Genomic DNA, 49,714 nt, shown 5'->3' on the forward strand with positions numbered 1-49,714 from the left:
ACTTGACGACAAATTTCCGAGCCAATAGACCCTCCTGCACCTGTTACTAAAACTGTTTTGCATTTAAAATAGTGCCCTAGTTCTTCTTGGTTTAAGACAACTTCTTTTCTTCCTAGAAGATCTGCAACATTGATTTCTTGCAGTGTCTGATTGGAAACATTTCCTAAGATAATGTCCTCAACACTTGGCATGTTATTGATCTTAACGCCTGTTTCATTGGCAATTTCTAAAATGCGCTCGCGCTCTTCTGGCGAGAGCGATGGTATAGCCACCGTTATCTGGTCAACTTCTAACTCTTTGACCAAGCGCGAGATATCATTGCGATTCCCAAGGACTTTGATACCATGGATAAAAGTTCCGAGCTTATCAGGGTCTCCATCAACAATCCCTACCACATGGATGTCCTTGGACCGCTCTTGAACTGTCTTGATGAAGAGCTTGCCACCTTCACCTGCTCCAACCACCAAGGTTCTCAAAGAGGTTGCTTTAGTCGCTGTCTTATTTTTAGCTTGATAGTCATACAATGCCTTCCAAATGACTCTTGGTGCAATTGTTAGGAGTAAACTCAAAACCAAACTGACTGCTAAAAAGCGGTAACTAATAGACGGCCAAGCCAGCAGCGACAAGACTAAAAGAACGATATGGGCCACTGTCAGAGCAAAAGCAATCGTCACCAAGACCCTTGAATCGGTGTACTTGGTGATGGTTGAAAAAACCCTACCACTGATGGCAATACCAAAATAGACAGCCAGCAAGACTGCAGCAGAGAACCAAATATAATCAATTGGAGTATCTAATAAAACGGCCACAAAAGATTTTGCTAAAAAGAGCGACAGCATAATCATGATACCATCGTGCACTAGCAATACCAATCGTTTTGTGGACCGTTTCATTCTCTTTTCCTACTTTCCCTTACTTCCCATAATTCCCGTATTGACCATACTGTCCGTATGAACCGTAGCCACCGTAGTTATCAACACGGTGATCTACCTTATTTAGAATAACGCCTAAGAATTGGGTGCCGCTTTGTTCCAATTGCTCCTTGGCTTTTTGGAGGAACTTCCGCTTAATAGCACCTGCTTCTGTGACCAAGACAGCCCCATCACACTGTTGGGCGATGATGGCTGCGTCAATAACCAAGCCGATTGGTGGCGAGTCAATGATGACATAATCAAAGACCTCACGCGCCATGCTTAATAAATCTCTAAAATTTGTATTTTGCAAAAGGCTAGTTGGATTTGGCGGAACATGCCCCGCCATGGCTACCATGAGGTTAGCAATATCCGTTTCGCAGAGTATATCTGCCAGTCCGCAGTTGCCTGATAGGTAGCTGCTTAAGCCTTGAATCTTTCCATTAACTTTAAAAGTCCCAGACAAGATAGAGTTCCGCGTATCCGCATCGATCAAGAGGGTCTTGAACCCTGCGTTAGCCAGCGAAATCGCTAAGTTGACTGACGTAGTACTCTTTCCTTCGTTAGGCTGAACAGAGGTCAGGACAATGGTCCGAATGTCTCTACCACTAAACTGGATATTGGTCCGAATCGCGTTAAAATATTCCTCTACCTGCTTGGCCAAATGCGCTCTAGTCTTAACAAGTTCTAATTGTGGCATCTTATCCTCTTCCTACTTTCCATCCATTTCTGGCACAACACCTAAAAGGGTCATACCAAGAATTTCCTCTATGTCTTCTGGTCGCGTCACTCGGTCATCCAAAATTTCTTGCAGGAGAACCAAGGCTACTGCAACAAAACCTCCCAATAAAATCCCTAACAGCACATTGCGTTTGATATTAGGAGATGAGGGACTGGTAGCTGGCTCAGCCACTTCGAGAGTCGTTACATCTTCGACCTTGGTGATGGCCTTGATTTTTTCGGCAGCGACTTCTCGAACAGCATTTGTCAAACGGCTGGCTTCTTCTGGGTCATTGTCCTCAACTGAGATAGAAATGATCCGTGTTCCTGTTGGAACCTGCACCCTAACTTTCCCGGCCAACTGACCTGGTGTCAAGGGAAGGCCTTCGTCGGCCACCACTGCTGTCATCACATCATTGGACTTGATAATTTCCTGATAGTCCTTAACCAAGTAATCCCCTGCTTGAAGATCCTGGGTCGTGATGCTTTCTGTTTTTTGGTTGACCACGTAGATCCGAGTTGTTGAGGTATAGGCCGGTGTCATCAAAAAGGCACTGGCTGCCAAGGCAAGTCCTCCAAAGACGAGGGAGGTAAAGATGATGATAAACTTACGGCTCCAGAGTTTCTTGAGCAGGTGTATAACGTCGATTTCTAATTGACTATTTTCCATGAATTCTCCTAAATATATTCATCATTTAATAAAGTTTTTGCATTGTGAATGAACAAGTCATCTGCCTTGGCTTGCCCGTAACGCTTAAGGATTTGCTGATAAGCTTCTTCCATATAGGACTGTCGATTGGTCAGATTATGCATGTCGCTTGATACCACATGAACCAAGCCTTCTTCTAAAAAGTAGGCTGCTCTTTTTTTGTGAAGCTTAGCCCCATCTCCAAAGAGCTTGGCTTTGGTGGCACTGAGGCTATTGATTTGAGTGTAGCAGCCCATCTTGATCAACTCAAGCACTCTGTCTTTTTCAAAAGCTAACGCATCATAACGCTCAATGTGGGCCACCACAGGGGTAATCCCCTGAAAGAGCAACTTCTGTAGGGCTTTGTGGATATCCTTCCAAGGTGTTCTTCCACTAAATTCAATCAAGGCAAAGCGTGTGGCATTTAAGGTTGGGACTTGTTTCTGGTCCAACTTATCTAAGATATCCGATGTAAAATAAAGTTCCGCTCCATAGAGGAGTTTCAAATCTGGCAGGCGGTCTGCTAGAGCTTGTTTGACCTGCAAAAAATGCTCTAGGATGGTCGCTTCAGGTGTTTCAAACATACCCTTGCGACGATGAGAGGTTGCAACCACAACCCGAACGCCTTGTTCATAAGCATCCTCTAAAAGAGCTACACTTTCTTCCAGCGTTTTAGGCCCATCGTCTACCCCATAGATGATATGGCTATGAATATCAAACATGTTACTTCCCTTCTAAGGTCTGATGGATGGTTGACTTCACTTTTGCGAGACTGGCTTCATCGATGGACATCATGTAGAGGCTGGCATTTGGCATAGCGTAAGATGGTAGTTGCCCTGTCGATCCAGTCCCTTCCAGAGACTGTGAAACAATCGTATACTTCTTACCTGTCGCCAGCTGGTCATTAACCAGGGCCATCATTGTGGCAAGAGGCATGTTGGTCTGCACCGAATCCCCAACGCCATTTAAGATACCATTGAAGTTGGTCAAGGCGCCTACGCTTGTCAATTTATTGATAATAGCTGAAATAACCTTGTTATGGTTTCGGCCACGATCCCGGTCACCATCTGATAAACCATAGCGCTCGCGAACGAACCCGAGGGCCTGTTGGGAATTCAGGGTGATATTTCCAACAGGGTAATCTCCCGAACCATTGCTAAAAGCTTGATCGTTATATACTTCAATGCCGCCCAAAACATCAATCAAATTGAGGAAGGAGGTGAAATTGATTCTCGCATAGTAGTTAATATCAATGTCATAGAGATTTTCAAGCGTGGCAATAGAGGAATCGATCCCGTAAATACCAGAGTGAGTCAACTTGTCGTACTGATTATTTCCCCCACCTGCGATCGGCACGTAAGAATCTCGAGGTGTCGTCGTCAGGACAATCTGATTGGTGGTGCGGTTGACTGTCATGATGATATTAACATCCGAACGGGATACAGATGTGATCGGCCCGTAGGTATCAATACCACTGATATAGATATTGAAACTGTCGCTTTGGCTAATGGGTTTAGTTGCTGCTTCTTCTTTTGGAACTTCTTTTCTAACGGTGTAGGTGTAGAGCGTTTTAAGCTTGCTCTCATAATCCGGATAAACTGTCTCCAGAAGTCCACCATAGGCGCTGTTTAAGACCATGGCTTTTTCCTCACCGGCCAGAAGCTTTTCATAAGCATCCTGGTAGGAAGCGACTGGTTTGGTGATCAAGTCTACAGATTTTTCTGATTTGGCTTGAGCAAGTAAGCGTTCAATGTTGGTCGCGTCACTATCGGTTGCTGCAAGCACCGTACTGACTTGAGAAAGTTCTGAAATCTCACTATCTGCTGGAACCACGACACTCATCACTGTCTCTGAGATAGCTGCCGAACGGTTGAGTTTGACGCTAACTGTTTCGGTTGTTTTTTGAAAATACAGCCCCAATCCCAATGCCACCGTCCCAAGAAGGAGAAGCAAACCGCTCAACCATCTTGTTTTGCGCCAAATCAAGAATAATAAGCCCAATAAAAAGACCCCTATGATCGCCGCAGGGATCAACAAGGAAAGTCCCTTTAAAACTAAAAAATGATGTTTATAGGCATTAAACAGAAAAAAAGCAGCTGTAAGTGCATAAATAATGACAAATCCAAGATAGATTCCCAAACGTCCCTTATGGCTTTTTCGTCTGTGTTTAGAGCCTCTATGTCTCGACATACGATTACCGTTCTTTCTAAAATATACCAATTCTATCATACCTCTATCACTAGCAGATGTCAAGTTAATATCCTGGAAAAAATCCGTAAAACCTTACTTTTCGTTGTATCCTTTGATCATTAAAATTAGCCAAAATTCCTTGTGAGAGTTTGCTTTTCCTTTATCATGATTTTTCTTTACCCAACATCACCCAATCAACATTTTAAGGTCTTACTTTAGTCAATCATTAGTGAGGCAGAAAATGGGACGGATTAGCATTTAACTTTGAGCACCCATTTAACCTCAAAACCAAGAAATGGCTCTTAGGAAAATCGGTTCTCTTACAAGAAACACTGACACTGACTCTATCCTCTCTCCCAAGCCCCTAAGATCTTGCAGGCACCAGACCTACTCTTCACGAATAGTCTTCCATACTCTTTGACAATCAAAACGAAAAAGGCAATCGCAAACGGCTTCAATCATGCCGCATGCCATTGCCTCCATCCATCGCCTCATCAGGACAATGCATTACTTCATTACGCATAACAAGCTTTACGACTATACTTTAGCAACAAGTCAGTAAACTTATTTATGCCCTATTATTCTAACACCTTATTTAAAAATTGCCAACATAAGGTGTTGTTTTTGCATACTCTTTTTTAACGAAACTAGTGGTAAAAATAAGTCAGTAATCTCGAATGGATACCGGCTTGTTAACTTTTTTTACCTTAAAACATTGATAGACTTGACAAATGATAGAAAGATAACCTTGTCAATTCGCTTCTATGACCTCCTGTTCTATCATCAGCTTTCTTCCCTAGGCAAGATTGATTTTCTTTGAGGATCAATAAACAGTTTAGCATGCCTTCGTGATTTCAAGTTGATGCTAGTATCAGTTTTGAATAAACCTTTTCAAAGTGGACACGCTACTAGCTAAGAGGCTGGGACTCAGTCCTAAGCTCTCAATTCTTTTTGGATTGTCAAGTCAGACGCAGTGGTTGAGTGGGCTCTAATACACTGATTTCATCAGCTTTTACAGCCCTACTCAACTGTGCGAAGGTGGGAGTGAAATAGTCCAGTGGACTGTTTCAGCCCGAACTTAGAAATGAAAGAGTGAGGGAAAATCGAATTCTGACGAATTACCGATTTTTGTCCCACTCTCATCTTATTCAACTTCGACGGAAGGGGTTAAGACTACTTTTGCTTCTTTTGATACCCAAAAGTAACTATTGCTAAAATGCTCAACAATGCGACTCCAAGGATCATTCCCTTACCTTGAACACTGCCTGCTTTTGGTAGGATACGTTTGCTACCTCTGTTGCTGGTTCCTTGACCATCTCGGCTCTCTTGTCCCTCTCTCGCATCTGTCTGAGGAGCAGTTTCTGAACCTTTGGTTTCAGAAGTTACCGTAGTGGTCGGTTGGGTTGGGGTTCCGGTTGACTGCCCTGTCGGCTTTTTAACCGATGTCTGCGCTCCACTGGTCACTGCTGGTGATGTAGTGGTCGTAGGTTCGGTCACTGTTGTTTCAGCTGGTGTAGTTACAGAGGTCTGTGTTGTTTGAGCTTGCGTTGTCTCCTGTGGTTTAGGCTGCTCTTTTGGTTCTAGGCGCAACTGCAGGAGCAGAGGGTCATGGTCAGAAGCTCTGCCATGTTCCTCCATAAACGGCGAATTCACATGGATCATGTCAAACTCAGCACGCTCCAAGAGATTATTGCTGACTAAAATGTGGTCCAGAGACTGGTTATTGCCTTGGTAGAAATAAGAGAAGCGATCCGCCTCATCATGACGGCTGACCATATTAGACAGGATATTGCCTTCGATCAGTTGAAGGGTCTTGCGGAACTCAAAATCGTTGAAGTCACCTAACATGACAATATTGGCATTAGGGTTTTGAGCGATTCCTGCTTGGGCAAATTGGTTCAAGACCAACGCTTGCTGATGACGTGGGCCCTCTGAAGCCATTACAGGTGGTTGCACTCGCCCATATAGGCCATTATCCCCACGTTTTGAGGACAGGTGATTGGCTACCACCACAACCTTCTCTCCTTTGAAGAGAAATTCCGCAGCGAGGGATTTGCGGACACCAACAAATCCAGGATCCGTTGGTGCAATGCGACCCACGCTATGTGTCAAGCTCCCATTTGTCCAACTGATAGCTTCATTTGGTGCTGCAACTGGCTTAGCTGCTAATTGGACACGTGCTTCATTGTACAAGAAGCCGACACGGATGTTAGCGCCAGGCTGACCACCGTCAGCGTTATTTTCAGGTGCAATGTCCACGTAAGTATACTTAGGTCCTCCGAGCGCTTGGATTGCCGCAATCAAACGAGCGGCACTCTGGCTGGCATCAACGACACCGTCATCGGTTGCGCCATTATTGTCTTGGACTTCGACCAGACCGATAATATCCGGTCCGTTCAAGTCTTCGACAAAGGATTTGGCAATACGTGTCACTTTGGCTTCTGAGGTTTGACCAGGATCGGCTGTAAAGTTCTCTACATTATAAGAAGCGATGCTGAGCTTGTTCTCGTCCTTGACGAGAGTGGTCTTTTCAGGTTGGAGCCCGCCATCGTTAAATTGTGGCAAGCTGTCATTGTTGACCAAGACCTTATAGTTGGTGTAGCTATAGGAAACTGGACCTGCCAGGCGACCAGTGAATGAGTCTCCAGCCTTGGCCACAAAGTCTTTCTTCAAGAGGACAGGAATAATACCTGTGTTTTCCTTATCAGGTCTCAGGGTAATCCCGTGAGAGCCATTGAGCTGTTCTGTTGAGCTTCCAGGAAGGACATAGAGTTCCTTGTACTTGGAAGGTCCTAAAATTTTAGCATCATCTACGGCGACCAACATGCCTTCAAGTGACTCCCAGAAGTCAATCGCATCCTCTTGGGGATCAAAACTGGTCAACCCATCATTGTCAATAATCCCATCTGGAATCAAGCGGTCCACACCAAGGACAACTGGAGCTGGCACTTCAGCGGTAGCTGTTTTTTCAATTTGACTCGCTTTGATCTGTGTAATCGTTAAATCAGTCGTTTCTTTTTCAGCATAGCCACTACCAAAATACTCTTCGACAGTTCCCGTGATGGTCAAGACATCTCCGACAGCCACACCGTGTTTAGGCAGATAAACGTTGATTCCATCCGAGGTTCTAATATCGTCATCTGGCACCAGGTCCTGAACAAAGAAACGGTTGCTGGTATCAATGTAGGTTACGACAACGTCTTTGACTGTAACAGGTTTATTGGCATAGGTAGATTCGTGACCAGCTCCTTGGATTTGGCTGATTTTCAGGCTCTCTGCTGCTGGCTCAACTGCAGAGTCTCCTGCCTTTTCAACAACTTCAAATTGTTCCAGACTGAAAGGTTTGAGTTGGTTATTACCTTGATAAGTTGATAAAACGCCTGTCAGATTGATCTTATCACCTGTTCCAATCTTGCCCATCAAGGCTTCCGCATTGACGCCCGAACGGCTATCTAAACGAACAGCTAGGGTTTGACCACTTGCATCTGTCACTGTAAAAGTGGCATTTTTAAAGCGATCTGAGGAAATCGCTCCGACGGTTAGGTCCTTTAGGTTAACTAAAGTGGACTGCAACTCAGGAACTAGGCCTGTAATTGTTGTTTCTGTGATGGCTGTCTCATGACTCGCTTCAATCAAGCTATGCTCTGTAATGGCGATCAGCTGCAATTCACCATTAAAATTGCTGAGAGTCCCCGTTAACTGAACAAAATCACCCTCATTATAGCCTAGGACATCCTTATTAGGATAGATATAAAAGCCTGCTCCAGAAGCATCTTGGATATAAAACCCATTGCCACCCCAGGCATTGACAGCACTGATGACCTTACCTGATACCGTGTAGATCTGGCCTTGCACACCGCTTGCTCTCAAATCAGCCAGTCTAGTGACTTGACTTTCTTGCTCCGTTGCCTGAACATAGATCGTCTCTCCTAGTAAGCTCTGGGCCAGGGGCTGAGCTTGCCATAGTGCCGTTGCTAATACGGATGCACTAATGAGATAAATGCCTTTTTTCATAAGATCTCCTTCTGTAAAATTAAGCGTTTTCAAATTTTATTGTATCATATTTCTAGTTTGACTGACAAGCTACTCCTAGGTCTTGCAATAATTTCAACAACCTATTCCTCAAATGGCTCAAACTGACTATATTTTAAAGGGAAATTATCAATAAACAAGCCATTGCTCCTCCGGACTACCAATCAAGTCCTACTCTTCTAACTTTCTTAAGTATATCCTTCTTTGCAAATCTAGCGAGGCTTTAGATTTTAGGCTATGTAGTTGGCAGCACCTTTACTCTCACCAGTGCTATTGTCAGGAATACAGCAAAAAAACGACTCCCACTCAGGAATCGTTTCAATCAGGCTCTATTTTTCATCAATCACAAGGCGAACTTTTTTACCATCTGTCGGAACAGAATAGACAATCGTTCTTATCGCAGAAATGGTACGGCCTTTGCGGCCGATCACGCGACCAATATCGCTCGGATCAAGATCCAGATGGTATTCTAAAAACTCTGGCGTATCCTCAATCCGCAAGGTCAGCTTGTCTGGTTGTGAAATCAAGGGTTTCACTATCGCAATAATCAGATCTTCAATCATGTCCATAGGTCTTCTCGCTTTGTTTAAAATAGATTATTTTGAGAACTTTTGCTCGTGGAATTTAGCCAAGACACCAGACTTAGACAAGAGGCTACGCACTGTATCTGATGGCTGTGCTCCTTTGGCCAACCACTCAAGCACGCGGTCTTCCTTGATGGTCACTTGGTTTTCTGTGACAAGTGGGTTGTAAGTGCCTACGGTTTCGATGAAACGGCCATCGCGCGGTGCACGTGAATCTGCAACGTTAATACGGTAGAAAGGTTTCTTTTTAGAACCCATACGAGTCAAACGGATTTTTACTGCCATTTTGGATAAATCTCTTTTCTAATTATTTAATAAAGGAGTAACACTAGCTGGGCTAGCAACTCACTTTAACTAGTATAGCACAAAAACAGGTTCTGTCAAGAAAAAAACTTGACAGTGCTAAAAATCGTCTCCTTCTAAACCAAATCCTTAGTTAACAATCGCCTTGAGAAGGCAGATTTGCACGTCTTCCCCTTGAGTCATACACTTTGAAAATCTAAGATAGCCTTGTCAACTGACTTCCCAGGCTAGATTGATTTGCTTGAGTATCAGTTCCCTTTCCACCATAAGAGCAGGCAAAAAGGTGGAGATTTACTAGCCTTGTTAGGGAACTCTCCACCTTTAAATACCTTATTTTAGGTCTGTTTTTTCCATGATAGCGTCAATAAAGCCATAGGCCAAGGTTTCCTCAGCTGTCAACCAATAGTCACGCTCTGCATCTTTATGGATCTGTTTGACCGTTTTGCCAGAATTTTTCGCCAAGATTTTTTCAAGGCGATCACGGGTTTTGAGCAAATGCTCCGCTGCAATAGCCATATCTGTCTGCTGGGTACCACCACCTGTACCACCCATTGGTTGGTGGATCATGTATTCAGCATTTGGGAGCATGAAACGTTTGCCCTTGGCACCGCTTGATGCAATGACTGTTCCCATGCTGGCCGCAGTGCCCATTACGATGGTTTGCACATCTGCCTTGATGAAGTTCATGGTGTCGACAATGGCAAGACCTGCCGATACAGAACCTCCAGGGGTATTGACATAGAGATAAATATCCTTGGTCGGATCTTGAGCATCCAAAAAGAGGAGCTGGGCAATGACGGAATTCGCCATATTGTCCTCTACTGGACCGGTCAACATGATGATGCGGTCTTTCAAGAGACGCGAATAAATGTCATACGAACGTTCTCCACGGCTGGTTTGTTCAATAACTACTGGAATCATATGCTTTCCTCACTTCGTTTTCATTTCTATTACAGATTCTATTATACTGAATTGGTCAAAAAAGGTCAAATAAAAAACTCTTTCCCAACATAAAAGAAAAAGAAAGAGTGGAGAAGGACTCTTTCTTCTTACAGTGCTAATACTCTGCTTCTCCTACTAGCAGTCCCATTTCAGGTGACGGATAAATAGGTCCACTGGACCTTTTCATCGCTCTCGAATTTCTAGGCGATGACCTAAATGAGGCTGGGACTCAGTCCTAATCTCTTCGTTGTACGTTACCCTGCTGAACAAAGACACAGTGGTTGGGAGCTTGGACAGCCTGGGGTTAGGCTGTCCAAGGTTGTCTCCTAGAAATTAAAAAGGGACAATACTTACTTTGCCAGTTTTAGAGTTGCCCCTGCATAGTTCCAAAGGTCCGGGGGACCTTTGGAAGCTGGAAATGAAGCTGGCGATGTCAGCGTAAAAGGTGCTTGGCACCATCAACCACTGCTAGTGGGCTAAAAAGGTCTAGGAGACCTTTTTAGGTGGGAAATGAAGCTATCGCAGATAGTATCAAAATGTGCTGACTTCATCAGCTTTCAGAATCCTAACGAATGCGTGAAACCTTGCTTCCTCATTTCCAACCTTCAACAGTCACTCCCTGCGACTTTGCTCGCTTTCTGATTTCAAGGCTCGCACCTTCAACAGTCATTCCCTGCGACTTTGCTCGCTTTCTGATTTCAAGGCTCGCACCTTCAACAGTCACTCCCCTGACTGTTGAAGCCATGCGGAGGTGGGAGTAAAACGGTCTGGGAAGAGACCGTTTTAGCCCGAACCCCAAAAATTAGGGAGGTGAGGGGAAATCTAATTCTAACGAATTACCGATTACTGTCCCATCTCATTTAGTCCCAAACAGTCGGTCGCCTGCGTCGCCAAGACCTGGGACGATATAGCCGTGTTCATTGAGTTTTTCATCCAGGGCTGCGACATAGATTTCCACATCTGGATGCGCTTTTTGAAGCATCTCTACCCCTTCTGGAGCAGCAACGAGGCCAACAAACTTGATACTGGTCGCCCCACGCTTCTTGAGGGAATCCACCGCTAGGACAGCCGAGCCACCTGTTGCCAACATAGGATCCACACAAAGAACGACCCTTTGGTCAATGTCTTCTGGTAATTTAACCAGGTATTCGACAGGCTGGAGGGTCTCCTCGTCACGGTACATACCGATATGACCAACCTTAGCTGCCGGTGTCAAACTCAAGATCCCATCAACCATCCCGATACCTGCCCGCAAAATTGGAACAATGGCCAATTTTTTACCTGCAATTTGTTTCTGAACAGTCTTTGTGATAGGAGTCTCAATCTCAACATCTTCGACTGGTAAATCGCGTAGGACTTCATAGCCCATCAGCATGGCAATCTCATTGACCAATTCTCGAAAGTCCTTGGTCGAGGTGTCCTTGCGACGCAAGATAGACAATTTATGCTGAATGAGTGGATGTGAAATAACTTGAAAATGTCCCATGTGGGCCTCCTTTTAGTTTACTTCTAAAAGTATATCAAAAAAATGCCAAAAAATCGCTCATCAAACCATTTTTTTGACATTTTCATCTATTTTTTGCCTACTGCTGACCTGTCCCAAAGACCTCAATCAAGCGATCGCAAGCTTCGGCAATTCTCTCAAAAGGAAGAGCCAAATTCATCCTAGCATGCTGGCTCCCCGCCTGACCAAAGGCTGTTCCTTCATTGAAGAGGAGTTTGGCTTGGTCATGCCATTTGGCATATAAATCCTTGTCCTCCAAGCCATAGGCTGAAAAATCCAGCCACAGTAGGTAAGTTGCTTCTGGCTTCATAACCTGAATCTTGGTGGTTAGGCCTAAGCGCTCCGCCACATAATCCGCATGCTGCTCAATCTGTTTGCGCAAGGCCAACAGCCAAGGTTTCCCTTTGGTAAAAGCGGCTTCTGTTGCAACCATGCCAAGAGTTGGCACTTCGTGTTGATTATTGGCCAACCTCTGGCGGATAAAGGCTTTACGTAACTTGGGATTGGCAATAATAGCCATACTATTTTTCGTTGCGGCCAAATTGAAGGTCTTGGTAGCACTGCTTAATACGATAGAAATATCCCTGAACCGCGGATCTATGGTGTTAAAACTGGTGTGTTGATTACCATAGAGGGTGAGGTCTCGGTGAATCTCGTCAATAATTAAGAGGACATCGTGCTTCAGGCACAAGTTCCCAATCCGTTCTAATTCCTCTCTGGTCCAAACGCGACCGCTCGGATTTTGGGGATTGCAGAGCACATAAGCTCTAACATCCTGCTCCTTAATCTGCTGCTCCAGGAGGGCAAAATCAATCTGGTAACGCCCATCAACCTTGATCAACTCATTTTTCACCAATTGGCGGTCCAAGAGCTGAATGGTCCTTGGAATCGGCCCGTAATACGGCGTATTGATGAGGATGCTGTCCCCAGGCTGGGTCAGGGCTTGCAAGGCAATGGAAATCGACGGTACCACTCCTGAAACAAAGAGAATTTCGTCTTCCAAAACAGGATTTGAGAACTGCTCTGCTTCCCAGTCAATCACTGCCTGATACAGGTTTTGACTGGTGTAGGCATAGCCGTAATCACCTGTTTTCACATAGTCTAGAAGGGCTTCTTGAATCTCAGGTGCGATTGGAAAATCCATATCCGCAATGCCCAGAGGAATGTAGGCCGAGTCCTTAGCCACTTCTTGCCATTTGACAGCATGAGTCTTTAGACGATCCGTCCCTTGCGAAAAATCATAGACCATCAGACACCTCCAAGGCTGCTTTGAGATCCGCCACCAGATCTTCGGCATGCTCAATCCCGATCGACAAGCGCAGAAGGTCATCCGTCAGACCATAGCTTTCCCTTACCTCAGCTGGAATATCCGCATGGGTTTGCGTCGTCGGATAGGTAACCAGACTCTCCACCCCTCCGAGGCTCTCTGCAAACGTAAAGACCTTAATATGATTGAGGAAGTCTGGGATTCGCCTTTGATCCGCAATTTTAAAGGAGACCATACCGCCTTTTCCAGGATAGAGTACTTCCTTGACCTGTGGGTGTCCTTCCAAAAAGGCGACCACTTTTTGAGCATTTTCTGTAGCTCTCTCCATTCTCAAAGCTAATGTTTTCAGCCCTCGCATCAAAAGATAGCTATCAAACGGTGATAAGACAGCACCAGTTGTATTGAGGTTGTAAAATAATTTCTCATAAAGCTCCGTCTGATCCGTAATCACGACACCAGCTAAGACATCGTTATGGCCAGAAAGGTACTTGGTAGCAGAATGCAGGACCAGATCTGCCCCATCCTTGATCGGTGTCTGGTAGATTGGGCTATAGAAGGTGTTGTCAACAATGACCTTAGCCCCCTTGGCATGGGAAGCCTGGATAATCACTGGCAAATCATACTCCACCATCAAGGGATTGGTCGGTGTTTCGACATAAACCACATCGTAATCGCCCTGTTCAATCTCAGCCAAGAGGTCCGCTTCACGCTCCACATAGGTAAAATCAAAGCGTCCCGCTGCCTGCTCTTGGTTGAACCAACGGAAAGACCCTCCGTAAAGGTCACGCACCGCTAAAATCTTGGTCCCTATCGGAAACAGACTGAAGGCCAAAACAATGGCTGACATGCCCGAGCTGGTTACAAGAGCGTGCTTAGCGTATTCGATGGCCGCCAAGGTCTCTTCTAAGTTAGAACGGGTTGGATTCTTGGTTCTGATGTAGTCATATCCTGTTGACTGACCGAACTCTGGGTGCTGGTAGGTGGTCGAAAAATGAACCGGACTAACCAAGGCGCCTGTCCTTGGATCCTTGTTAATGCCTGCTTGTGCCAAAATCGTTTCTAATTCTCTTGCCATCTATCCCTCCAAATGAATTTCCTTTTCCTCTATTGTAGCACGTTTTCAAGAGGTCAGGGGCTTTAATCCTTATTGTTAATGACCATGACCAGATATAGTTTTTAACTATACTGTTCTTACACGATTAGCTCCGGATACAAAAGCCTTCTGATGCTTGGGACAATCAGAAGGGTGGTAACTATTTTATCTTGAAGCGTGCTCTCAAATGGTCTGCCTTAGGCTTGCCGATGATAAAGTCAATAGAGCGTGTCGCCAAACTCATGACCGCATAAAGGCCAACTCCGACAGCGCCACCCACCGCAAGATGGATCATACTGGACAGGCGTCCTGTCACAGGAAGCAAGCTATTGAGCAGGATTTCAACTACCAGGACAAGCAAGGCCATGACCAAGGTCTGGAGGACAATGAGAAGCCCACGGTTGAAGAGCAGAGTGTGGTCGAATCCTGTAATCTGCCGCATTCTTTTTGCCATTAAAACGACTGGTACAGCCAGGCCTACAGCTGTTGCTAAGATTGGACCATAGGCATGGAAAACCACGATCAAAGGCAACTGCAAGACCAATTTAACCAGGGCACCATAGAGGAAATACTTGACTGCGTTACGATTTTCAAACAAGGCCTGGAGCATGGGTGCAAGAACCGTGTAGATCCCCAAAACCAGAGTTGTTAACATGGCCAGGATAAACAGTGTCAAGGCCATATTATCTGGGATTCCATAGAAGGTAGTGTAAAGAGGCTTGGCCAGAAGAATGGTCCCTGCCACTGCTGGTAAGAGAAAGACCAAGAGCATGGTCAAACTGTTGAGAATTAACTTGGCTGATGCTTCTCGCTCACCCTTGACCACATTCTCCGTCAACAAGGGAATCCCAACCCCACCGATGGCTGTCGCTACCGAAATCAGAATCATAAAGATCTTATTAGGGTTGGCTGAAAAATAGGAGAACAGAACTTCCAATTCAGCCTGAGTCCAATCCGTCAAAAGAGACATGGTATTGATAAAGGTAAACTGGTCAATCAACTGAAAAATTTGGATGGCGGCTCCCGTCACGATAAAGGGGATCGCCTCTTTCACCGTCTCCAGTAAAACCGCACGGCTATCAATCGGTTCAGAGGACGCCGGTGTTTCTAAAATCGGTTTAATCAGGTCGGCCTGCCACAGGTAGTAAACCAAGACTGCCACACTGGCCAGCATCCCGACAAAGGCTGCAAAAGTTGACTGGGTCACTGCTTTGACATAATCTCCCGATCCCACCTGCATAATGAAGAAAGTCGTAAGCAGCATCCAGATCAAACGAATCAGCTGCTCAGCCACCTGACTCATGGCATAAGGCTTCATGGTATTTAAGCCTTGGAAAATCCCTCTGACAATACTCATTGCTGGGAAAATCAAAACGGCCCAGGACAGACTCCGCATGACAGGTACCAATTCGACCTCAACCCCTGACATCTTGGCAAACAAGGGAGCTCCCAAGTACATCAAAGCACCGAAAAACAGGCCTAGCCCCATCATAAAAGTCAAAGCAACCCTGATGAGTTTGAAACTCATAGCAGGTTTGCCCATCGAGTTGTACTTGGCAATCTGCTTGGCGACCGCAACATTGATTCCAGCTGTTGACATATTCAAAAAGATGGCATAAATGGTATACCCCATACTGAAAAGGGCATTGGCCTGATGGCTATGTTCCCCCATCCAGATGAGCCAAGGGATGACATACAAGGCCCCCATCAGGCGACTAGCAAAATTGCCAACCGTCAGCCAAAGGGTACCTCTCACCATCTGGTCTTGTTGGGTCACAGCTTGATTGGACATGATCTATTCCACACTTTCTAGACAGACATTTTATCTTTCTCATTATAAACCATTCTTTGGGACTTGTAAAACTTTGACTTTAGTTTTACAATAAGAGTATGTTAAATCTAAAAAATATCCTTTCGATTTTAAAAAACGACCATAACTTCCGCCAGATTATCTTTGAAGACCAATACGCTTTTGATTGGGAAGACCAGACATTCTCTGCTATCTCCTACGATAGCCGTCAGGTGTCTCCAGACACGCTCTTTTTTGTCAAAGGAGCGAACTTTCAAAAGGCCTATTTGGAACAAGCTATCAAGGGCGGATTAAGCTTTTATATCTCGGAAAAAGACTATGAGGTTGCGATTCCCCTCATCATGGTTAACGATGTCAAACAGGCCATGAGCCTTTTGGCCATGGCTTTCTACGGAAACCCTCAAGAAAAAATCAAACTGCTCGCCTTTACAGGGACCAAGGGCAAGACGACCGCAGCTTACTATGCCTACAACATTCTGAAGCAGAGCCACAAGCCTGCCCTGCTCTCTACGATGAACACAACTTTAGACGGCGAGACTTTCTTCAAATCCCAACTTTCCACCCCTGAAAGTCTGGATCTCTTTCGTATGATGGCAGAGGCCCTTGCCAACGGCCGCACTCACCTCATCATGGAAGTCTCCAGCCAGGCCTATCTGGTCAAGCGGGTCTACGGTTTGACCTTTGACGTCGGTGTCTTCCTCAACATTAGTCCTGACCACATTGGTCCCATCGAGCATCCGACCTTTGAAGACTACTTTTACCATAAGCGGCTCTTGATGGACCATAGCAGAGCAGTGATTGTGAATAGTCAGATGGACCATTTTGATCTGGTCAAGGCGCAAGTTACCGATCAGCCCCACGATTTTTATGGAGAGTTTTCGGACAATCGCATTATCAAAGCCCAGGCCTTCTCCTTTGAGGTGACCGGAAAACTGGCTGGCCATTATGACAGCCAGTTGATCGGCCACTTCAACCAAGAAAATGCCTTGGCCGCTGGACTTGCCTGCCTCAGACTAGGAGCTAGTCCTGAAGATATCCGCTTAGGCATCGCGACTACTACTGTCCCAGGCCGGATGGAAGTGCTGACCCAGGCCAATGGCTCCAAAGTCTTTGTGGACTATGCCCACAACAAGGACAGCCTGGAAAAACTAATCCAGGTGGTTCGAACCTACCAGAAGGGCGAGATTGTCCTAATCATTGGCGCACCAGGCAACAAGGGACAGAGCCGTCGCAAGGACTTTGGGGACCTCCTCAATACTCTTCCTGATATCGAAGTTATCCTGTCTGCCGATGACCCTAATTTTGAAGACCCTGAAGCAATCTGCCAAGAAATCGCCAGCCACTTGCGACGCCCCTACCAAATCATCGTCGACCGTGAAGTTGCTATTAAAGAAGCCCTTTCTAGGACTCAGTCAGCTGATGACGCTGTCATTATTGCAGGAAAAGGCGCTGACGCCTACCAGATTGTCCAAGGTCAGCGTGACGAGTCTTATCTAGGAGACCTAGAAGTCGCCAGAAAATGGCTCGACTGAAAAGCGCAAATGCACAGCACCCAGATTGCAAAAGGCAATCATCAAAACGGTGGCTCCCCTAGCCCCACCCACAATTCTCAAGCGGAGGCTGGCGAATCCTGAATCTTTAAAAATATCGACTTTCCTCTAAACCTGTCATCCTCAACTTTTAAGCCAAAAAAGGAGTCTACTGCTTATTTAAAAGCGACTCCTTTTCTATTTAGCCAGCCTTATATTGGCTAAGGGCAGCACTATCTGCGATGATAATTACATCCTCATGGCGCTGTAGAATGGAAGCTGGCAGTTCTTCCGTTATCGGTCCCGAAATCAAGCCTGCAATCGCATCTGCCTTTTCAGCCCCATAGGCCAGCAAAATAATGGTCTTGGCCGTCATAATAGAAGCAATCCCCATAGAAATCGCCTGACGGGGTACCTCTGCTTCATCTTCGAAGAAGCGTGCATTGGCCTGAATCGTTGACTCCTGCAAATCGACGACATGCGTCGTCTGGGTGAATGGTGTCCCAGGTTCGTTAAAGCCAATATGGCCATTGCGGCCAATGCCCAAAATCTGCACATCGATCGGATGCTCTTCAATCAAGCGGTCATAGGCAGCGGCTGCCGCATTCAAATCCTCTGCTAAACCGTCTGGCACATAGCTGGCTTTAAAAGGCTTTTCACCAAACAGGTTAGCCTCCATGAAGTAACGGTAACTTTGGTCATTCTCAGCCGACAGGCCAACATATTCATCTAGGTTGATCGATACCAAATCCGAAAAATCCACATCGCTGTCCACCAGCTGGCGGTACAATTCAATTGGAGAGGATCCTGTGGCCAATCCCAAGACCTGAGCTCCTTCTGCTATCTTTTCACGCACCAAGTCATAAGCAATCTTGCCACCTTCTACCTGGTCCTTCACTTCAATAATTTTCATGTTCTGCCTCCTGAAAACCTTTTCTTAATCCTATTATATGGTATAGACCAATTTTTGTCAAGCCTAATCCGCCAAAACATGATATAATAAGAAGGCTGTCTCAGGAACGAGAATCCTAGACAAATCATCCCCTGATAGGAAACCCATGAATACGAAAGATTTTGATTTTGACCTGCCAGAAGAATTGATCGCCCAAACGCCACTGGCTAAACGGGATGCCTCACGGCTTCTGGTACTAGATGCTAGCAAAAAAAGCTTGACCGACAAGCATTTTGACCAAATTATTGACCATCTCAATCCAGGCGATGCCCTCGTCATGAACAATACCCGTGTCCTACCAGCTCGACTCTACGGCCAAAAACCTGAAACTGGCGGCCATGTGGAGCTTCTGCTTCTGAAAAATATTGAGGGAGACGATTGGGAAGTCTTGGCCAAGCCTGCCAAACGCCTTCGAGCCGGCACCCACATCTCTTTTGGGGATGGTCGTTTGACCGCCACAATCTTAGAAGAGTTGGACCACGGCGGCCGAATCGTCCGCTTTAGTTATGACGGGATTTTCTTAGAGGTGTTGGAATCCTTGGGAGAAATGCCCCTGCCGCCTTATATTCATGAGCGTTTGGAAGACCGCGACCGTTACCAGACGGTCTACGCCAAGGAAAATGGCTCTGCAGCCGCACCAACAGCCGGCCTTCATTTCACCCAGGAACTCCTTGAGAAAATTGCTGCCAAAGGTGTCAAACTGGTTGAGCTAACCCTCCATGTCGGTCTTGGAACCTTTAGACCCGTCTCGGTGGACCAAGTCGATGAGCATGAAATGCATTCTGAATTTTACAGCCTCAGCCAGGAAGCTGCAGAGACACTGAATGAGGTCAAGGCTGCTGGCGGACGGATTGTCGCTGTGGGAACCACCTCTATCCGCACCTTGGAAACCATCGGCTCAAAATTCGATGGCCAGATCCAGGCAGACTCTGGCTGGACCAATATTTTTATCAAGCCTGGTTATTCCTTTAAGGTGGTCGATGCCTTTTCAACCAACTTCCATCTGCCAAAGTCAACCCTCGTCATGCTGGTCGCCGCCTTTGCAGGGAGAGAGTTTGTCCTAGAAGCCTATGCCCATGCCATCCAAGAGGGCTACCGCTTCTTCAGTTTTGGAGATGCTATGTTTATTGAAAAACCGTCCGAAAATGCCTAAACCAACTGAAATAACTAAAAAGTCTCAGTCCCAGATGCTAACATTCAGGGCTGAGACTTTTTCTGTTAGACATTAGATGAGCTCTTAGTAGGTCACTAAACTTCACCAAAACGAGGGTAATTTCTAGGCCTAGCCTTAAGAGACATGGCTACAACTTGATTCGTTCAGCAGTTGACATCACTTCCACTCCCCAAATTTCCCTGGCAAGGTGAGCTGCCCCCAGGAACTAACAGGACGGACACTACCAGCTATTGATTTTTCAACTATCAAATCTAGGGCTTGTTTTTAAACCGGCCCAGCTATCCCAAAACAGCAGCAGCCAAGGCTTGTTGAATTTGGACAACACTTTTATCGCTCTTAAATTGCAGGACTTCTGCTGGCTGACTAGCCGACGAAATCCAGATTTTGAGTTCGGCATCAAGATCAAAATGCCCTGACGTTTCTACTGTAAAGCGTGAAATCGACCGATAAGGCAAGGACTTGTAAGATACCTTTTTACCTGTCATCCCCTGCTTGTCCACCAAGATTAACCGTTTTTCAGTAAACACAATCAAGTCCCGAACCAACTGAAAGGCTAAATTGACCTGCTCACCTGGCACCAAAATATCCACTAACTGCTGCTCAACCTTCTCAACATCCTTTTGAGAAGCATTGCCCAGTAAACCTGAAAATAATCCCATAAGGTCCTCCAATTCATTTGTTACCCTATTATACCGAAAAAGAAGAGGCTGGACAACCATTTCCAGCGCTCTTCTCTAAACAGCACAACTATTAAAGAAAAACCGCAAAACTTGTAAGGTTTGAAGCACCTTGGAGGCGGGACATAGGCTATTATGCTCCCTTACATTCTGGAAGCGACTATCTCCTATCCCCATTGGAGCTCTAATCGTAGCTTATTCCATTTTCAAAAAGCAAGCTTGCCCTATTTTAGGATTTTGAGGAGGGGGATAGAAAGTAAATCGCAACTAAGATAACACTAAACTTGTATAGCAAGCTGATCCAGGTCATCGCATCAGGCAAGTTCAGCTCCAGACACCAAGCACCTCCAAACAGAAAGAACAAGATGACCAGTAATTTTAGAATCTTAATCAGCCAGCTTCTCTCCAGAACCATCTCTTTCTGACCAATCGTCATATGAACCGGGGGTACCTTTTGCCAAGGAAGATAACGCAGGGTGAAATAAGTTCCACCTAATAAGTAAGGATAAGGCCAACAGGAGATGATTTGAAAACGGATCTGAGATAGGAAACATAGAAAACCTCCATTCTTCATTGTTACACTGGTAACGCTGACAAGTCTAAGGCGAACTTTAACAGCCCATTCTCATCCTTAGAATAACAACACACTGACTACTGAATCGGACTTACCAATGTTTCTAGCCTAGGCAGATGGTAAAGGACCTAGCAGAACCCCCTTTAGGATCGAAGCTTAAAGCAGAATATCCTAGTCGTCTAAGGTCTTGTTCATTAGGTCCCAAGCTATTCATACCACTTTCTGCAACGATTCACCTAGCAGGAATTTTCTGTCTTGAACACTCCTAGTTTTCTCTCCGATGATAGCCAAACAAAGTCAGCAGAGGAAGTAATCCTAAGGCAAGTAAGTTTAACGAGGCACTGTCGCCCGTTTGAGGAAGCGTTTTCGTCTTTGATGATTCAGTAGATTTGACTTGTCCCTTAGTCTGAGGAGCCGCATTCTTCACCAATGGTGTCACCGCAACGATTTGTCCCCGTTCGTCGATAACCGGAACCTGCGAAGTTAATGGTGCAGATATCTGGAGTTGCTGATATTTTGAAGGGGCGTAAGCCAGAGTCCTAGGAGTTTGATAAACGATTGGAGTGACCAAATTCTCAGCTCTATACCGTGCCAGTAAGTTGTCATAAGCCACCTGTAATTGTTCTTGAGTGGCAGTGAGTGCTTGCAAATCCTTTTCTGCTTGTTCCAACAAAATATTTTGTTCTTCCAAACGTTTCTGCGCAGCATCCAGGAGGCTTTGCTTCTTAGCAAGCACCTGAGGTGCTTGCTTCAGACTCTCTAGATAGGCTTGCGCCTGCTTCAGACCCTCTGCTTTTTCAGTCTGGGCTTGTCTTAGAGCTTGCAGTTGTTGATTTGATTTCGCTAAAATCTTCTGCAGCTCTTCTAATTTTGCCCTTTCCTGATTACGATTCTCTTGCGCCTCTTCCAAAGCTTTCTGGTCCGCTTTCAGAGCTTCCTTAGCCTTAGCCAATACAGCCTCGCGATCTGCCAAGCTCAGGGCAAGTTGACGCTCAGCCTCCTGAGCAAGACCAAGAGCTTGCTGAGCTTCTGCCTGAGTTGCCAAAGCCTGGGTTAAACGATTTTCAGCCACTGGTAAACTAGCTTCCTTATCCAGCAGAGCCATGTACAAGGCTTGCGCTTGTCTTAGAGAGTCTTTGATATCATCAAGAGTAGATTTGGCATTAGCTCGAAGGGTTGTCTTGGCGACTGTATCTTTCTTAGCATCTGATAAACGAGTAGAAAGGGTTTGGTAACGTTCCTGAGCAGCCTCTAGCTCCTCAGTTAGACGAGTCTTATCTCCCTGAGCCTTTGTCAGAGCTTTATTAGCCTCATTGACCGCTCTTTGGGTCTGAGTTTCCAAGGCCTTTGCTCTCTCCAGACGCGTTTTAGCACTAGAGAGTTGGGCGCCTGTTTGAGATAGGCGAGCAACTTCACCTTCTTTACTTGCAACGGCCCCAGTCAACTGATTGACTGTGCTTCGTGCCTGAGCTAGTCCAGACTTAAGTTGCCTTAAGTTAGCTGTCGTAAATTGGACAAATGGCGCACCCAATCCCGCTGTGTCGATAGCATCTGTGCTTTGCTCAGCCCAGAGATTAGCCAATGGATACCAGCCATTATTGGTCCGCGTGTAAGGATCATAAACATAGGTATAACCATTGGAGAGGCCATGTAGTAAGATCTGGTGTGTATAGCCGACACCCCAAGGGCTAAATTTATTTTGCTGAACAGCCGCTGTGACTAAATTTCCAGCTTCTAAAGCCTGTACGACACTCGCATAGTTGCCTAAGGTTGTCGCTTCTAGGCCATAGTGACGCGCTGCTTGGAGTAAGCCCTGACCAGAAGTCCCTTGGAAATTCTTGTTAAAGTGATTACTGTTATTGTAGAGATAGTGTCCCACTTCCAATGGCATGACTGTTTTTCCAGTCAGTTCAGTGATAGCCATCGCCAAAACGGTCGGCGCACAGCCTGTTGCACCAAAAGTCCCGTTTCCGATACGGTAGGTGATCCAATTTGGATCCGTTTGAACATAAGTTTGCAGACTTCCAGGATCAGACGGACTGGCTGCTTGATAGGCATGGGTTAAACGCGCTAAGTTCTGAGTAGCTTGAGCTAGCTGTGTGCGATTTCGTTTTAATTCTTCTTGGGCTTGCTGGAGAGCTTGAGCCTGGTTTGTTGCCGATGCTTGCGCTGTCGCCAATGCTTGCTCCGCAGCCTTAACCATGCTCTGAGCCTTAGACAAATCATTCAAGGCTGTATCCAATTGCTTGGTCGCTTGCGTTTCACTAGCATTAAGCGAAGCTTTTAAATCTGCGATTTGTTTTTGAACAGCTGCAACATCGACCGCTAAGCCATCTTCAACCAGTTGCGCTTCTTTCAAATCTGACGTTGCAGTTGTCCAATTTTCAGTTGCTTGCTCAACCGCTTCTTGTTGTGATTCAACTCTTTCCTTAGCCTGCTCTAACTCTTTAGCATGATTTTGATCTGCTGTTTTAGCCTCTTCCAATGCTGTCCGAGCTTCTTGAACATCTTCATTTGCTGTTTTAACAGCAGTCTGAGTTTGTTCTAATTGTTCCTTAACAGCCTGTTCAGCTTGACCATCGACCAGTTTCTTAGCTTGATCAACTTGCCCTTGACTCTCTGAAACGGTAGCCTGTGCAACATCCACCTGACTTTCAGCCTCTTGAACAATGGCTTCTTGCGCCTTAACAGCTTCTTCTGTCTGGGTCATTACTGTTTCAGTACGCTCAACAGCTTCCGTCGTCTCTTTTAGCTCTGTATCTGCTTTCTCAACCGCCTCAGTTGCTTGTTCCACAGCTTCAGGAGTTGCCACTTCAGCCAAACGTTCCGCTTCAGAAGCTTCCGTTGTCAATTGGTTGACCTCAGATTTAGCCTCTGCTTGTTCCTCTTTTCTCGCCTCTACCAGTTCTGTTTGCCCCGCAGTTTCAGCTTTCGAAGCTTCTAAATCCGCCTTAGCGTCAGCAAGCATCTTTGGAGTTACTGATTGAGTAGCTTCTTGCGTTTTAGGGGAAACAGGCTTATCCAGCTCCTTAGCTTTCACAGGATTTGCTATGCCAAGAGTTGTCGTTGCCAGAGCAGCTGCCGCCAATACTGTTTGAGGTTTGTTCATCTCTCAAATATCCTTTCTATACAATATCTTTTGGAGGTTTATTTCACAAAATGCTCAGCACAAATCATTTAGAGGGTTTCATTTCCTTCTCCTCAAATAAACTGTACGTCACTAGTATAACATCATTTTGTTATCTAAACAATACTTTTTAACATATAAAAGTTCGCTAAAACTAACTTACTGTTATGAAATAAACCCTTTATGATAGTATTAGAGGTGTTGATATGAACGATAACCAATTTTTACAAGAGTATGTTGCTCTACGAATAAGGCAAATACGCCTAGATAAAGGAATCAGTCAAGAACATTTGTCTGAAAAAGCAGATTTAAGCGCAAAATATATCCATAATATCGAAAATCAAAAGTTTAACTTAAAAATCCAGACCTTAGAAAAAATCATTGCTGCCTTAGATTATACCCCTCAGGATTTCTTCGCCTTCCAAAGCAATCCTGATGACCAGTTACTTCTTTTGATTGATCAGTTAAATAAGTTAGACGCTCATAATCGTGAAGAAGTCTTAAATGCATTCAATAGACTGGTTCAAAAGATGCTTTGAATAGGCTCTCTTAAAAGGGCTGACGCTATCAAAAGATGACCAAAAAACATTCTGCCCAGCAGAAAACCAATTTTGCCGTTGTTTTAGGACTTCGGTTAGAGGTTTTTTCAGCCTTTTTTACCCCTAGTCATCAAGAGCTCCTTAACTTCTATCGACAAACCATCACTTGACGGGGGTCTTGTTCGTCACTACTCGTCTTTTCTAAGCTCGATGTCTTGGGATTAACTTTGCGGAGCTTATACCACAAAAATCGGTAACGCGTATCGCACGTTACCGATTTTTGGTTTGTCCCTACATCTTCTCTTCCAATTCCACTTTGGGATACTTGTCCGCGAACCAGCGCAGGGCAAAATCGTTTTCAAAGAGGAAGACGGGTTGGTCGAAGCGGTCTTTGGCTAGGATGTTACGGCTAGAGGACATGCGTTCGTCCAGGTCTTCTGGCTTGATCCAGCGGACGGTCTTCTTGCCCATTGGGGTCATGACCACTTCGGCATTGTACTCGCCTTCCATGCGGTGCTTGAAGACCTCAAATTGGAGCTGACCAACAGCTCCCAGCATGTACTCGCCCGTCTGGTAGTTGGTGTAGAGCTGGATCGCCCCTTCTTGGACCAACTGTTCGATACCCTTGTGGAAGGATTTTTGCTTCATGACATTCTTAGCTGAAACTTTCATGAAAATTTCTGGCGTAAAGGTCGGCAGAGGTTCAAATTCAAACTTATTTTTTCCAACGGTCAGGGTATCGCCGACTTGGTAAGTTCCTGTATCGTAGACACCGATAATGTCGCCAGCCACGGCATTTTCGACATTCTCACGGCTTTCCGCCATAAATTGGGTCACATTGGACAGCTTGGCCCCTTTGCCAGTACGAGGGAGATTGACCGCCATCCCACGGGTGAACTCGCCTGACACCACACGGACAAAGGCAATTCGGTCACGGTGACGCGGGTCCATGTTGGCTTGGATTTTGAAGACAAAGCCTGAAAAATCCTTATCCAGTGGGTCAATGACCTCACCAGTCGTGGTCTTGTGGCCATGTGGCTCTGGCGCAAATTCCAGGAAAGAATCCAAGAAGGTCTGCACCCCAAAGTTGGTCAGGGCCGAGCCGAAGAAAACTGGCGTCAGCTCACCTGCTAGGATGGCCTCACGGGAAAATTCATTTCCAGCTTCGGCCAGAAGCTCGATGTCTTCCAAAACTTGCTTGTAAAAGGGGTTGTTGGCAAATAAAGCTCCGCCATTGTCCAAGGGCGCAAACCGCTCCTCACTGCGGTAAAGCTCCAGACGTTGGTTATGCAGGTCGTAAAGCCCCTCGAAGCTCTTGCCCATACCGATAGGCCAGTTCATGGGGTAGCTGGCAATACCAAGCACCTCCTCCAGCTCCTGAAGCAAATCCAGAGGCTCGCGACCATCACGGTCTAGCTTGTTGATAAAGGTGAAGACAGGGATGCCACGGTGCTTAACAACTTCAAAAAGCTTTTTAGTCTGGGCCTCGATCCCCTTGGCCGAGTCCACAACCATAACGGCAGCATCCACCGCCATCAGGGTGCGGTAGGTGTCCTCCGAGAAATCCTCGTGTCCAGGTGTATCAAGGATGTTGACCCGCTTGCCGGCGTAGTCAAACTGCATGACAGACGAGGTCACAGAAATCCCACGTTGTTTCTCGATGTCCATCCAGTCGGACTTGGCAAAGTTCCCGGTCTTCTTGCCCTTAACGGTACCAGCCTCCCGAATCTCGCCCCCAAAGTAGAGGAGCTGCTCGGTGATGGTAGTCTTCCCCGCGTCCGGGTGACTGATGATAGCAAAAGTGCGGCGTTTTTTAATCTGTTCTTGTAAATTCATGGTACTTCTTTCTTGTTTTTGGATAAATAGCAGAGCTGGTCTGCTGGTTTTCAATACGGATGCAGCTATTGTCTGATGCTACATTGGATAGTCCTCTTGTAATCTTAACCCTCCTATTATATCTAAAAAGAAGAACTTTTTCAAACCTTATAAAAATTCCTCCTGAAAAACAGAAGGAATCTGTTAACTAGGCTCTAGCAATCGCTTCTGCCCTTTCTGCACCAAGGCTACCAAGGCGAGATTGGCAAGAGTGACAAGGATAAGATTGAGCCAGATATGGTGGCTGTTGACCAGAGGGGTACCGCTAGCAAACCGTAATTTCCGCCTGTCAGCTGGTTGACCAGCAAGAGGGACAGGTTAATCACCAAACTATAAGATAAAATGACTAGTATATTAAGGCGGTCTTCTTTCTATTTACCAAGCAGATAAAACCGACCAGTGACAAAGAGAAGACCCAACGCAATCTTTCGGTTATCAAACTCTAGTCCTGTCAGTGGCAGGTCAGCAAAGATAGCCACATCATTTTTAGCCCCCACCACTTGGGCAATTTCGTGTCAGGTTAATTTCATTGATTCTCCAAATTCTCATCAAGATCGGTAAAGCTATCCAGGTAACCAGCCAGCTCCGCCGATTCTGGCAACTGAAATCGTAAGTTGTCATGAGCATAGCTAGGGTCGTAACTGATGGTTGCTTGTCGCTCACCGATTGGTGAAAGGGTGTTTTTCCGGTACAAATACTCGGTTAAGGTTTGGTTTTCTGAAAAAAGAAAACCAGAGGTCTTATGGGTATAAACAATGGTGTAAGCCTGCCCTTGATAGACGACATCAGCGTAACCATAGGACCATTGCCCAATACCCAAGAAGATAACAGCTAGAGCTGTCCCCAAATACAGAACAGCAGGTAGCATCAAGACACTGAGAATACTGAGCAGGTACCGCCAATACCATCGACGGATTTTTCCTATTAAAAAGCTGAGGAGATAACCAAACGCTAAACAGACCAGACCATAAAGACCAAGGTAAAAAATAGGCTGCAACTGAGCGAGTGACACCAACATTCCGATCAAAGCGATCGAGAGTTGCCATCTCCGCGACCACTGTTGACAGCTAGCGATTCCCATTAGCAGAATCGTGAGCAAATGAAACGGGAACAGGCGCGTGAGGATAAACCAGATAAAACTCAACAACTTTCAGCTCCTCCTCAAAAAAGAGTGCCATGCACTCTCTATTATACTATAATACTGAAGATTTGTCTGTTTCAACTTGACGCAAGACGCCATCACGCATCTCATAAACCTTATCGCAATAGGTCGTCATGCGATGATCGTGGGTTACCATGATAACCGCTTTTTGACGTTCCTTGCACTCTTTAGCCAGTAGTTCGACGACCTCAACGGCGCGGTCAGTATCGAGGCTGGCTGTCGGTTCGTCTGCTAATAGCAGAGCTGGGTCATTGTAGAGCGCACGTGCGATAGCCACTCGTTGCCGCTGGCCGCCTGAGAGCTCTTTGGGAAACTTTTTGACCAAGTGATCAATCCCTAGCTCCTCGAGTAACTCGAGCTGTCTCTTTTTGTCAGCTCTGCCATTTATCCGATCAACCAAATCCAACTGCTTCTCCACCGACAGAAATGGAATGAGATTGGACGATTGAAGGACAAAGCCAATATCTTGAAAACGTAAGCGAGCCCGCTCCTTTTCAGGAAGCTGGGAGTAATCTGTTCCGTTGATCAAGATTTGACCAGCTGTTGGTGTTTGCAACCCTCCAGCTAAGGTTAATAAAGTACTTTTGCCAGAGCCAGACGGACCAATAATAGCGATAAACTCTCCTGCAGCTATGTCAAAGTCTGTTGGTTTTAGTGCCTCAATGGTGCTATCACCATCCTGAAAACTTTTACTAACGGCTGTTAATCTTAAAATAGTCATGTCAACCTCCTACCCAATATGCTCCAGCGGATCCACCTTAACGATAGCACCGACCGAGAAGAGTGCCCCTAGCAGAGCAAAGAGAATCAAGCCTCCTGAAATGCCGCTGTAAAAGAGCCAGTTATGCTCAAAAGGAACCGCCGAGGGTAAAACTAAGGAAGACAGAAGAGTTAGCCCAAGACCAATAACCGTTCCTAAACCAGCCAAGACCAAGGTTTGCCCTAGTACAGAGCTTGCAATATAAGGTGTTGACAAGCCTTGAATCTTCATCAGTCCAAAAATCGCTGCCTTTTGCGTTGTCAAGACAAAGATAAAAATGCCGATAACGACTGCTGCAATAACCACCAAAAACCCAATCATAAAGGCAAAGGTCAAGTTCTGTGCCGTGTATCCTGGGAGCTTATCAATAAAGGCTGCTATATCCAGCTGTTCAAGACTATCCTCAGGATAGCTGGTCACTTCTCCCCTGACCACAATCGCACTAGCTTGATTAATGGGTTGCCCCTTTTGGTAAATGGTTTTGAACGTTGACTGAGAAAGGTAGACTACAGGTGCCACACCGTAGGCAGCACGGTCCGTTGTCCCAACGATGGTCAATTCTTCTTCGCTCTCTCCCAGCGCTAACTGATCGCCAATCGACAAGCCTAGCTCCTCTAGCAATTCAAGGGCAACGACTGCCTCATTTTCCTTTTCAAATCCACGTCCCTCAATAATAGAAGGCATCAAAAAGGTTGACGCATCGACACCAAAAACGGCTACCCGCTCCTTGTTTTCATCGCTGACTTGTTTGTTTTCTGCCCAGACGACACCCGACCGGAAAAAGAGTGAGGCCTTCTCTTCGGCTTTAACTTGGTCCACTAATGCCTCATCCATTATTGATGGTGCCAGTAATTTATTGGCCTCTGTTGACAGAAAAATCGTGTCCGCCTGCCATTTGTCGACGGCCGCTCGGTTCTGCTGCATCAGACCGTAAGCCAAGCCCGTCAAGAAAAAGACCAGATAGGCGACCAAAACCAAGAGTCCCAATATCAAACCATAGCGTAGCTTGTTTTGCTTCATTTCTTCGATTGCTAAAAACATCTTTTCTCCATCCGTTTCCATTGCTTGATAACTTTTCTGAAACAGTAAATTATTTTACCATTATAGCACAAAAAGAGAGGGGAACAAAAATCACTGATTAAAAAAGGCTTTTTCCTGTCTTGTTTCCATTTTAAAAGACGCCACACTAACCCACAGGCAACTCTACAACTAGCAAGAACAGGATTATCTGCTTCCCTTTTCCAAAAGTTAGGGCTGTCTTTAGAGTAAGTCCTTAACCAGAATTTATGCTCATCGCTTAACAAAAATCAAAATCCGAATCATTTGGTGGTCATCGAATAACTATTGATTGAGCCATGCAGCAACCTCAAAATAGTTGGAAAGGCTACTATGTTCTTCTGTGTTTAAATAAACATGCATTCGCCCATTAACGGCTGTGAAAGCAAGGAGCGATCTGATCGAAAACCATAAAACCTCCCCTAGGTTTAACTAGAAGAGGCTTGACTTATTATAATATCCCTTAAGTGAGAAACCAGTTTGATCTAGTCCGCAAATTGGCTCTGATAGAGGTCGTAATAAAAACCTTTATCAGCTAAAAGACTGGCATGCGTACCTTGTTCGATAATTTCACCATCCTTTAAGACTAGGATTTTATCCGCTTCTTGAATGGTGGATAGACGATGGGCAATCACAAAGCTCGTGCGACCTTCCATCAAGCGCTTCATAGCCTTTTGGATCAATAGCTCTAGACGGGTGTCCACAGATGACGTTGCTTCGTCTAAAATTAAAATCTTAGGATCAGATAAGAGGGCACGGGCAATGGTTAACAACTGCTTTTGCCCCAATGAAATATTGCTGGATTCCTGATTCATTTCCATGTTGTAGCCACCAGGAAGGGTTCTGATAAAATGATCCACATTGGCGGCCTTTGCTGCTGCAATGATCTCTTCATCAGTAGCTTCTAGATTGCCAAACCGAAGGTTTTCCTTAATGGTGCCTTCATAGAGCCAGGCATCTTGGAGCACCATCCCAAACTGCTTACGGTAATCTTGACGAGACAAGGTTCTGATATCATGCCCATCCACTTTGATAGCTCCTGAAGTCACATCGTAAAAGCGCATCAGGAGATTAATCAAGGTCGTCTTACCCGCGCCAGTTGGACCGACTATGGCGACCATCTCACCCGGCTGGACATCAAGGTTAAAGTTACGGATCAAAGGTTTATCGGGCAAGTACTGGAAATCAACGGCCTCAAAAGACACCTGACCTGTCAAAGGCTTCTCTAAGCGCTCAGTAACCTGATTGACTTCGTCGGCTTCATCCAAGACCGCAAAAGTCCGCTCGAGAGAAGATTGAGCTGACTGCAATTGGCCGGCTAGCTGAGTAATGGTCTGGATAGGCTGGTTCACCTGCCAGACATATTGTACCAAGGCCTGCAGATTACCAACAGTCAATTGACCAGCCAAGACACGAAAACCGCCAAGAAGGGCAATCAACAGATAGGCCAAATTCGAGATGGTAGACAAGACAGGCATCATAATACCAGAGGTAAAGCTCGCCTTGAAGCCAGTCGCCTGCAAGTCATCCATGATTTGGCCAAATTCTGCCTCGGAATGCTCCTCTCGGCCATAAAGCTTGATGACATTAAAGCCTGTCAGATTTTCCTGAACAAAGCCGTTCATGTCTCCTAGGAGCTGGGCCTGACGTTTAAAGTAAGGCTGGGACTTGGTCATGATAAACTTGGCCGAGAAATAAGTCAGAGGAATGCTGGCTATCACAATCAGAGACAGGCTAAGATTGATATAAACCGCCATGGAAACCGCCAAGATAATGGTCAAAAAGGCATTGATTATCTGAAGAAAAGACTGCTGGAGAGCATTGGAGACCGTCTCCACATCTGAGGTAAACCGCCCTAGCATGTCTCCAAACTGGTGACTGTCAAAATAAGAGGTCGGAATCCGATTGATTTTTTGACTCATTTCCTTACGAAGGTCTCGAACCGTAGACTGCACCGCCTTGGTGATAAAGACATTGGCATACCAGGACCCCAAGGAATAGAGACTCCCACGGATGTAGTAGATCACTAGAATGAGGATAATATAACGGTAGTTGATCCCAGCGCCTGGAACACCAGCCAGCATGTCTTTGACATTGGCTGTAATCTCTGTGATGATAAGGCCGAAGGTCAGGGGTTCTAAGGCATTCATGGCTGCGCTTAAAATCTTGAAGAAGACGGATAAAAAGAGAGAGCCGCGATAATTCTTTAAATAGTGCCAGAGGCGTTTATAGGCATTTTCTGTTGGCATATTAGGCGTCTCCTTCCGTCAGTGATTGATGATTGAGCTGGCTCTCCGCAATTTCACGGTAGATGGCATTGGTGGCCATCAGCTCCTCATGGGTTCCACGGCCGACGATTTCTCCTTCGTTGAGAACGATAATCTGGTCCGCATTCATAATGGTCCCTACCCGTTGGGCAACGATGAGGACGGTCGCCTCCCCTGTCACTTCTTTCAGGCGACGGCGAAGCTCCGCATCAGTCTTGTAATCCAGGGCTGAGAAGCTATCATCAAAGATATAGATATCAGGCTTTTTGACCACCGCACGCGCAATGGACAAGCGCTGCTTCTGGCCGCCAGACAGGTTGCTGCCACCTTCTGCCAGGTGATGCTCATAGCCTTTTTCGGTCGATTTGACAAAATTTTCCGCCTGCGAAACCGCAACTGCCTGGTCCAGCTCGGGCAGACTGGCATCTTCCTTTCCATAGCGCAGGTTGTCTCCGATTGTCCCGGTGAAGAGGAGGGCCTTCTGCGGGATAAACCCAATCTTGCTGCGCAGGGCCTTCAAATTATAATCCCTCACATCCACCCCATCGATCAGAATCCGACCTAGCGTGATGTCATAAAACCGTGGAATCAATTGAACCAAGGAAGATTTCCCTGACCCGGTTGACCCAATAAAGGCAACGGTTTCTCCCGGCTTGGCCTCAAAGCTAATCTTGTGCAGGACAGGACTCTCTGTCTCACCCGGGTAAGCAAAGGTCACATTGTCAAATTCCAGATAGCCTTTGGTCTCTGTCTCGGTGATCCCTCCTTCGTTAGGATCGATGGAAATCGGCATATCCATCACTTCCTGCAAACGCTTGGCTGATACGGCCATTCTCGGATACATGGTAAAGAGATTGGCAAAAAGCAAGAAGGAAAAGAGGGCATGGAAGGCATACTCAATAAAGGCAACCAAATTACCAACCTGCAAGTCGCCACGGCTGATCGGTGGCAGGGCAAACCAAACAATAGCCACAATCATGACGATAATCAGTTGGACAAAAAGAGGTTCCCCAAGTCCTGTCAGACGAAAGAGCTTGCTAGACGTTTCTGCGTAGGTTTCATTGGCCTGACCAAAGCGTTCTTCCTGGAATTCCTCTCGGGCGAAGGCTCGAATCACGCGCAAGCCTGTCAAGTTCTCACGGACATACTGGTTAATCTTATCGAGTGTCTGCTGTTGCTTTTCAGACAAGGGACCTGTCTTATGGGCAATATACCACACCACAAGGACCAGAAAAGGCAGGCAACTGGCTACAATCCACCCCAAAAATGGACTGGACAGGATGATCATGACCATGGAAGACACCATCATCAAGGGAGTGATGACCCCCATCCTGAGTGCCTGTTCCGCAAAGGTCATGAGTACAAAGGCATCACCTGTGATCCGAGTCACCAAGGAAGATACCCCGATCTGCTCATACTCATGGTGAGAGTAGGTCTGCAACTTCTCGTAAAGATCTATCCGCATATCTCGGATCATGCTGGTGGTCATTTTACTGGACGCATAGATGAGCACCACCCGGCCCAGGGCACCCAATAAGATAATCACCAGCATCACAAGGGCCCAGTAATAAAGCTTGTCAGCTTGATTCTGGGTCAATCCCTCATCAATCATCCGAGCCAAAACAGTTGGCAGGCCCAAGTTGACCATGACAAACATCAGGGCCCCAAAGATATTGAGAAGCAATAACTTGGGATGCCGTTTCAAATAAGACCAAATATAACGCATGTCTCCTCCTTTATCAGCAGTCATTTCCTCAACCCCAAACAGCCCTTCTCTACTAGGTCCTCTTAAATGCTCACACAGCTTTAGAGCGTAAAAAGACCAAGCCTGGAAACATTCCTAAGCTCAGTTGAAGGAAAGACAGCTTTTCAGTTGTTTCTAGTGTAACGCAATTTAAACGTGCAGGCAAGTTCTTTTCATGGTTTTCTTTCTGAAAACGTTTCAAAGTTCCCCTTACTTGTAGTTAAACACCTTCCTCGCCAAATAATCCCCAATCCTTGGAAATAGGGTATAGAGGCCATGGGCCAGCTTAAGTGAAAAGGGCAAAGTCAGGTCACGTTTATTGCGCCCTAGGATCTGGACAATCCGAGCAGCCACCTGATCAGGTTCTAGCACATAGCGCTCAACCCGTTTGAGGTAGGTCCCTGTCGGATCAGCCTGGTCGAAGAAACCTGTCCGAATCGGACCTGGATTGACCGTGGTCACGTAGACACCCGAGTCAGCCAATTCCAAGCGCAGTGCGCTAGAAAAGCCTGTCACAGCGAACTTAGCTGCGCTGTAGACGCTGGCCTTGCTGGTCGCCATCAGGCCTAGAACACTGGCAATATTAACAATGTGCCCCTTCCTGACCTCCTTCATTCGCTGGCCAATCAGGCGTGACAGTTGCATGAGGGCGAAGACGTCCACCTCAAACATGCTTCTGACGTCCCCATCATTCACTTGATCAAAGGCCTTAAAATCACCATAACCTGCATTGTTAATCAGGATGTCTATCTTGACGCCTGCTTGGTCTAGTTGAGCCACCATCTGGTCAATGGCCTCGGGGTCTGTCAGATCAACTGCAAGCAGTTTGGTCTTGGGTCTCAGACCATACAAGGCAGAAAGCTTGGTCAGGCTTCGCCCTGTTAAAATGAGCTCATCCTCTGGCAGAAGCCTCACGATTGCTTGAGCCAGGCCACCTGTCGCTCCTGTTATCAGAATCGTTCTCATAGGTCATACTCCTCCAAGTCATTAACCACCCAAACCTTTTCAAAGACCTGACTGGCCTCCTGGCGGAGTTGCTTGACGTCACGGGATAGGAAGCGCGGAGAGATATGGTTGAGAAAAAGACGCTTGACACCTGCTTCTTTGGCCACCTGAGCTGCCTGAACATTAGTCGAGTGCCCATGTTTTTTGGCAATGGCTTGATCATCCTTGCCGTAAGTCGCCTCGTGCACCAAGACATCCGCATTGACCGCTAGGCGCACACTGCTGGCCGTCTTACGCGTATCCCCTAGGATGGTCACAACCTTGCCAGGCTTTGGTGGCGACACATAGTCGCTGGCAAGGATCTCTCGTCCATCTGGCAGGGTGATATTGTTTCCATTTTTGATTTGGCCAAACAAGGGACCAAAGGGCACACCAGCTGCCTTTAAACCTTCTGCGTCCAAGGTGCCTTCCAAATCTTTTTGAACCACGCGGTAGCCGACACAAAAAACTGTATGGTCCAACTTGTCTGCAAACACCTTAAATTTTTCATTTTCCATGATCAATTCCTGACAAACCTCTCCGAATTCATGAAAATGAATCCTATAGGGCAGACGCGTCCCTGAGACCTTCAGGCTGTTGAGGACAAAGGACTTGATGCCAAACGGCCCATAAATCTCCAAATCCGTCTGCTCTTCATTGGCCTGGAAGGAACGGCTGGCCAGGAAACCTGGCAGGCCAAAAATGTGATCACCATGTAGGTGGGTGATGAAAATCTTAGCGACCTTGCGAGGGCGAATAGTGGTTTCTAAAATCCGATTTTGCGTCCCTTCACCGCAGTCAAAGAGCCAAATCTCATTGATTTCATCCAGGAGCTTGAGGGCTAGACTGGAGACGTTGCGCATTTTAGAAGGCTGACCAGCTGAGGTGCCTAAAAATTGAATTTGCATGGTAATCTTATCATCTACTTTCTATCAAATATAAAACAAACTGTCTCTGGGAATAAGCATAATAGACCTTTTGAGCCGGAAAATGTCCCGCAAGTTCTAAAATTTCTTCCAAATTGAAACTGGATAGTTTAAGGACTCCATTTTCCAAGCGATGAAGACTGGAAAGAAGGGCTCTCGGATGATCCAAGTTAACTGCTTCTGATTTCAGACCTTCATAGGTTAGAGGAAATAACTTAATCAGTCCTTCTTCTTGAGCCATTTGGTACTGTGGAAAAATCTGGGCTAATTCAAAGATTAAGGACCCTGTAACTAGCTCTTCCTCTTCTGAAAAAACGAGACCGACACCATCAACATTCTCATAACAAAAACCGTAAGATTTCCCAGAAAGATTGAGTCGGATAAAAGGAGTTCGCTCTTGGAAGCTAGGTGCATCTTGAAAAAGGTTCAAGGCTTTACTGAGTTCAAAAAAGTATTGAGTCGCCGCTTGAGGGCCTTCCTTATCATAAAGTTCCGCAAAATAAGCATTGATCACACTAGGCGGAGGAGTGATAAAGAGTCGCTTCTCCTCATCAGAGAGTCTAGACAAAACCTGGCTTAAATAAACCCGATCCAAACTGGTAAACCCGCCATAGGTCAAGGCTAGGCTTATCCAATCAGTCATAAAACACCTCCAGACGCCAGCGATTGCCAGGTAGGATATAACCTGAAATCTGTTCCCCTGCTTCCGTCAATTCACGCGCCTCTATGAGGGCGAACTGGGACAGGTCATGGAGCAAGTAGGATTTTGAGAAAGGGACTAGCAGGTTGAAGGACTCAGATAAGTCCTTGATTTTTTGCTGAATCGCTGCTTGCAAGTCCTGCTTGGCACTAGGAGATTTGGCCGACAGCATGACATGAGGGGTCAGGGTCGGAACAAAATCCTCGACCAGGTCCGCCTTATTGTAGAGGGTCAGGCGTGGAATGTCCAACATCTCCAAGTCTTCCAAAATCCCTAAAACCACTTCTTCTTGTCTGGCATGGTCAGGATCAGAAGCATCGATGACGTGCAAAAGTAAATCCACGTAACGACTCTCTTCCAAGGTTGATTTAAAGCTCGAAACTAACTCGGTTGGCAAGTCCTGAATGAAGCCTACCGTGTCTGTCAGAGTGATCTGAAAGTGATCCGCCAGCTGGACCTGCTTGGTGGTCGCATCCAAGGTTGCAAAGAGTTCGTCCGCCTCATACTGCTCCTTAGGACTGAGCACATTCATGATGGTTGACTTGCCAGCATTGGTGTAGCCGATGAGACCGACCTTAAACACACCTGAAGACAGGCGCTTCTCCCTGATCCGTGTCCGCGTCTTCTCGACAGTCTTAAGCTGGCGTTCAATGTCGTGGATCTGATTGCGGATGGAACGCCGATTCAGCTCCAGCTGACTCTCACCAGGCCCCCGACTCCCAATTCCCCCAGCCTGACGGCTGAGCATAATTCCCTGACCAACCAGGCGTGGGAGCATGTATTTCAGCTGGGCCAGATGGACCTGGAGTTTCCCTTCATGGCTGCGCGCCCGCAAGGCAAAGATATCCAAAATCAGCTGCATCCGATCGATGACCTTAACCCCTAGAACGGCTTCTAAATTGCTATTTTGGCGAGGGGTCAAGCGGTTGTTGACGATAACGGTATCGATCTCTTCTGCCTCTACCCAGTCAGCAATCTCATCTAGCTTTCCTGAGCCGACAAAGGTCTTGCTGTCATAGCGGTCCCTCTTTTGCACCAGGCTTCCTCTGATTTCTGCACCAGCCGTTTGGGCCAGACTTTCCAGCTCCTGCATGGACATGTCAAAGTGTTCCGACTCCTGCAAGTCAACCCCGACCAGAAGAACCCGTTCTTGTTCTTTTTTCGTTTCAATCATGGCTACTCCCCCTTGCTTCATCGGCTAAAAATCTTTCCACCGCCTCATAAATTCGCTCCTTAAAATCAGCAGTTCCAACTTCATAAAAAGGCGCCTGCATGCGGTTTTTAAACCAGGTTAACTGTCTTTTAGCAAAGCGGCGACTGTTTTGCTTGAGCTGATCAAGGGCTTCTTCCAGCGAACTATCGCCTGCAAAATAAGGAAAGAGCTCCTTGTAACCAATGCCCCGCGTTGCCTGGACCGTTGGGTGATGCTGATACAGCCACTCCGCCTCGGCCAGGAGCCCCTGCTCCACCATCCGATCGACCCGCTGGTTGATTCGCTCGTAAAGCCGCTCTCGCTCATCGGTCAAGCCGATCAAGAGGTAATCGTAAGGTGGCTCGGCATTGGTCAAATCCTTGCCAAATCGGGCCAATTCCAAGGCACGAATGGCCCTTCTTCTGCTAAATTGGTCCAACTGCACCGACTCCTTTTCTAAAAGCGCTAGTAAAGAAACGTCGATTTCTTGTTCCAGAAGAGCTCGATAAGCTAACACTTGGGCCTGATCAACCTCCCCACCGAGATGATACCCTTCTAGCAAACTTTGTAAGTAAAGCCCTGTCCCACCTACGATAAAGGGAATCTTACCAGAGCGATCAATCGCCTCAATAGCCTGTTTGGCCTCTTGGCAAAACTCATAGGCCGAGTAAGTCTGTGTCACCTCACGGACATCAATCAAGTGATGCTTGGCTGCAGCTTGTTCTTCACTAGTCGCCTTGGCTGTTCCTATATCCAGTCCGCGATAGACCTGCTGACTGTCTCCTGAGATAATTTCCCCACCATAACGCTGGGCCAAATCAATCCCCAGAGCCGTTTTTCCAACAGCTGTCGGCCCTAAAATAACTATTACCTTTTTTTTCATCTTTTTCCTTGAAAATTAACCATTTTTTCGCTATTATTTATTATAACACAAGATGTAGGTCATTCAAACGTCCGTTCACTAGAACTGGTCAAATGACTTTCATCCAAACGAAAGGAGAATCCTCATGGCTAAAAATAGTTTTGTCAAAGGTCTTGCAGCAGGTGTCGCTGGTACAGTTGCAGCTGTGGCTGGGGCTGTCTACACATTTAACAAAAAAGTGATTCAACCCGAAGAAGAAAAAGCAGCCTTCATCGAAGAAAACCGTAAGAAAGCAGCTCGTCGTCGCGTATCACGCTAAGTAAGAGCCTCCCTCAACCATCAGCATAGCTGGTGGTTTTTTTGTTCAGCTTCAGTACATTTTTCCCTATACACATGCCCCCCAAAAAACAAATACAGGACAGATCCATCCTGTCTACACGCTGTAAATCATACCATATCTTTGTGATACTTCGTCACCTTTTTAAGTCCAAGTCCCCTAAAATAAGTACAGCTACGTTTCAAGTCAATTCCTGGTAAGACGAACAAAAATCGAATAGCACACCAAAACAAAATCCTCCACAGGTTAGATGTTCTGCGGAGGATTTTTGGATTAACTGTATTTTATAAAGGAGGTTTTGAAAGGTTAATTTTTAGGTCTTGTTGGTACAGTCGGTTTTCGCCAAATCTGGGTATCTATCAGACCGCAGAACGCGTCAACTGGCGAGACGCCTGTAAATTCAGATTCACCAGCCAACTTGGCAACCAAGGCTTCAATAGTGCTTGGCAGGCCATCGTAAGCGTTGATGTAGGTCCCTACCTGTGGCATGTCTGCCAGTGCAAATGGGTGCTGAACGGATACCACAATCGTTGGTACTTCATGGACATAGAAGGGTTGGTCTGGTGTTCCTTTAGCAGCAGGCCAGATAATCCGTTGGGTGGTTCCCCCAGAATTCACATCAACCAGATTGATGATCAGATCATAATTGTCCGTAATCTGAGCAATCGGACGTTTGGAGGCATAGACGTTTTGAATAGCCGCAGGGCGTTCCGCTTCTGGGAGTTTTTTGATGCGTTCTTCGGTGTTCTCCCAGATAGAAACCTCATGCCCCCGTGCTTCTAATAAATCTTTCAGCGTATCTGAGGCGCGTTTCTTGCCGGAGTTGATCAGGGCGCCAAAGCCACCCTTGTAGCCATCAACCTCAACCAGCAAAATCCGCTTGTAGCGTTCTGGCGTCACTGGGAAAATGCCTTCTTCTTTGGCCTTGACCAGCGTGATGGCCTGGTCTGCTACTTCTGCGGCAATTCCTGCTGCCTCATCGGTCGCAATAAGCTTCAGGGCTTCCTCCTTAGGTCGCATGATTGCCTCGCGACGGCCTTCAAAAGTATGGAGACCTAACTTGGCTTTTAGGCCCAGGGTACGACGGAGGGCGTCGTGCAAACGTTCGTCTGAGAGGAGGCCGTTTTCGTAACCTTCCTTCATCCACTGCAAGTCTTCGTCTGGGTCATTGAAGAAGAGGAAGAGGTCACAGCCTGCCTCAATAGCTGTCGGTAACAACTCGCGTCTTGGCATAGAAGCTGTCATGGCAACCATATGCGAGGCATCAGTCACGATAGCCCCGTTGTAGCCCAACTCCCCACGCAAGAGCTCATCCAGCAAGGTTTTATTGAGCGAGGCTGGCAACATCTCATCCAAATCACGGTCTGGGTACATTTCCTTCTCAACATTTGGAAGATGGATGTGCCCTGCCATGATACCAGGTAAACCAGCCTCAGCCATTTCCCCATAGATGCGCCCAAAGGTCTCCATCCACTCTGACTTATTCATCGGGTTTGAGGCGTAAGACAAGTGATGGTCACGTTCATCAATCCCATCTCCAGGAAAATGTTTAGCAAAAGGAATGATCCCATGCTGCATGATGCCACGCATGTATTCTTTGGAAAGTTCAATGACTTGGTCAACATCAGCCCCCCAAGTACGGTTGGCGATGATGGGGTTGCGCCAGTTGCGACTCAAATCCATAATCGGCGCAAACGATGCATTGCAGCCGACTGCTGAGGCTTCTAGACCAGCAATCCGTCCCAGCTCATAGGCATATTTAGGGTCATTGGTGGCTGCAATTTTGACCTCGTCACCAATCTTAGTCCCATCTGTCACAGCTCCATTGCCCCCTGACTCGGTGTTGGCTGCAATCAGTAACGGGATTTTTGACTTGGTTTGGAGAATGTAGTTCTGTTCCCAGATATCTGCTGCTGGTCCAGGCGCATAGCGGACAGCTCCAATTTTATAATCATCGAGCACCCCAGTCAGGTATTCTTCTGTCCGAAGGCTTCCCATATTGACAAAGAGCTGACCAATTTTCTCCTCCAAGGTCATGTTCGCAATGGTTTCTTCCAACCAGGCGATGGCCTGATCATCCAAGTTATAAGGTTTTTTTCTTAAATCGACTAAGTTTGTCATATCAATATCCTCAATCTAAGTTTTTCCAAAAACGTTCTTTATAAGCGGCTTCATCGTACTGACCAGCCATAAAGTTTTCCGCCTCAGCCAGCATCAAATCTGACCAAGATTTAGCTTCTTCTCCCACGATAATCGGGTAGAAGGCTACGCCATTTTGCTCAGCTGCATGGCAATCCCCTGGGGAATCGCCGATCATCAGAATCTGGCTTGGAGAGTCAACCTGATCAAGCAACTGGGCCAAGACATCTTCCTTCTTGCCACGGTCTTGGCAATAAAGGTCTGTCACATAAGGCATCAAGCCTTGGTCCTGCCACTCTTCTTCTACCGCTTCGCGGTTGGCGGAACTGACCACATAGACCTGCCCCAGCTGGCTGAGTTTTTTCAGCCCTTCTCTGGCATTGGGAAAAGCGAGTGCCTCACCCTCGTAAGCTTTGATATGGCGATTGACATCATTGGACCAGGCTAGGGCCTTTTCTAAATCAGCGGACGCCTCTTTGGCTATCGCCTTTTCCAGAGAAGCATTAGAAAGTGAATCTGTGGTTTCAGCCCAATGGACCAAGGCATCAATATCTGCTACACCTGCTGCCTGCAGAGCCATAACCAAGCCCGTAAAGCGGTTGACCCCGCGCGTCCTAGAATAGAGATTGAGCTTTTCCCAGTCTTTTTGAAACTGATCAGCATCTGCAATCGGGAAATGCTTGCTAATCAAGGGCCCAAAGAAGAGCTCGTGCTTATAGGTCATGGTATCCATGGCACAACCATCCGAATCCACACAGAAAAGATAGGTTATTTGTCTTGTCACAGTGTTCTCCTTGTTCACATGATCAGGCTAGTCAGCATCCAGCAGGATAAAGGCACAGCTAGTTGGCGGCAATTCCAATTCTCCCGCTTCTTGTCTGACTGCCGAGAGGTCTGGTAAGGTGTCATTGGAGGTCAAGACCAGAGGCTGACCATTTAAAGTCATAACAGATGACCTCAGATTCCCTTGTTCAGGTGCTAGCAGATAGAGATCTGCTAAAGTCGGTAAGGTCACTTTAGTTGATGCTGTCTCGGAGGTATTGATGACGAGATAGGCATACCCTGGCTTGCCATCTTGACGGGAATGAACAAAGACATGAGCACCTTGGCGAATAGCTTCTCCACTGGCAAAGACCTGCTGTCCCATCAAGCGATTCCAGAGAAGTACGGCAAAGTAATTTGGTCGTGGCGTAAAGACCACCCGTTCTAAGAAGCCGTAATCCGAAGCGGCTAGGGTATTGTGGAAAATAACCCCCTTGGTCAGACTGGCAAAGGTCCCCAACTCATTGAGCGTCCGTGGGACATCCAGATATGTCGAAGCCCAGGTATTGCCACCACCACCAGCGTCACCAGACTCCGTCACCCACATCTCTGCCCCAGGTACAAAGCGATCTCGTAGCGGCAAGTAGGTCTGGCAAAAATGACCAGCAACGGCGAGGTAATCCTCCGATAGAGCCTCCTCAGCCGACCAGTGACCGTTTGGTAAGACTGGTGCTAAACGTTCTGATACCCCATTATAATAGTGGTATGAAAAGACGTCTAACCCCTCTTTAGTCCCCTCTAAGAGGTCCTCACAGTTAGCTACTTCACCGACTAGTTGTTCCACACCACCTGTCCCTGTCGTGTCTGGTTTGCCAAAGACAATGTTATCCCCACCTGTGGTGCTTGGACCAACCCTGAGACAATCCGGGTAGTGCTCACCTAACCAGGCAAAGAAGAGGTCATGGTCTCGGCGGTAGTGGGCCGCTGTATAGCCCTTTGGAAAACCAGTCTCTTCCATCATGTTGGGCTCATTGGTAAATTCCACCGCCTCAATCGGCACCCCATAACTCTGACTAAGAGCAAAAATCTGCTCCGCTTGCTCAGGATGCCAGGGCTCGTCCGCCGAATGAAGCCCTGGACAGTTCGCCAAGGATATCATAAGATGGCCCCCAACAGCCTTGACAAAGTCCAAGACTCCCAGCCACTGCTCCTTGGTCAGGAGATTGAGATAGCCCTCAGGCACCTGACCACCAGCTCTGCCATCAAAATCATAATAAGTCTTGGTCGCCCAGGTTCCTGACACGCGAATCCAAGCTTCGCCCAATTCCTTGGCTAAATAGCGGAGCTTCTCATTAGACAGGTCAATCGGATCATAATACTGCATCAAATCCTTATACATGGCTGTGATGCCTTCACCTGATGGCTCTACATAAAAGTCCTTGGTTCCTGCAATTTCCTCAGGCGAATAAGCCTTCCAGAAGGTCCCACCTGTCACCTCAGCAAACTCAATATTGTAAGATACCAAGAGCGGATTAGTCTCATGAAGAGCTTTTAAACCTTTTGATTGTAAGTGTAACTGTTCCATACCTTTCGTCCTTTCTCATATGGGCTCAGATTAGCCAGTAGCCACTGCTTCGGCTGTATTGATAAGCCTTGAAGGACTGCCCAGCCAACCTTCGATATTATGCGATATTCACAAGCCTCATACTCCAGAATAAGCGGAGAAGCCACCGTCAATCGGAAGGACAACCCCATTCACAAAGCTGGCTAGGTTTTCATCCGCCAAGAAGAAGACCCCACCAACCAGTTCTTCTGATTCTCCAAAACGTCCCATCGGTGTATTGGTCAAGATTTTATTAGCCCGAGCAGTCGGTTGACCGTCTTCCCCAAAGAGAAGGCCACGGTTTTGGTTGGTCACCAAGAAGCCCGGCGCAATGGCATTGCAACGAATGCCGACTTTTGAAAAGTGGACCGCCAACCACTGGGTGAAGTTGGAGATCGCCGCCTTCGCACCTGAATAAGCAGGGATTTTTGTCAGCGGAGTGAAGGCGTTCATACTTGAAATATTGATAATATTAGCGCCTGGACGACCAGCCATATCTTTGGCAAAGACTTGGGTCGGCAAAAGCGTTCCCAGATAGTTCAGGTTGAAGACAAACTCAATGCCCGCCTGATCCAAGTCAAAGAAGGTTTTGGTGCCTTCTGGCAGGTCTAACTCGTGGAACTCATTGTCTGTTGTTGCTTTAGGATTGTTGCCGCCTGCACCGTTGATCAAAATATCGGTTTCTCCCAAATCAGCTAAAACAGCTTCACGCACCGCTTCCAAATTAGCCTTATCTAGCACATTGGCCTTATAGGCTTTGGCGACGCCTCCTTCTGCCACAATCTCATCCGCAAACACCTGAGCAGCTTCTTGGTTGAGGTCTAAAAGCGCGACCTTGGCGCCAGCCTTGGCAAATTCCTTAGCCAAATAGCCACAAAGAACGCCACCTGCACCTGTGACCACCACAACTTTATTCTTAAACTCAATAACTTTCGACATGATTTTCTCCAATCTTTCTCTTTAACAAGCAAGGTTAGCTAAGCAAGCCTAACCCTCTCGCCATACGGCATCCTCAAAGGATGGACCGCTTCTCTTTCTAAATCAGGAGTTCTAGCTCCTTACCCTTACTGGACCTGGGTCTGATCGCAGCCTCTAGGGTAAGTTGTAGACCACTACTTATCTCCGACTGTTTTGGCCTTGATTCCAAAGTCTGGCGTCTTGCCTGCTGCTCTCATATTGGCTTCATAGAGGCCGTTAAAATAGGTCGCCCCTAGCGCACGGTCATAAAGGCCATAGCCAGGTGTCTTGGTCTGATCCCCCCAGATGCGGCGACCGTGGTCTGGACGAAGCGCCCCTTGCCAGTCGTAATCGACGAGGAGCTTGACCACCGCGTTCATGTCAATGTCTCCAGCTGAGGACAAGTGTGCGGTCTCTTGGAAACCCCAATCCCCAGCCGTCACATTGCGGGTATGCATGAAGTTAACCCGGTTGCGTTTTAAGGCATACTCATGGATAGCCAAGACATCATTGGCTGGATCAGAGGCGTAGGACCCCACACACATGGTAATGCCATTGTACTCGGAATCATAAAGGTCTAAGAAACGCTCCACAGCCTTGAGTCCAGTGATGATCCGTGGCAGACCAAAGATGCCATAAGGCGGGTCATCTGGGTGAATGGCCATCTTCACACCAGCCGCTTCCGCTGTTGGTAGAATCGCCTTGATAAAGTACTCCAAATTCTCCCAGAGGTCTTCTTCTGAGATATTCTCACGGTAATTTTCAATGATGGCCTTCATCTCTTCTTTCGAGTAGGACGAATCCCAGCCTGGCAAATTCAAATCATCCGCAACGGGATCAACCCCGTCCAAATCTGTCTTCAAGAAGGCTAATGAGGTGCTGCCATCTGGCAGTGGGTGGTTGAGGTCAGACCGTGTCCAGTCAAAGACGGGCATAAAATTGTAGCAGACCACTGGAATCCCTGCCTTGCCGACATTGGTAATGGAGGTCTTGTAGTTTTCAATCAGTTCATCACGATTGGGTTTGCCCTGCTTGATGTCTTCATGGACAGGGATGGACTCAATAACAGTAATTTCCAAGCCAGCAGCTTCGACCAGTTTTTTCAGTTCTAAAATATTTTCCAGGGGCCAGGCTTGACCAACTGGCACATCATAAACAGCAGTGACAATCCCTTGCATACCAGGAATCGCTTTGATTTCTTCAAGGGTGACAGGATCTTTTTTCCCGTACCAGCGAAAGGACATTTTCATGAGTGATACTCCTTAAATTTAATTGCTAAAAAAGGTTTCGGCATTCGTGTAACAAATCCCTTCAATAAGTGGGGTGAGCAAGTCTTGATCCGCAGGGATTTCCTCATTATCCACCCATTTTCCGATAAAGCTTGCCAAAATACGTCTGAAATAATCGTGGCGTTGGAAGGACATAAAGCTCCGCGAATCGGTCAGCATGCCAATAAAATTAGCCAAAAGACCTTGTTCGGCATAATGGATCATCTGATCCAACATTCCTGTCTTGGTATCGTTAAACCACCAGCCTGCGCCAAACTGTAGCTGGCTTTTCGTTCCGGATTCATTGGCCTGGAAATTGGCTAGTGTGTTGGCCAAGACCGTGTTATAGGTTGGGTTGAGGGTGTACCAGATCATTTTTGGCAATTTATCCTCTTTAGATAAGGCATCTAGGAAGCGGTTCAAGTGATCTGCCAAAGCAACCTGATCGCCCATAGAATCAAAGCCGCTGTCAGCCCCAAGTCTTTCATAAAGGCGACTATGGCTATTGCGAACTGCGCCAAAGTGGACCTGGGTTACCAGACCGTGCTTGTGATAGAGCTTGCACAACTCTAAGAAGATGCCTGACTGCCATTGCGCTTTCTCCACTTCTGTCAAGCTTTGACCTGCCAAAGCCTTTGTCAGAATAGCCTTTAAGTGCTCTGGGCTTGTCTCCAGAAATTGCACAGCTCCAAAGCTGATATCCGATGCCCGACAGCCTTGGCTAGCAAAGTAAGCGATTCGCTGGTCAAGCGCCTCCACCAAATCATCCAAACCATTAATTGCCTGACCAGTTTTATCCGCAAGAGCTTGGATAAATTTAGGGAAATTGGCATGTGCTACAAACACTTCATCTGGCCGGAAGGTTGGCGCAACAGTCACATCTATCGTTTCGTCTGCTGCAATCTTTTGGTGCCACTCCAAATCGTCTAGCGGATGGTCCGTCGTTCCGACAAAGCGCACCTTAGATAAGGCCAACAAGGATCTAGGACTAATCTGCCCACCTGACAGAATCGTATTCAGGCGCTTGTATAGGCTTTCCCAATTTTCAGCCCTAATGATCTCATCGATGCCGAAAACAGTTTTTAACTCCAGATGGCTCCAATGATAGAGCGGATTGCCAAATGCTCGGCTAACGGTCTCAATCCAGGCACGGAACTTTTCCGCCTTAGGCGCAGAGCCTGTGATCAGTTCTTCTGATACCCCGTTTGCCCGCATCAGACGCCACTTGTAATGGTCTCCATCCAGCCATAAGTCCACGATGTTGTCATAAGGCTTGTCCTCAAAAATGGCTTTAGGATCTAGATGGCAATGAAAATCGTAAATGGGCATGTCCTTGGCAATCGCATAGAGCTCTTTAGCAGCCTGACCACGCAACATAAAGTCTTGATCGTTAAAAACCATCTTACCCCTCCACTGCGGCCATAAAGGCCTTGGCAAACGCTGTGACACTGCTGTAGCCTTCTGTTGCCACCTTAGCACTGAGCGCTGATCCAACACCTACTGCACAAGCACCAGCAGCCTTCCAAGCAGCCACATTCTCAACCGACACACCGCCAGACGGCATCAAATCTACCTCTGGAATCGGCCCATGGATATCCTTGATAAAGCCAGGTCCCAGGCTACCACCAGGGAAGAGTTTAATAATCGGACACCCAGCCTCCATCGCTGTCACAATCTCAGTCGCTGTTGCACAACCTGGGAAATAGAGGTTATCTGCTTCTTTGGCAATCGTTTGAATCTCAGCAGAGAAATGAGGGCTGACCAGAAACTGAGCACCAGCAGCGATGGCTTCACGCGCCAGGTCCGTCGTCATCACTGTTCCAGCCCCAATCACGACGGTATCATCTGATGAATATTCGTCTACGAGGGTCTTGATCACACGACTCGCATCGGGCGTTGAATAGGTAACTTCGATATTTTTGATGCCACCCACAATAGCATGACGCGCTATCTCCAGGGCATCCTCCGCCGTTTTTCCACGGATAACAGCAAAAGCATAATTGTCTTTTAAACGTTCTAACATATGATCTCCTTTTCATCCCTTAAAATAGAAAACGATTTCTTTAATATTATTCTATCACTCATCAGATGATTTTTCAAGTGTTTTAGGTGTTTCTCGGATTATTTTTAAAAATATCCAAGAATTCATCAGATTACTTTCTTTAAATAAGTGACAATGAAGGAGCTTTTGGTCAATCCGCTAGCTCCCTCATCACTTTAGTCTGCTTGCTCTGCTTTAATACGAGCAATTTCTCCTTGAATTTCAACCATTTTTTCCTTGGTCAACGGGTAAAACTTCATGGCAACAATATTGCAGATATTGCCTAGAACCATCATACCAAACACTAAGAAAAGGCCAATAAATTTCAATTCTGGACTAAATGGCGTATCAACGGTAGGCAATTGCTCTGTAAAGCCGATCGTACTACAGAGAACACCGACAATCGTTGTCGCAAATGATGACACTATCTTATCCACTGACGAGAAGAGCGTTCCCATAAGTCCCGGCACATAACGCCCTGAGCGATAAACTTCGTAGTCTGCACAGTCTGCCGTCATCGGAATCACCATGGTTCCCGCTAAAGACCGGAAGCCACTTTCCAATATCCAAAGGAAGAGGAAAGCAATGGTAAAGAAGGTCAACCCGCTAAAGCCTTCCATCCCTGGGAAGCTCAAGGTCTTAGGATCTGCCAGATAAAAGAGAGCAAAGAGAGCCGCGTTGGTCAAGATGCCACCCCATGAACCAAGTAACAGCGCTTTTTTCTGCCCCATACGCGTCGCCACAAAACGAACCCCAAGAATCATAATCAAAATCGTAGGAATAGTCGTATAGCCGGCAACTGCCCCTTGAAGGCCATAATTGCCAGCAACAATGGCATAGAGGATCACTAGAACGGTCGCATTAGACTTGATTTGCATGGCAATCTTGTCCGTTGAAGCTGCAAAGACTAACATTTGAATGCCACGATTGTTTTTCAGTACTTCCCAGTAGTCCTTGAAGGTCACCTTAATAGGCTTACCTGTCCCAAAATACTCGTGCCTATCCTTACTAGCTACCCCTAGAACCGCTAACCAGGTAAAGAGAAAGGCTGTTGGCGCAATATAAAACCAATACTCCTGGAACATTTCAACGGTAAAACCGCCATACTTAGGGACCAAGACATTGGAGACCAAAACAGGCAAGGAAGCAAACATGATGGTGTTGTAAATGCCGTCATAAATCCCGAAAGTCGGCCGTTGCTCAGGATCGTTAGTCAAGGCAGTCTGAGCGGACTTCGTCACCACGGTTTGGAAGGTATAGCCGATAATGTAGAGGGCGTAGATGGCAATGAAGTATGGCAAACGTGCCGCCTCAGGCAACTTGTGGGTCGTAAAAACCAACAAGAATGTCGTCAAGGTCAGGATAAGGTTCCCAACAATCATAAAGGGACGATTTTTCCCAAATTTACCATCGGTTTTATCGACAAAATAACCAATAAGAGGGTCTGTCACAGCGTCCCATATTCTCATCCCCATGATGATACTAGAAGCCAATACAACCCCTACTCCAACATAGCCTGTCATGTAATAGGCAATAAAGTTCATAAAGAATAGCCAAAGGTTGGTTGAGGTGTTATTGAGGGCGAAGAGGGCAATCTGCCAAGGCTTGGCGCGATGAATACCAGTTGTTTGCATCTGAAACTCCTTTAAATAAATCGTCTTTGTTCCAGGCTTCCGATAGCTTTATCCTAGTCTGAAAACTCCATTTTGGGGCAAGTTCTAACTCAATCCTCACTTACCCTAGAGGACTGGGCTATGATTAAGTAAACGTTTTCTTATGTTTCTATTTTAATATTCATCAGATGAATTGTCAAGATTGTTTTGGTTTTTTCTTAAAAATTAGATAAATAAGTCAAAAATCATCAGATAAATACTCTGGCATATACACTTTTTAATGCTTTATAGTATTTTGAGTTGTAGCCCTTGTTTTTTTGATCTAGCTGGATTGCCTTCTAAGGCCCATTTTCATACTGATTCAAAATCAAAAATAGATATTGGCGGTCCATCGCCTATTAACAATTGACTTCAATACCGACCAATGCAAGCCCTGAATGACTTCTTGGAGCTTATCAATCACCTCTTCCAAGGTCTTAAATGCCTTATTTTTAAACCCACGTTTACGAATCTCAGCCCAGACTTGCTCAATTGGATTCATCTCAGGCGTATACGGTGGGATAAAGGCAAATTCGATATTGGTTGGTATTTCTAATGCTCTAGATTTGTGCCAAATGGCATTGTCCATTACTAAAACAATATAGTCATTAGGGTAAGCTAAGGACAGCTGCTTTAAGAACTCATTCATCCATGCCGTATGACAAGCGCCCGCGATAAGAAAAAATGACTCGCCAGTATGAGCATCTACGGCGCCATAACAATAGCGGTATTCCCTGATATGGTGGCTGTGTACGACAGGACGGGTTCCTTTTGGTGCCCAGCATTTCCCCAATTTACTAATCCGTCCAAA

At 46.5% G+C, this 49,714-nt stretch carries 40 protein-coding genes and 1 pseudogene (1 of these 41 running past the window's edge); 5 read left to right on the plus strand and 36 right to left on the minus strand.

Annotated features, from left to right (window positions below; all coding sequences use genetic code 11):
* The 5 genes in view from ABID29_RS03260 to cpsA are tightly spaced (at most 19 nt apart) and all read right to left on the minus strand, a layout consistent with a single transcriptional unit that may run on beyond the window.
* Positions 1 to 893, minus strand: the start of a protein-coding gene (locus tag ABID29_RS03260; RefSeq protein WP_354364369.1) for a polysaccharide biosynthesis protein. It extends 907 nt beyond the left edge of the window; only the first 893 of its 1,800 coding nucleotides appear in the window; the start codon lies at positions 891 to 893; the stop codon falls past the left edge of the window.
* A 19-nt stretch (positions 894 to 912) separates the two neighbouring features.
* A complete protein-coding gene (locus ABID29_RS03265) occupies positions 913 to 1,611 on the minus strand; it encodes a tyrosine-protein kinase (RefSeq protein ID WP_354364371.1) in 699 nt (232 codons plus the stop codon).
* 12 nt (positions 1,612 to 1,623) lie between these two features.
* Positions 1,624 to 2,301, minus strand: a complete 678-nt coding sequence (locus ABID29_RS03270) for a Wzz/FepE/Etk N-terminal domain-containing protein (protein ID WP_354364372.1) — start codon at positions 2,299 to 2,301, stop codon at positions 1,624 to 1,626.
* A gap of 8 nt (positions 2,302 to 2,309) precedes the next feature.
* Entirely contained in the window at positions 2,310 to 3,041 is a 732-nt protein-coding gene (cps4B, locus tag ABID29_RS03275) for a capsular polysaccharide biosynthesis protein Cps4B (protein ID WP_354364373.1), read from the minus strand.
* Between the two features lies 1 nt (position 3,042).
* Positions 3,043 to 4,509, minus strand: coding sequence for an LCP family glycopolymer transferase CpsA (cpsA, locus tag ABID29_RS03280; protein WP_354364374.1), 1,467 nt, complete (start codon positions 4,507 to 4,509; stop codon positions 3,043 to 3,045).
* A 427-nt stretch (positions 4,510 to 4,936) separates the two neighbouring features.
* Between cpsA and ABID29_RS03285 the strand changes: the two are divergent.
* Positions 4,937 to 5,071, plus strand: a pseudogene (locus ABID29_RS03285) (IS110 family transposase); the annotation flags it as partial.
* A gap of 611 nt (positions 5,072 to 5,682) precedes the next feature.
* Here the strand turns inward: ABID29_RS03285 and ABID29_RS03290 are convergent.
* The 8 genes from ABID29_RS03290 to ABID29_RS03325 all read right to left on the minus strand — a co-directional run bounded on the left by ABID29_RS03290 (position 5,683) and on the right by ABID29_RS03325 (position 16,026).
* Positions 5,683 to 8,523: an endonuclease/exonuclease/phosphatase family protein gene (locus ABID29_RS03290; protein ID WP_354364376.1), complete on the minus strand. Its 2,841-nt coding sequence runs from the start codon at positions 8,521 to 8,523 to the stop codon at positions 5,683 to 5,685.
* Positions 8,524 to 8,870: 347 nt separating this feature from the next.
* Positions 8,871 to 9,110 carry a KH domain-containing protein gene (locus tag ABID29_RS03295; protein WP_354364378.1) on the minus strand — a complete coding sequence of 80 codons (240 nt, stop codon included), beginning with the start codon at positions 9,108 to 9,110 and terminating at the stop codon, positions 8,871 to 8,873.
* A gap of 27 nt (positions 9,111 to 9,137) precedes the next feature.
* Positions 9,138 to 9,410: a 30S ribosomal protein S16 gene (gene rpsP / locus ABID29_RS03300; RefSeq protein WP_354364379.1), complete on the minus strand. Its 273-nt coding sequence runs from the start codon at positions 9,408 to 9,410 to the stop codon at positions 9,138 to 9,140.
* A 348-nt stretch (positions 9,411 to 9,758) separates the two neighbouring features.
* Positions 9,759 to 10,349 carry an ATP-dependent Clp protease proteolytic subunit gene (locus tag ABID29_RS03305; protein WP_354364380.1) on the minus strand — a complete coding sequence of 197 codons (591 nt, stop codon included), beginning with the start codon at positions 10,347 to 10,349 and terminating at the stop codon, positions 9,759 to 9,761.
* An 877-nt stretch (positions 10,350 to 11,226) separates the two neighbouring features.
* Positions 11,227 to 11,856, minus strand: coding sequence for a uracil phosphoribosyltransferase (gene upp, locus ABID29_RS03310; RefSeq protein WP_354364382.1), 630 nt, complete (start codon positions 11,854 to 11,856; stop codon positions 11,227 to 11,229).
* A 97-nt stretch (positions 11,857 to 11,953) separates the two neighbouring features.
* Complete coding sequence (locus ABID29_RS03315; RefSeq protein WP_435533146.1) at positions 11,954 to 13,126, minus strand: MalY/PatB family protein; 1,173 nt, start codon at positions 13,124 to 13,126, stop codon at positions 11,954 to 11,956.
* Complete coding sequence (locus ABID29_RS03320) at positions 13,113 to 14,216, minus strand: cystathionine gamma-synthase (RefSeq protein WP_354364384.1); 1,104 nt, start codon at positions 14,214 to 14,216, stop codon at positions 13,113 to 13,115. Before ABID29_RS03320 ends, ABID29_RS03315 begins: the two co-directional genes overlap by 14 nt.
* 178 nt (positions 14,217 to 14,394) lie before the next feature.
* Positions 14,395 to 16,026 carry a putative polysaccharide biosynthesis protein gene (locus ABID29_RS03325; protein ID WP_354364386.1) on the minus strand — a complete coding sequence of 544 codons (1,632 nt, stop codon included), beginning with the start codon at positions 16,024 to 16,026 and terminating at the stop codon, positions 14,395 to 14,397.
* A 98-nt stretch (positions 16,027 to 16,124) separates the two neighbouring features.
* Here ABID29_RS03325 and ABID29_RS03330 point away from each other — a divergent pair, with 98 nt between their 5' ends.
* Positions 16,125 to 17,576 carry a UDP-N-acetylmuramoyl-L-alanyl-D-glutamate--L-lysine ligase gene (locus ABID29_RS03330; protein WP_354364388.1) on the plus strand — a complete coding sequence of 484 codons (1,452 nt, stop codon included), beginning with the start codon at positions 16,125 to 16,127 and terminating at the stop codon, positions 17,574 to 17,576.
* A gap of 199 nt (positions 17,577 to 17,775) precedes the next feature.
* Here ABID29_RS03330 and nagB read toward each other — a convergent pair whose 3' ends face one another.
* Positions 17,776 to 18,486 carry a glucosamine-6-phosphate deaminase gene (gene nagB / locus ABID29_RS03335; RefSeq protein WP_354364389.1) on the minus strand — a complete coding sequence of 237 codons (711 nt, stop codon included), beginning with the start codon at positions 18,484 to 18,486 and terminating at the stop codon, positions 17,776 to 17,778.
* 145 nt (positions 18,487 to 18,631) lie between these two features.
* Between nagB and queA the strand changes: the two genes are divergently transcribed.
* On the plus strand, positions 18,632 to 19,678 hold the full coding sequence (gene queA, locus ABID29_RS03340; protein ID WP_354364391.1) for a tRNA preQ1(34) S-adenosylmethionine ribosyltransferase-isomerase QueA: 1,047 nt from the start codon (positions 18,632 to 18,634) through the stop codon (positions 19,676 to 19,678).
* Positions 19,679 to 19,977: 299 nt separating this feature from the next.
* Here the strand turns inward: queA and ABID29_RS03345 are convergent, their stop codons facing one another.
* Together ABID29_RS03345 and ABID29_RS03350 are read right to left on the minus strand one after the other, a co-directional pair.
* A complete protein-coding gene (locus ABID29_RS03345) occupies positions 19,978 to 20,358 on the minus strand; it encodes a PH domain-containing protein (RefSeq protein ID WP_354364393.1) in 381 nt (126 codons plus the stop codon).
* 857 nt (positions 20,359 to 21,215) lie between these two features.
* Positions 21,216 to 24,059: a C39 family peptidase gene (locus tag ABID29_RS03350; protein ID WP_354364394.1), complete on the minus strand. Its 2,844-nt coding sequence runs from the start codon at positions 24,057 to 24,059 to the stop codon at positions 21,216 to 21,218.
* Positions 24,060 to 24,283: 224 nt separating this feature from the next.
* On the opposite strand from ABID29_RS03350, the gene ABID29_RS03355 reads away from it, so the two are divergent.
* Complete coding sequence (locus tag ABID29_RS03355) at positions 24,284 to 24,616, plus strand: helix-turn-helix domain-containing protein (protein ID WP_354364396.1); 333 nt, start codon at positions 24,284 to 24,286, stop codon at positions 24,614 to 24,616.
* Between the two features lie 291 nt (positions 24,617 to 24,907).
* Here the strand turns inward: ABID29_RS03355 and ABID29_RS03360 are convergent, their stop codons facing one another.
* The 11 genes from ABID29_RS03360 to miaA form a co-directional block, all read right to left on the minus strand.
* On the minus strand, positions 24,908 to 26,452 hold the full coding sequence (locus ABID29_RS03360) for a peptide chain release factor 3 (protein WP_354364397.1): 1,545 nt from the start codon (positions 26,450 to 26,452) through the stop codon (positions 24,908 to 24,910).
* 565 nt (positions 26,453 to 27,017) lie between these two features.
* Positions 27,018 to 27,638, minus strand: a complete 621-nt coding sequence (locus ABID29_RS03365) for a hypothetical protein (protein WP_354364399.1) — start codon at positions 27,636 to 27,638, stop codon at positions 27,018 to 27,020.
* 46 nt (positions 27,639 to 27,684) lie between these two features.
* Positions 27,685 to 28,374 (minus strand): ABC transporter ATP-binding protein, encoded by a 690-nt coding sequence (locus tag ABID29_RS03370; protein WP_354364400.1) that lies wholly within the window; start codon positions 28,372 to 28,374, stop codon positions 27,685 to 27,687.
* A 9-nt stretch (positions 28,375 to 28,383) separates the two neighbouring features.
* Complete coding sequence (locus ABID29_RS03375; RefSeq protein ID WP_354364402.1) at positions 28,384 to 29,454, minus strand: ABC transporter permease; 1,071 nt, start codon at positions 29,452 to 29,454, stop codon at positions 28,384 to 28,386.
* Positions 29,455 to 29,954: 500 nt separating this feature from the next.
* On the minus strand, positions 29,955 to 31,718 hold the full coding sequence (locus ABID29_RS03380; RefSeq protein ID WP_354364404.1) for an ABC transporter ATP-binding protein: 1,764 nt from the start codon (positions 31,716 to 31,718) through the stop codon (positions 29,955 to 29,957).
* 1 nt (position 31,719) lies between these two features.
* Positions 31,720 to 33,462 carry an ABC transporter ATP-binding protein gene (locus tag ABID29_RS03385; protein WP_354364406.1) on the minus strand — a complete coding sequence of 581 codons (1,743 nt, stop codon included), beginning with the start codon at positions 33,460 to 33,462 and terminating at the stop codon, positions 31,720 to 31,722.
* A 228-nt stretch (positions 33,463 to 33,690) separates the two neighbouring features.
* A complete protein-coding gene (locus ABID29_RS03390; RefSeq protein WP_354364407.1) occupies positions 33,691 to 34,446 on the minus strand; it encodes an SDR family NAD(P)-dependent oxidoreductase in 756 nt (251 codons plus the stop codon).
* Positions 34,443 to 35,372: a ribonuclease Z gene (gene rnz, locus ABID29_RS03395; RefSeq protein ID WP_354364409.1), complete on the minus strand. Its 930-nt coding sequence runs from the start codon at positions 35,370 to 35,372 to the stop codon at positions 34,443 to 34,445. Before rnz ends, ABID29_RS03390 begins: the two co-directional genes overlap by 4 nt.
* Positions 35,373 to 35,382: 10 nt before the next feature.
* Complete coding sequence (locus ABID29_RS03400) at positions 35,383 to 36,033, minus strand: cystathionine beta-lyase (protein WP_354364411.1); 651 nt, start codon at positions 36,031 to 36,033, stop codon at positions 35,383 to 35,385.
* Positions 36,026 to 37,264, minus strand: a complete 1,239-nt coding sequence (gene hflX / locus ABID29_RS03405; RefSeq protein WP_354364413.1) for a GTPase HflX — start codon at positions 37,262 to 37,264, stop codon at positions 36,026 to 36,028. The genes ABID29_RS03400 and hflX overlap by 8 nt, the downstream gene beginning before the upstream one ends.
* Entirely contained in the window at positions 37,257 to 38,165 is a 909-nt protein-coding gene (gene miaA / locus ABID29_RS03410) for a tRNA (adenosine(37)-N6)-dimethylallyltransferase MiaA (protein WP_354364415.1), read from the minus strand. Before miaA ends, hflX begins: the two co-directional genes overlap by 8 nt.
* 124 nt (positions 38,166 to 38,289) lie before the next feature.
* Between miaA and ABID29_RS03415 the strand changes: the two genes are divergently transcribed.
* Positions 38,290 to 38,463: a DUF3042 family protein gene (locus ABID29_RS03415; protein WP_354364416.1), complete on the plus strand. Its 174-nt coding sequence runs from the start codon at positions 38,290 to 38,292 to the stop codon at positions 38,461 to 38,463.
* A 324-nt stretch (positions 38,464 to 38,787) separates the two neighbouring features.
* Here ABID29_RS03415 and ABID29_RS03420 read toward each other — a convergent pair whose 3' ends face one another.
* The 9 genes from ABID29_RS03420 to ABID29_RS03460 form a co-directional block, all read right to left on the minus strand.
* The gene (locus ABID29_RS03420) at positions 38,788 to 40,602 is read right to left on the minus strand and encodes a glycoside hydrolase family 3 protein (RefSeq protein ID WP_354364418.1); all 1,815 of its coding nucleotides are present in this window, start codon (positions 40,600 to 40,602) and stop codon (positions 38,788 to 38,790) included.
* A gap of 10 nt (positions 40,603 to 40,612) precedes the next feature.
* A complete protein-coding gene (locus ABID29_RS03425) occupies positions 40,613 to 41,353 on the minus strand; it encodes an HAD family hydrolase (RefSeq protein ID WP_354364428.1) in 741 nt (246 codons plus the stop codon).
* A 78-nt stretch (positions 41,354 to 41,431) separates the two neighbouring features.
* Positions 41,432 to 42,967, minus strand: a complete 1,536-nt coding sequence (locus ABID29_RS03430) for a beta-glucuronidase (protein ID WP_354364419.1) — start codon at positions 42,965 to 42,967, stop codon at positions 41,432 to 41,434.
* Positions 42,968 to 43,084: 117 nt separating this feature from the next.
* On the minus strand, positions 43,085 to 43,924 hold the full coding sequence (locus tag ABID29_RS03435; protein WP_354364420.1) for an SDR family oxidoreductase: 840 nt from the start codon (positions 43,922 to 43,924) through the stop codon (positions 43,085 to 43,087).
* A gap of 173 nt (positions 43,925 to 44,097) precedes the next feature.
* On the minus strand, positions 44,098 to 45,192 hold the full coding sequence (locus ABID29_RS03440; RefSeq protein ID WP_354364421.1) for a mannonate dehydratase: 1,095 nt from the start codon (positions 45,190 to 45,192) through the stop codon (positions 44,098 to 44,100).
* Positions 45,193 to 45,210: 18 nt separating this feature from the next.
* Positions 45,211 to 46,611 (minus strand): glucuronate isomerase, encoded by a 1,401-nt coding sequence (uxaC, locus tag ABID29_RS03445; protein ID WP_354364422.1) that lies wholly within the window; start codon positions 46,609 to 46,611, stop codon positions 45,211 to 45,213.
* Between the two features lies 1 nt (position 46,612).
* On the minus strand, positions 46,613 to 47,233 hold the full coding sequence (eda, locus tag ABID29_RS03450; protein WP_354364423.1) for a bifunctional 4-hydroxy-2-oxoglutarate aldolase/2-dehydro-3-deoxy-phosphogluconate aldolase: 621 nt from the start codon (positions 47,231 to 47,233) through the stop codon (positions 46,613 to 46,615).
* A 194-nt stretch (positions 47,234 to 47,427) separates the two neighbouring features.
* On the minus strand, positions 47,428 to 48,885 hold the full coding sequence (locus tag ABID29_RS03455; RefSeq protein WP_354364424.1) for an MFS transporter: 1,458 nt from the start codon (positions 48,883 to 48,885) through the stop codon (positions 47,428 to 47,430).
* 346 nt (positions 48,886 to 49,231) lie between these two features.
* Positions 49,232 to 49,714: IS630 family transposase (locus tag ABID29_RS03460; protein ID WP_354364426.1), on the minus strand; the 483-nt coding region annotated here is incomplete at its 5' end.

This window comes from Streptococcus rupicaprae (assembly GCF_040545225.1).
Taxonomy (GTDB): Bacteria; Bacillota; Bacilli; order Lactobacillales; family Streptococcaceae; genus Streptococcus; species Streptococcus rupicaprae.

Bases quoted from the DNA above. Each gene is read 5' to 3' on its own strand.
- ABID29_RS03265 (WP_354364371.1), bottom strand. From the start codon at position 1,611: ATGCCACAATTAGAACTTGTTAAGACTAGAGCGCATTTGGCCAAGCAG.
- ABID29_RS03270 (WP_354364372.1), bottom strand. From the start codon at position 2,301: ATGGAAAATAGTCAATTAGAAATCGACGTTATACACCTGCTCAAGAAA.
- cps4B (WP_354364373.1), bottom strand. From the start codon at position 3,041: ATGTTTGATATTCATAGCCATATCATCTATGGGGTAGACGATGGGCCT.
- cpsA (WP_354364374.1), bottom strand. From the start codon at position 4,509: ATGTCGAGACATAGAGGCTCTAAACACAGACGAAAAAGCCATAAGGGA.
- ABID29_RS03290 (WP_354364376.1), bottom strand. From the start codon at position 8,523: ATGAAAAAAGGCATTTATCTCATTAGTGCATCCGTATTAGCAACGGCA.
- ABID29_RS03295 (WP_354364378.1), bottom strand. From the start codon at position 9,110: ATGGACATGATTGAAGATCTGATTATTGCGATAGTGAAACCCTTGATT.
- rpsP (WP_354364379.1), bottom strand. From the start codon at position 9,410: ATGGCAGTAAAAATCCGTTTGACTCGTATGGGTTCTAAAAAGAAACCT.
- ABID29_RS03305 (WP_354364380.1), bottom strand. From the start codon at position 10,349: ATGATTCCAGTAGTTATTGAACAAACCAGCCGTGGAGAACGTTCGTAT.
- upp (WP_354364382.1), bottom strand. From the start codon at position 11,856: ATGGGACATTTTCAAGTTATTTCACATCCACTCATTCAGCATAAATTG.
- ABID29_RS03320 (WP_354364384.1), bottom strand. From the start codon at position 14,216: ATGGCAAGAGAATTAGAAACGATTTTGGCACAAGCAGGCATTAACAAG.
- ABID29_RS03325 (WP_354364386.1), bottom strand. From the start codon at position 16,026: ATGTCCAATCAAGCTGTGACCCAACAAGACCAGATGGTGAGAGGTACC.
- ABID29_RS03330 (WP_354364388.1), top strand. From the start codon at position 16,125: ATGTTAAATCTAAAAAATATCCTTTCGATTTTAAAAAACGACCATAAC.
- nagB (WP_354364389.1), bottom strand. From the start codon at position 18,486: ATGAAAATTATTGAAGTGAAGGACCAGGTAGAAGGTGGCAAGATTGCT.
- queA (WP_354364391.1), top strand. From the start codon at position 18,632: ATGAATACGAAAGATTTTGATTTTGACCTGCCAGAAGAATTGATCGCC.
- ABID29_RS03345 (WP_354364393.1), bottom strand. From the start codon at position 20,358: ATGGGATTATTTTCAGGTTTACTGGGCAATGCTTCTCAAAAGGATGTT.
- ABID29_RS03350 (WP_354364394.1), bottom strand. From the start codon at position 24,059: ATGAACAAACCTCAAACAGTATTGGCGGCAGCTGCTCTGGCAACGACA.
- ABID29_RS03355 (WP_354364396.1), top strand. From the start codon at position 24,284: ATGAACGATAACCAATTTTTACAAGAGTATGTTGCTCTACGAATAAGG.
- ABID29_RS03360 (WP_354364397.1), bottom strand. From the start codon at position 26,452: ATGAATTTACAAGAACAGATTAAAAAACGCCGCACTTTTGCTATCATC.
- ABID29_RS03370 (WP_354364400.1), bottom strand. From the start codon at position 28,374: ATGACTATTTTAAGATTAACAGCCGTTAGTAAAAGTTTTCAGGATGGT.
- ABID29_RS03375 (WP_354364402.1), bottom strand. From the start codon at position 29,454: ATGTTTTTAGCAATCGAAGAAATGAAGCAAAACAAGCTACGCTATGGT.
- ABID29_RS03380 (WP_354364404.1), bottom strand. From the start codon at position 31,718: ATGCCAACAGAAAATGCCTATAAACGCCTCTGGCACTATTTAAAGAAT.
- ABID29_RS03385 (WP_354364406.1), bottom strand. From the start codon at position 33,462: ATGCGTTATATTTGGTCTTATTTGAAACGGCATCCCAAGTTATTGCTT.
- ABID29_RS03390 (WP_354364407.1), bottom strand. From the start codon at position 34,446: ATGAGAACGATTCTGATAACAGGAGCGACAGGTGGCCTGGCTCAAGCA.
- rnz (WP_354364409.1), bottom strand. From the start codon at position 35,372: ATGCAAATTCAATTTTTAGGCACCTCAGCTGGTCAGCCTTCTAAAATG.
- ABID29_RS03400 (WP_354364411.1), bottom strand. From the start codon at position 36,033: ATGACTGATTGGATAAGCCTAGCCTTGACCTATGGCGGGTTTACCAGT.
- hflX (WP_354364413.1), bottom strand. From the start codon at position 37,264: ATGATTGAAACGAAAAAAGAACAAGAACGGGTTCTTCTGGTCGGGGTT.
- miaA (WP_354364415.1), bottom strand. From the start codon at position 38,165: ATGAAAAAAAAGGTAATAGTTATTTTAGGGCCGACAGCTGTTGGAAAA.
- ABID29_RS03415 (WP_354364416.1), top strand. From the start codon at position 38,290: ATGGCTAAAAATAGTTTTGTCAAAGGTCTTGCAGCAGGTGTCGCTGGT.
- ABID29_RS03420 (WP_354364418.1), bottom strand. From the start codon at position 40,602: ATGACAAACTTAGTCGATTTAAGAAAAAAACCTTATAACTTGGATGAT.
- ABID29_RS03425 (WP_354364428.1), bottom strand. From the start codon at position 41,353: ATGGATACCATGACCTATAAGCACGAGCTCTTCTTTGGGCCCTTGATT.
- ABID29_RS03430 (WP_354364419.1), bottom strand. From the start codon at position 42,967: ATGGAACAGTTACACTTACAATCAAAAGGTTTAAAAGCTCTTCATGAG.
- ABID29_RS03435 (WP_354364420.1), bottom strand. From the start codon at position 43,924: ATGTCGAAAGTTATTGAGTTTAAGAATAAAGTTGTGGTGGTCACAGGT.
- ABID29_RS03440 (WP_354364421.1), bottom strand. From the start codon at position 45,192: ATGAAAATGTCCTTTCGCTGGTACGGGAAAAAAGATCCTGTCACCCTT.
- uxaC (WP_354364422.1), bottom strand. From the start codon at position 46,611: ATGGTTTTTAACGATCAAGACTTTATGTTGCGTGGTCAGGCTGCTAAA.
- eda (WP_354364423.1), bottom strand. From the start codon at position 47,233: ATGTTAGAACGTTTAAAAGACAATTATGCTTTTGCTGTTATCCGTGGA.
- ABID29_RS03455 (WP_354364424.1), bottom strand. From the start codon at position 48,885: ATGCAAACAACTGGTATTCATCGCGCCAAGCCTTGGCAGATTGCCCTC.